The sequence below is a fragment of the Sinorhizobium psoraleae genome (assembly GCF_013283645.1).
In the GTDB taxonomy this organism is placed as follows: Bacteria; Pseudomonadota; Alphaproteobacteria; order Rhizobiales; family Rhizobiaceae; genus Sinorhizobium; species Sinorhizobium psoraleae.
The window spans coordinates 69,798-124,381 of the sequence record NZ_JABEKV010000002.1 but is presented as its reverse complement, the minus strand read 5'-3'; the positions used below and the strand labels follow the sequence as shown (position 1 = coordinate 124,381).

General features: G+C 60.9%; 52 protein-coding genes and 6 pseudogenes (1 of these 58 only partly in view). 28 read left to right on the top strand and 30 right to left on the bottom strand.

Annotation, left to right across the window (positions count from 1 at the left end):
* The 3 genes in view from ILFOPFJJ_RS09410 to ILFOPFJJ_RS09400 are tightly spaced (at most 59 nt apart) and all read right to left on the bottom strand, a layout consistent with a single transcriptional unit that may run on beyond the window.
* Positions 1 to 1,347: the 5' portion of an undecaprenyl-phosphate glucose phosphotransferase gene (locus ILFOPFJJ_RS09410; protein ID WP_173510304.1), read on the bottom strand. The gene continues 216 nt to the left of window position 1, outside the view; 1,347 of the gene's 1,563 nt are visible here — the first part of the coding sequence; its start codon is at positions 1,345 to 1,347; its stop codon lies off the left edge, out of view.
* Positions 1,348 to 1,406: 59 nt separating this feature from the next.
* The gene (locus tag ILFOPFJJ_RS09405) at positions 1,407 to 2,576 is read right to left on the bottom strand and encodes a glycosyltransferase family 4 protein (RefSeq protein ID WP_173510303.1); all 1,170 of its coding nucleotides are present in this window, start codon (positions 2,574 to 2,576) and stop codon (positions 1,407 to 1,409) included.
* Between the two features lie 5 nt (positions 2,577 to 2,581).
* Complete coding sequence (locus tag ILFOPFJJ_RS09400; protein ID WP_173510302.1) at positions 2,582 to 3,157, bottom strand: polysaccharide biosynthesis/export family protein; 576 nt, start codon at positions 3,155 to 3,157, stop codon at positions 2,582 to 2,584.
* A gap of 197 nt (positions 3,158 to 3,354) precedes the next feature.
* On the opposite strand from ILFOPFJJ_RS09400, the gene ILFOPFJJ_RS09395 reads away from it, so the two are divergent.
* Positions 3,355 to 5,496 carry a GumC family protein gene (locus ILFOPFJJ_RS09395; protein WP_173510301.1) on the top strand — a complete coding sequence of 714 codons (2,142 nt, stop codon included), beginning with the start codon at positions 3,355 to 3,357 and terminating at the stop codon, positions 5,494 to 5,496.
* Positions 5,497 to 5,541: 45 nt separating this feature from the next.
* Here ILFOPFJJ_RS09395 and ILFOPFJJ_RS09390 read toward each other — a convergent pair whose 3' ends face one another.
* Positions 5,542 to 6,798, bottom strand: a complete 1,257-nt coding sequence (locus ILFOPFJJ_RS09390; RefSeq protein WP_173510300.1) for a GNAT family N-acetyltransferase — start codon at positions 6,796 to 6,798, stop codon at positions 5,542 to 5,544.
* A gap of 312 nt (positions 6,799 to 7,110) precedes the next feature.
* Here ILFOPFJJ_RS09390 and ILFOPFJJ_RS09385 point away from each other — a divergent pair, with 312 nt between their 5' ends.
* The gene (locus ILFOPFJJ_RS09385; RefSeq protein ID WP_173510299.1) at positions 7,111 to 7,761 is read left to right on the top strand and encodes a CatB-related O-acetyltransferase; all 651 of its coding nucleotides are present in this window, start codon (positions 7,111 to 7,113) and stop codon (positions 7,759 to 7,761) included.
* Between the two features lie 3 nt (positions 7,762 to 7,764).
* On the opposite strand, the gene ILFOPFJJ_RS09380 is transcribed toward ILFOPFJJ_RS09385, so the two are convergent.
* Positions 7,765 to 8,505: a metallophosphoesterase family protein gene (locus ILFOPFJJ_RS09380; RefSeq protein WP_173510298.1), complete on the bottom strand. Its 741-nt coding sequence runs from the start codon at positions 8,503 to 8,505 to the stop codon at positions 7,765 to 7,767.
* Between the two features lie 15 nt (positions 8,506 to 8,520).
* Complete coding sequence (locus tag ILFOPFJJ_RS09375; protein ID WP_173510297.1) at positions 8,521 to 8,733, bottom strand: DUF2842 domain-containing protein; 213 nt, start codon at positions 8,731 to 8,733, stop codon at positions 8,521 to 8,523.
* Positions 8,734 to 9,003: 270 nt separating this feature from the next.
* Here ILFOPFJJ_RS09375 and ILFOPFJJ_RS09370 point away from each other — a divergent pair, with 270 nt between their 5' ends.
* Positions 9,004 to 10,107 carry a COX15/CtaA family protein gene (locus ILFOPFJJ_RS09370; RefSeq protein WP_173510296.1) on the top strand — a complete coding sequence of 368 codons (1,104 nt, stop codon included), beginning with the start codon at positions 9,004 to 9,006 and terminating at the stop codon, positions 10,105 to 10,107.
* Positions 10,108 to 10,174: 67 nt separating this feature from the next.
* On the opposite strand, the gene argC is transcribed toward ILFOPFJJ_RS09370, so the two are convergent.
* From argC to ILFOPFJJ_RS09355, 3 genes are all read right to left on the bottom strand, one after another.
* Complete coding sequence (gene argC, locus ILFOPFJJ_RS09365; protein ID WP_173510295.1) at positions 10,175 to 11,107, bottom strand: N-acetyl-gamma-glutamyl-phosphate reductase; 933 nt, start codon at positions 11,105 to 11,107, stop codon at positions 10,175 to 10,177.
* A 191-nt stretch (positions 11,108 to 11,298) separates the two neighbouring features.
* On the bottom strand, positions 11,299 to 12,255 hold the full coding sequence (gene speB, locus ILFOPFJJ_RS09360; protein ID WP_173510294.1) for an agmatinase: 957 nt from the start codon (positions 12,253 to 12,255) through the stop codon (positions 11,299 to 11,301).
* Positions 12,256 to 12,448: 193 nt separating this feature from the next.
* A complete protein-coding gene (locus tag ILFOPFJJ_RS09355; protein WP_173510293.1) occupies positions 12,449 to 13,240 on the bottom strand; it encodes a phenylalanine 4-monooxygenase in 792 nt (263 codons plus the stop codon).
* 113 nt (positions 13,241 to 13,353) lie between these two features.
* On the opposite strand from ILFOPFJJ_RS09355, the gene ILFOPFJJ_RS09350 reads away from it, so the two are divergent.
* Positions 13,354 to 13,827 (top strand): Lrp/AsnC family transcriptional regulator, encoded by a 474-nt coding sequence (locus ILFOPFJJ_RS09350; protein WP_173510292.1) that lies wholly within the window; start codon positions 13,354 to 13,356, stop codon positions 13,825 to 13,827.
* 81 nt (positions 13,828 to 13,908) lie between these two features.
* On the opposite strand, the gene rpsI is transcribed toward ILFOPFJJ_RS09350, so the two are convergent.
* The 3 genes from rpsI to ILFOPFJJ_RS09335 all read right to left on the bottom strand — a co-directional run bounded on the left by rpsI (position 13,909) and on the right by ILFOPFJJ_RS09335 (position 15,500).
* On the bottom strand, positions 13,909 to 14,376 hold the full coding sequence (gene rpsI, locus ILFOPFJJ_RS09345; protein WP_173510291.1) for a 30S ribosomal protein S9: 468 nt from the start codon (positions 14,374 to 14,376) through the stop codon (positions 13,909 to 13,911).
* Positions 14,377 to 14,378: 2 nt separating this feature from the next.
* Positions 14,379 to 14,843, bottom strand: coding sequence for a 50S ribosomal protein L13 (gene rplM / locus ILFOPFJJ_RS09340; protein WP_173510290.1), 465 nt, complete (start codon positions 14,841 to 14,843; stop codon positions 14,379 to 14,381).
* 225 nt (positions 14,844 to 15,068) lie between these two features.
* Positions 15,069 to 15,500 (bottom strand): PaaI family thioesterase, encoded by a 432-nt coding sequence (locus ILFOPFJJ_RS09335; protein ID WP_173510289.1) that lies wholly within the window; start codon positions 15,498 to 15,500, stop codon positions 15,069 to 15,071.
* Positions 15,501 to 15,635: 135 nt separating this feature from the next.
* Between ILFOPFJJ_RS09335 and ILFOPFJJ_RS09330 the strand changes: the two genes are divergently transcribed.
* Positions 15,636 to 16,457, top strand: a complete 822-nt coding sequence (locus ILFOPFJJ_RS09330) for an enoyl-CoA hydratase (protein ID WP_173510288.1) — start codon at positions 15,636 to 15,638, stop codon at positions 16,455 to 16,457.
* A gap of 3 nt (positions 16,458 to 16,460) precedes the next feature.
* Here the strand turns inward: ILFOPFJJ_RS09330 and ILFOPFJJ_RS09325 are convergent, their stop codons facing one another.
* Positions 16,461 to 17,297, bottom strand: coding sequence for an EamA family transporter (locus ILFOPFJJ_RS09325; protein WP_173510287.1), 837 nt, complete (start codon positions 17,295 to 17,297; stop codon positions 16,461 to 16,463).
* 198 nt (positions 17,298 to 17,495) lie between these two features.
* Here ILFOPFJJ_RS09325 and ILFOPFJJ_RS09320 point away from each other — a divergent pair, with 198 nt between their 5' ends.
* The 3 genes from ILFOPFJJ_RS09320 to ILFOPFJJ_RS09310 are packed head-to-tail and all read left to right on the top strand — an operon-like array spanning position 17,496 to position 19,621.
* Positions 17,496 to 17,924 (top strand): CoA-binding protein, encoded by a 429-nt coding sequence (locus ILFOPFJJ_RS09320; RefSeq protein WP_173510286.1) that lies wholly within the window; start codon positions 17,496 to 17,498, stop codon positions 17,922 to 17,924.
* Between the two features lie 21 nt (positions 17,925 to 17,945).
* Entirely contained in the window at positions 17,946 to 19,229 is a 1,284-nt protein-coding gene (locus ILFOPFJJ_RS09315; RefSeq protein ID WP_173510285.1) for an O-acetylhomoserine aminocarboxypropyltransferase, read from the top strand.
* Between the two features lie 47 nt (positions 19,230 to 19,276).
* Entirely contained in the window at positions 19,277 to 19,621 is a 345-nt protein-coding gene (locus tag ILFOPFJJ_RS09310) for a cupin domain-containing protein (RefSeq protein WP_173510284.1), read from the top strand.
* Between the two features lie 139 nt (positions 19,622 to 19,760).
* Here the strand turns inward: ILFOPFJJ_RS09310 and ILFOPFJJ_RS09305 are convergent, their stop codons facing one another.
* The gene (locus ILFOPFJJ_RS09305; RefSeq protein ID WP_173510283.1) at positions 19,761 to 21,008 is read right to left on the bottom strand and encodes a cytochrome P450; all 1,248 of its coding nucleotides are present in this window, start codon (positions 21,006 to 21,008) and stop codon (positions 19,761 to 19,763) included.
* Between the two features lie 217 nt (positions 21,009 to 21,225).
* Here ILFOPFJJ_RS09305 and ILFOPFJJ_RS09300 point away from each other — a divergent pair, with 217 nt between their 5' ends.
* The 3 genes and pseudogenes from ILFOPFJJ_RS09300 to ILFOPFJJ_RS09290 all read left to right on the top strand — a co-directional run.
* Positions 21,226 to 22,083 (top strand): endonuclease/exonuclease/phosphatase family protein, encoded by an 858-nt coding sequence (locus ILFOPFJJ_RS09300; protein WP_173510282.1) that lies wholly within the window; start codon positions 21,226 to 21,228, stop codon positions 22,081 to 22,083.
* A 19-nt stretch (positions 22,084 to 22,102) separates the two neighbouring features.
* Positions 22,103 to 22,735: pseudogene (locus ILFOPFJJ_RS09295) on the top strand (phospholipase D-like domain-containing protein); the annotation flags it as partial.
* Between the two features lie 76 nt (positions 22,736 to 22,811).
* A pseudogene (locus ILFOPFJJ_RS09290) lies at positions 22,812 to 23,711 on the top strand (IS5 family transposase); the annotation flags it as partial.
* On the opposite strand, the pseudogene ILFOPFJJ_RS09285 reads toward ILFOPFJJ_RS09290, so the two are convergent.
* The 3 genes and pseudogenes from ILFOPFJJ_RS09285 to ILFOPFJJ_RS09275 form a co-directional block, all read right to left on the bottom strand.
* Positions 23,690 to 24,034 (bottom strand): annotated as a pseudogene (locus ILFOPFJJ_RS09285) (transposase family protein); the annotation flags it as partial. The pseudogenes ILFOPFJJ_RS09290 and ILFOPFJJ_RS09285 overlap by 22 nt on opposite strands.
* A gap of 214 nt (positions 24,035 to 24,248) precedes the next feature.
* On the bottom strand, positions 24,249 to 24,632 hold the full coding sequence (locus ILFOPFJJ_RS09280; protein ID WP_173510281.1) for a type II toxin-antitoxin system VapC family toxin: 384 nt from the start codon (positions 24,630 to 24,632) through the stop codon (positions 24,249 to 24,251).
* Complete coding sequence (locus ILFOPFJJ_RS09275; protein ID WP_017958375.1) at positions 24,629 to 24,829, bottom strand: type II toxin-antitoxin system VapB family antitoxin; 201 nt, start codon at positions 24,827 to 24,829, stop codon at positions 24,629 to 24,631. The genes ILFOPFJJ_RS09280 and ILFOPFJJ_RS09275 overlap by 4 nt, the downstream gene beginning before the upstream one ends.
* Positions 24,830 to 25,210: 381 nt before the next feature.
* Between ILFOPFJJ_RS09275 and ILFOPFJJ_RS09270 the strand changes: the two genes are divergently transcribed.
* Positions 25,211 to 25,726, top strand: coding sequence for a hypothetical protein (locus tag ILFOPFJJ_RS09270; protein WP_173510280.1), 516 nt, complete (start codon positions 25,211 to 25,213; stop codon positions 25,724 to 25,726).
* 193 nt (positions 25,727 to 25,919) lie between these two features.
* On the opposite strand, the gene ILFOPFJJ_RS09265 is transcribed toward ILFOPFJJ_RS09270, so the two are convergent.
* Positions 25,920 to 26,735 (bottom strand): SH3 domain-containing protein, encoded by an 816-nt coding sequence (locus tag ILFOPFJJ_RS09265; RefSeq protein WP_173510279.1) that lies wholly within the window; start codon positions 26,733 to 26,735, stop codon positions 25,920 to 25,922.
* Between the two features lie 359 nt (positions 26,736 to 27,094).
* Here ILFOPFJJ_RS09265 and ILFOPFJJ_RS09260 point away from each other — a divergent pair.
* The 3 genes and pseudogenes from ILFOPFJJ_RS09260 to ILFOPFJJ_RS09250 all read left to right on the top strand — a co-directional run.
* Positions 27,095 to 27,325 (top strand): annotated as a pseudogene (locus tag ILFOPFJJ_RS09260) (DNA-3-methyladenine glycosylase I); the annotation flags it as partial.
* Between the two features lie 306 nt (positions 27,326 to 27,631).
* The gene (locus ILFOPFJJ_RS09255; protein WP_173510277.1) at positions 27,632 to 27,988 is read left to right on the top strand and encodes an ArsR/SmtB family transcription factor; all 357 of its coding nucleotides are present in this window, start codon (positions 27,632 to 27,634) and stop codon (positions 27,986 to 27,988) included.
* On the top strand, positions 27,972 to 28,475 hold the full coding sequence (locus ILFOPFJJ_RS09250; RefSeq protein WP_173510276.1) for an SRPBCC family protein: 504 nt from the start codon (positions 27,972 to 27,974) through the stop codon (positions 28,473 to 28,475). Before ILFOPFJJ_RS09255 ends, ILFOPFJJ_RS09250 begins: the two co-directional genes overlap by 17 nt.
* A 228-nt stretch (positions 28,476 to 28,703) precedes the next feature.
* Here the strand turns inward: ILFOPFJJ_RS09250 and ILFOPFJJ_RS09245 are convergent, their stop codons facing one another.
* Positions 28,704 to 29,597 (bottom strand): arginase family protein, encoded by an 894-nt coding sequence (locus ILFOPFJJ_RS09245; RefSeq protein WP_173510275.1) that lies wholly within the window; start codon positions 29,595 to 29,597, stop codon positions 28,704 to 28,706.
* Between the two features lie 18 nt (positions 29,598 to 29,615).
* Positions 29,616 to 29,927, bottom strand: a complete 312-nt coding sequence (locus ILFOPFJJ_RS09240; protein WP_246299574.1) for a VOC family protein — start codon at positions 29,925 to 29,927, stop codon at positions 29,616 to 29,618.
* Between the two features lie 354 nt (positions 29,928 to 30,281).
* On the opposite strand from ILFOPFJJ_RS09240, the gene ILFOPFJJ_RS09235 reads away from it, so the two are divergent.
* Positions 30,282 to 30,842, top strand: coding sequence for a GNAT family N-acetyltransferase (locus ILFOPFJJ_RS09235; protein WP_210267387.1), 561 nt, complete (start codon positions 30,282 to 30,284; stop codon positions 30,840 to 30,842).
* A gap of 387 nt (positions 30,843 to 31,229) precedes the next feature.
* Here the strand turns inward: ILFOPFJJ_RS09235 and pdxR are convergent, their stop codons facing one another.
* Positions 31,230 to 32,708: a MocR-like pyridoxine biosynthesis transcription factor PdxR gene (pdxR, locus tag ILFOPFJJ_RS09230; RefSeq protein ID WP_173510273.1), complete on the bottom strand. Its 1,479-nt coding sequence runs from the start codon at positions 32,706 to 32,708 to the stop codon at positions 31,230 to 31,232.
* 156 nt (positions 32,709 to 32,864) lie between these two features.
* Here pdxR and tauA point away from each other — a divergent pair, with 156 nt between their 5' ends.
* The 10 genes from tauA (at position 32,865) to ILFOPFJJ_RS35970 (ending at position 44,044) form a co-directional block, all read left to right on the top strand.
* Complete coding sequence (gene tauA, locus ILFOPFJJ_RS09225) at positions 32,865 to 33,884, top strand: taurine ABC transporter substrate-binding protein (RefSeq protein ID WP_173510272.1); 1,020 nt, start codon at positions 32,865 to 32,867, stop codon at positions 33,882 to 33,884.
* Between the two features lie 90 nt (positions 33,885 to 33,974).
* Positions 33,975 to 34,787, top strand: coding sequence for a taurine ABC transporter ATP-binding protein (locus tag ILFOPFJJ_RS09220; RefSeq protein ID WP_173510271.1), 813 nt, complete (start codon positions 33,975 to 33,977; stop codon positions 34,785 to 34,787).
* A complete protein-coding gene (locus tag ILFOPFJJ_RS09215; protein ID WP_173510270.1) occupies positions 34,780 to 35,607 on the top strand; it encodes an ABC transporter permease subunit in 828 nt (275 codons plus the stop codon). Before ILFOPFJJ_RS09220 ends, ILFOPFJJ_RS09215 begins: the two co-directional genes overlap by 8 nt.
* Before the next feature lie 117 nt (positions 35,608 to 35,724).
* The gene (locus ILFOPFJJ_RS09210) at positions 35,725 to 36,111 is read left to right on the top strand and encodes a nuclear transport factor 2 family protein (protein ID WP_173510269.1); all 387 of its coding nucleotides are present in this window, start codon (positions 35,725 to 35,727) and stop codon (positions 36,109 to 36,111) included.
* Between the two features lie 24 nt (positions 36,112 to 36,135).
* Complete coding sequence (locus tag ILFOPFJJ_RS09205; protein ID WP_173510268.1) at positions 36,136 to 37,536, top strand: NAD(P)/FAD-dependent oxidoreductase; 1,401 nt, start codon at positions 36,136 to 36,138, stop codon at positions 37,534 to 37,536.
* Between the two features lie 41 nt (positions 37,537 to 37,577).
* The gene (xsc, locus tag ILFOPFJJ_RS09200; protein ID WP_173510267.1) at positions 37,578 to 39,353 is read left to right on the top strand and encodes a sulfoacetaldehyde acetyltransferase; all 1,776 of its coding nucleotides are present in this window, start codon (positions 37,578 to 37,580) and stop codon (positions 39,351 to 39,353) included.
* A gap of 60 nt (positions 39,354 to 39,413) precedes the next feature.
* Positions 39,414 to 40,451 (top strand): YeiH family protein, encoded by a 1,038-nt coding sequence (locus ILFOPFJJ_RS09195; RefSeq protein ID WP_173510266.1) that lies wholly within the window; start codon positions 39,414 to 39,416, stop codon positions 40,449 to 40,451.
* Complete coding sequence (gene pta / locus ILFOPFJJ_RS09190) at positions 40,451 to 41,443, top strand: phosphate acetyltransferase (RefSeq protein WP_173510265.1); 993 nt, start codon at positions 40,451 to 40,453, stop codon at positions 41,441 to 41,443. Before ILFOPFJJ_RS09195 ends, pta begins: the two co-directional genes overlap by 1 nt.
* A gap of 1,369 nt (positions 41,444 to 42,812) precedes the next feature.
* Positions 42,813 to 43,601 carry a TIGR02587 family membrane protein gene (locus ILFOPFJJ_RS09185; protein ID WP_376741419.1) on the top strand — a complete coding sequence of 263 codons (789 nt, stop codon included), beginning with the start codon at positions 42,813 to 42,815 and terminating at the stop codon, positions 43,599 to 43,601.
* Entirely contained in the window at positions 43,598 to 44,044 is a 447-nt protein-coding gene (locus tag ILFOPFJJ_RS35970) for a TIGR02588 family protein (RefSeq protein WP_173510264.1), read from the top strand. Before ILFOPFJJ_RS09185 ends, ILFOPFJJ_RS35970 begins: the two co-directional genes overlap by 4 nt.
* Positions 44,045 to 44,392: 348 nt before the next feature.
* Here ILFOPFJJ_RS35970 and ILFOPFJJ_RS09175 read toward each other — a convergent pair whose 3' ends face one another.
* The 7 genes and pseudogenes from ILFOPFJJ_RS09175 to ILFOPFJJ_RS09145 all read right to left on the bottom strand — a co-directional run bounded on the left by ILFOPFJJ_RS09175 (position 44,393) and on the right by ILFOPFJJ_RS09145 (position 50,981).
* Positions 44,393 to 45,112: a hypothetical protein gene (locus tag ILFOPFJJ_RS09175; RefSeq protein ID WP_173510263.1), complete on the bottom strand. Its 720-nt coding sequence runs from the start codon at positions 45,110 to 45,112 to the stop codon at positions 44,393 to 44,395.
* Positions 45,109 to 45,678, bottom strand: coding sequence for a hypothetical protein (locus tag ILFOPFJJ_RS09170; RefSeq protein ID WP_173510262.1), 570 nt, complete (start codon positions 45,676 to 45,678; stop codon positions 45,109 to 45,111). The genes ILFOPFJJ_RS09175 and ILFOPFJJ_RS09170 overlap by 4 nt, the downstream gene beginning before the upstream one ends.
* Before the next feature lie 465 nt (positions 45,679 to 46,143).
* A complete protein-coding gene (locus tag ILFOPFJJ_RS36455) occupies positions 46,144 to 46,341 on the bottom strand; it encodes a DUF2254 family protein (protein ID WP_376741398.1) in 198 nt (65 codons plus the stop codon).
* Between the two features lie 8 nt (positions 46,342 to 46,349).
* The gene (locus ILFOPFJJ_RS09160) at positions 46,350 to 46,655 is read right to left on the bottom strand and encodes a DUF2254 family protein (protein ID WP_173510208.1); all 306 of its coding nucleotides are present in this window, start codon (positions 46,653 to 46,655) and stop codon (positions 46,350 to 46,352) included.
* A gap of 236 nt (positions 46,656 to 46,891) precedes the next feature.
* The gene (locus tag ILFOPFJJ_RS09155) at positions 46,892 to 48,652 is read right to left on the bottom strand and encodes an adenylate/guanylate cyclase domain-containing protein (protein ID WP_173510260.1); all 1,761 of its coding nucleotides are present in this window, start codon (positions 48,650 to 48,652) and stop codon (positions 46,892 to 46,894) included.
* Between the two features lie 35 nt (positions 48,653 to 48,687).
* Positions 48,688 to 49,623, bottom strand: a pseudogene (locus ILFOPFJJ_RS09150) (efflux RND transporter permease subunit); the annotation flags it as partial.
* Between the two features lie 191 nt (positions 49,624 to 49,814).
* Positions 49,815 to 50,981: a hypothetical protein gene (locus ILFOPFJJ_RS09145; RefSeq protein WP_246299573.1), complete on the bottom strand. Its 1,167-nt coding sequence runs from the start codon at positions 50,979 to 50,981 to the stop codon at positions 49,815 to 49,817.
* A gap of 360 nt (positions 50,982 to 51,341) precedes the next feature.
* On the opposite strand from ILFOPFJJ_RS09145, the gene ILFOPFJJ_RS09140 reads away from it, so the two are divergent.
* Both ILFOPFJJ_RS09140 and ILFOPFJJ_RS09135 read left to right on the top strand, forming a co-directional pair.
* Entirely contained in the window at positions 51,342 to 53,090 is a 1,749-nt protein-coding gene (locus ILFOPFJJ_RS09140) for a hypothetical protein (protein WP_173510257.1), read from the top strand.
* Between the two features lie 102 nt (positions 53,091 to 53,192).
* A complete protein-coding gene (locus ILFOPFJJ_RS09135) occupies positions 53,193 to 53,804 on the top strand; it encodes a helix-turn-helix transcriptional regulator (RefSeq protein ID WP_173510256.1) in 612 nt (203 codons plus the stop codon).
* Between the two features lie 231 nt (positions 53,805 to 54,035).
* On the opposite strand, the gene ILFOPFJJ_RS09130 is transcribed toward ILFOPFJJ_RS09135, so the two are convergent.
* Complete coding sequence (locus tag ILFOPFJJ_RS09130) at positions 54,036 to 54,365, bottom strand: hypothetical protein (protein ID WP_173510255.1); 330 nt, start codon at positions 54,363 to 54,365, stop codon at positions 54,036 to 54,038.
* A 112-nt stretch (positions 54,366 to 54,477) separates the two neighbouring features.
* Positions 54,478 to 54,584 (bottom strand): annotated as a pseudogene (locus ILFOPFJJ_RS09125) (IS30 family transposase); the annotation flags it as partial.

Sequence of the window (54,584 nt, the reverse complement as noted above, 5' to 3'; positions counted from 1 at the left end):
ATCGGAAAAGGTTCGGTCCCGGGTCTGCGCAAGAACAGCGTGTGGGCGCGGACCGACCAGCGAGAGCTCGCCCTTCAAGACGTTGAAGATCTGCGGCAGCTCATCGATCGAAGACTTGCGCAGAAAGCGGCCGACGGGCGTCACGCGCGGGTCTCCCTTGGAGACGGCGCTGCGAGCGGTCGGGTCGCTCATATGCGTGTACATCGAGCGGAACTTGTAGACCTCGATCGTCTCGTTGTTGAAGCCGTGCCGGGCCTGCTTGAAGATGATCGAACCCGGTGACGTGACCTTGACGGCGACTGCGGCTGCAAGCATCACCGGCCAGAGCAGAAGGAGTGCGACGACGCTGAAAAAGATATCGAAGCAGCGCTTCGCTACCGAATCCCAATCGGCGATCGGTTTGTCGAAGATGTCGAGCATCGGAACCTGTCCGACATGGGAATAGCTGCGCGGTCGGAAGCGCAGGTTGTTGGCGTGCGCGGCCAGCCGGATGTCGACCGGTAGGATCCAGAGCTTCCTCAACAGCTCGAGTATTCGTTTTTCCGCAGTCAGCGGCAGCGATATGATCAGCATGTCTATCCTCGCAAGCCGGGCGAACTCGACGAGTTCGTTGACGGTCCCCAGCTTGGGGTAGCCGGCGATCATGTTCGGTGATCGCCGCTCGTCGCGGTCATCGAAGATGCCGCAGATGCGGATATCGTTGTCCGGCTGATGTTCGATCGTGCGGATCAGATCCTTCGCCGCCGGACCACCACCGACAATGACGGCGCGACGTTCCATCGTCCCGTTTCGCGACCAGTGTCGGATCGAATAGGCGATGAACGCCCGTTGGGCGACGAGGAAGAGCGCGCCGCCCATGAACCATCCTGCGATCCAGACGCGGGAATACTGATGGCCGGATTTAAGGAAGAAAAGCGCAAGTGCGATGGCGCCAAAGGCGGCAACCCAGGCGCCAAGAATGCGCGGTGTCATTCGCAGCCAGGCGCGCAGCGCCGGAACCTGATAGCCATCGGCGATCTGGATAGCCGCGACGGCGAGTGCCGAGCCGCCGGCAAGAATTGCAAGATAGACCGGAAGTTGTTCGAGATCCGGCTGAACATAGTACGCGTTGATGCCATAGCCGATAGCAAAGAGCACTGAGAAATCGAGCAGCCGGATCAGACCGGTGATCATCGCAGGTGAATAGGTGTCGGCGCGAAACTGGAGCGCGATCTGTCGAGCCAGCGGATTGAGCTCCGTCGCGCCTTTTTCCTCGATCGTCTCTTTGGGGGCAACCGTCCTGATCTCGGAGATCTTCTTGCGAAGCGCTTCCGGATCGAATGTTTCAGGCCTCTCGTAGTGGTTCATGGTCTTTTCCCGGCGCTGGAGTCCCTCCGTCCGGATAGCAGAAAGCCACTAAGAAACGCTTACGTTGTAAGGAGCTGTTCCCCTGCAGGGGTCGCATTGCCCACCAGCTCGCGGTATAGCCGCATTACGCCTTTCGTCATGACCGATGACGCGAAGCGGGACTTGAACGCTTCGGGATCCGGCATCATCCTTTCGGCCCAGTCCTGCTCGACGATCGCGGCGGCCATGATCGTGGCGAGCGACTCCACGCTGGGTTCGGCAAGGGCACCGCTATCGGCGCCGAGGACCTCCGGGATCCCGCCAACCCGCGTTGCGATGAGCGGTTTGCCGGCGGCGAGTGCCTCGAGGACGATGTAAGGCATCGATTCCGCCCGCGACGGGATGACGACCGTGCGTGCGAGTGCGAAGGCTTCCCTCGCCTTCATCGCCGGGAGCATGTTGATGCGGCGCCCCAGTCCCTTGCGCAGTTTCATCTCCGCATATTGCTGCTGTTGCGGCCCGTCGCCGATCATCAATGCGGAGAGGGGGCGGCCGGCGATCCGCTCGGCCGCGGCAAAACTCTCCACAAAAAGATCGGGACCCTTGAGGTCCCGCATCATGCCAATATAGAGGAAATCCACCGCGCCGGGCGTGACCGCGACGGGCTCGAATTCGCGATCGTCGATGCCGTTATAAATCAGTTCGTTGCGGCCGGGCGGCTGGCCGACCTTCGCGAAATAGGTCTGGCGCTCATAATCGCAGACGAAGACGAGCGCGTCGGTGAGGCGCTCCTGCAGCCGTTCGAACCGGAAAATCGCTCGACCTTTCAACGATCTTGAATCGTAATGGAGGCTGCCGCCATGGGGCGAATAGAGGCGGGCTACGCGATACTTGTTGACCCGCAAGGCTGAACCGATGGTGCGCGCAAGGACGCCGCCCTTGGCGCCGTGCCCGTGCAGCACATCCGGTTGCAAACTTCTGATTTCCTTGTAGCTGCGCCAGAGCGCGACAATATCGGACGGTCCGATGGAGCGATGAATGGGCAGGCGAACGACCCCGAGCGTCAGATAGGGGCGGATCGCATCGAACAGGGCGTCCTCGTAGGCGCCGCCGGTCGTGCTGTCGCACAGAATCCCGACCTCGTGTCCGGCATTCGCGTGGGCTTCGGCAAGATCGCGCACGTGGCGGAAGATGCCGCCGACCGGCGACCTGAAGCAATGAAGAATGCGCAGTGGACGTTCGCTGTGCATGGATGTCAGAACAGCCGTTCGCGGACGTAGATCGTGTCGCCGGCCAGGACCGGATCGGAAATCGGCACGCGGCCGGTAACGATGCGGCCGTTGATCTTGCGGGTGATGTCGGCGTTCGACTGGTTCGCACGCGGCGAGAAGCCGCCGGCGACTGCGATCGCATTCTGGACCGTCATCCCGGGAACGTAGCTATATTGGCCTGCCTGGCCCACTTCACCCATGATGAACACCGAACGATATCGGTCCACCTCGATGGTGACGTCCGGATCCCGGAGATAGCCTTCGCGCAGCTTTGCGGCGATCATGCCTTCCAGTTCCGGCAGCGTATGGCCGCGCGACGGTACAGCACCGATCAGCGGGAAGGCGACATAGCCTGCCTGGTCGACGGTATAGGTGCCGCTGAGGCCGGCCTGTTCGAACACGTTGATGCGAAGGCGGTCGCCGCTGTCCAGCCTGTAGGGCTGGATGGTGGCCTCGCTGAAAGCTTTGGGAGCCGGCTGGTAGCTGGTGCAACCGCCGACCAGTGCCGACAATATCGCCAACGCGATAGCGCGTGCTGTCTTTTTGCCTGCGGTCGACATGCGGGTCTCGGGCTCCGGAAACGATCACCTCTGGCGACGTTATCGATCCGTTAGGGTTAATAGCCGGTAAACTCGCCCGAGAATTTTGATGGAAGGTTCGGGAAGGCGCACCACCTTATGGTTGCGCCGGAAATTAACCCTTGCGTTACCATGTTCCTTTACTTTCCGGCCGGATGAGGAACCTTCGGAGTTGAGACATGTCGGGCATCGGCGGCGGGCAGCAGGATGTGGATATCGATCTCGGTGGGCTCTTCCGCGCCGTTTGGGAACGGCGTACCCGGCTCTTGCTCGCGACGGTTTGTGTCGCGGGCGCAGCCTTCGTAACCGCGAAGATGATCGCTCCGCAATACCAGAGCGAGACGCGACTGCTGATCGAGTCGCGCGAACCGGAGTTCAGCGGCTCGAACCAGCTGGCGCAGCCGGGATCCGATCGGGTTTTCGATGAATCCGGCATTTCAAGCCAGGTGCAGGTGCTGCGCTCCGCCGATCTGATCAAACAGGTCGCGCGCAACATGAAGCTGCATGAACGCAGGGAGTTCGATCCTTCTGCCGAACCTTCGGCCCTTTCCGATCTTCTGGTAATGCTCGGCGTCAGGAAAAATCCACTCGACTTGCCGCCCGAAGAGCGCGTGCTGAAGGAGTTCGACTCCAAGCTGCAGGTTTATCAGGTTGAGAAGTCGCGCGTGATAGCCATTGCTTTCACTTCGGAGGACCCCAAGCTTGCGGCCGCCATCCCCGATGAGATGGCGAAGGTCTATTTTTCCCTGCAGAGCGGCGCCAAACTCGATTCCAATTCGGAGGCGAGCCGTTGGCTGGAACCGGAAATCGCGAACCTTCGCGAGAAGGTGCGCGAGGCCGAGGCGAAAGTTGCAGCCTACCGTTCCTCCTCCGGCCTGTTGCCGACCGGTCAGACGGAAAACTTCGCCACACGCGAGCTCACCGATATTTCGAGCGAGCTCGCCCGGGTGCGCGGAGAGCGGGCAAATGCCGAAGCGCGCGCGAAAGGCGTGCGCACGGCGCTAGCCGACGGCCGCGCGCCGGACACGCTGACCGAGGTCGCCGGCTCGCAGATGATCCAGCGGTTGAAGGAAAGCGAAGCCGCTGTCCGGGCGCAGATTGCGGACCTGTCGACGGCATTGCTCGACGGCCACCCGCGTCTCAAGGGCTTGAAATCCCAGCTTGAAGGCATCAGGCAGCAAATCCGCGCCGAGACCCGCAAGGTCCTGGTCAGCCTGGAGAATGAAGCCAGGGTCGGGCAATTGCGCGAAGAGCAGTTGCTGCAGCGGCTCAATACGCTCAAGGCGCAATCCGCGCAGGCGGGGGAGGAAGAGGTCGGCTTGCGCGCACTGGAGCGCGAAGCGACCGCGCAACGGCAGCTTCTCGAAACTTATCTCGCCCGCTACAGGGAAGCGACCTCGCGTACGGTTGCAAATGCAACGCCGGCGGATGCGCGCGTGATTTCGAATGCGGTCGTTCCGAGCAACCCGGACTTCCCGAAGGTAGTGCCGATCACGGTAGTCGCGGCACTTGCCACCTTCCTCGTCGGTTGCGTCGTCATCATGCTCGGCGAACTGTTCAGCGGACGGGCGCTGAAGCCGGTTTCCGGCGCGGAACCGGAAGGTTTCGGACAATTGACACCCGTCTTGGCGGAAACCGAGCCGGCGGAGCCGATGCTGGCGCTCGCCGATGTCGCCGACGCAGCGGAACAGGACCTTGAACCAGAGAAGGATACAGAACCAGCGGAAAGCGAGTTCTCGATCGAGTTCGTTGCCGCTCACCTCCTGGATCGGAACGTCCGGATCGCCGTTTCCGTTTCGCCCGGCGGCGACGAAGGATCGACGGCGACCGTCATGCTGGCGCGGCTCCTGGCTGAGGAAGGACAGAAGGTCGTTCTCGTTGACCTTACCGGCTCGGCTTGTCCGACGCGGCTCATGGCGCAGTCGTCCTCGCTGCCCGGTATAACCAACCTGCTTGCCGGCGAAGTCGCATTCACCGAATCGATACATGCGGACCGGTTCTCCGAAGCACACATCATTCCCCAGGGAAATGCTGACGCGCGGACGGCAATGCGCGGGATCGAACGGTTGCAGATGATTGTCGATGCGCTCACCAATGCCTATGATCTGGTTCTGGTCGAGTGCGGCCCGGCGGACGCCACCGCCGTGTCCAAGGTTGCCCGGCGGGAGGGAACCGAGATCATATTGTCAGCCTCGTCCGTCAGCGATGAACGGATTGTGGAACTCTTGACCGACCTTGGCGAGGCCGGCTTCCGCAACATCGTGCTGATGACCGGACAGCGCGAGAGCGACCCGGACTTTCCCCATCGCCGCGCGGCATGAACACAGACAATACGTCTTCGGGGTATCCCCGCGCGGTTCGGATGCTCAGTTCTCGTCCATTGCATCCGCAGGCTTCAGCGTTGATTGACGCCGCTGGCGCAACCGCTGCACGAACGCGTAGGATGCCTTGTTGGCTTTGATCAGGCGCTTGGCAAGAATCGCGCCGCGATGGACGTAGGCCGCGAGATATCCGCGGAGCGTCATGGGCAAGACGATGTCCCGCAAGGGTGTCTCGATGGTGCACCACGACCGTTTGTAGGGCTGATCGCCGATCCCGAAATCGAAAAGCGTGACGCCTTCCGAACACAGCCTTTCGATGATCCGGTAAAACAACAATTCTCCCGGACTGCTGTCGGCGGCGATCCCTTCATCAATCGAGCCGAACTGGCAGATGACATGGTCGCCCTTGCGCGAAAGGCCGGCGATCGCAATGACCCGACCCTCGTGCTCGCCCTTGAGGCGAATAGCGTTGAGCTCGAGCAGTTGCCCATTCGCCGTGTGACCAGGTTCAGCGAGCGCATGGAAGAATGCGCGGGTATCGGCATCACGAAACACATCCGGCAGGCCGTGCGCCTCGAAGCGCGCCGCCTTCTGCTGTAAGAAGGTTTCCAGCAGAAGGCGCGCTTCCGATGCCTCTAGGGCAACCACGTAGTCGTAGCCGCCAAGGGCGGCGAGACGCCGCTCCGATATGCGCATCTTCTTGCGCCGCCGCTTTGCATTGAGCTGTGCCAGCGTCCGTTCGATATTCCCCAGCAGCGGCAGTTGGAATGAGGCGTCGGCGTTCTGCAAGGCGGGCAGGCCGGCGAGCGGATGAGCCTTTCCGCGCCACCTCGCTGGTATCTTGTCGAGTGTGACGATGTCCGCGAACGCTCGCAGTTGGCGTTTGATCCCGACGGTCAGCGCGCGCACCAGTTCCAGAGGTGGCATTGCATCCTCTTCGGCAAACAGGCCGGTATTGAGATTGCTATGCTCGGAGCCGATCAGCCGCGCCGTGCGGAAGAAGCGTCCGCTGTCGATTTCGAGCGGCAGGATAAAGAGCGTTTGCTGGCCGCGCGAGGCGCGGACGAAGAGCATCTGGTCCCTGTGCGTTTTCCTCCACGCGGCGCACCAGTCGAAGCTCTGGTGCAGCGAGTTCTGGCTGTTCTCGTCCAGAACGCGCCATTCCGTCTCGAGCGCGGCCATGTCCGCGTGGAGGGAGACGGTGATCGTCCGGGTGTCTTGCGTTTCCGAACAATGAGTCGAGGCGCGATCGCTCGACTGCGGATCGTTCAACGGGGTTAACGTGAAACAGGCACTCGTCATCTCATCCACCGTTCGGAAGCCGGATCGTGCGTCCATTGAAGCGCAAACGTCGCTACATTCAGCTTAATTTCGAGCGAGGTCCCGGGCTCCTTCCCGGGCGACAGCAGAATGCAGTTAGCAAAGCATGAAGGGCACAGAGCAAAGTCGTATTCCGCAGGCGGTTGGAAATTCTCGGCTGCTGCGCTAACTTCACGCCGAACGATGGAGGGATAGATGCGCCACTAAAGAAGGTTCGGACATCAGCGGAGTGCCGTGCGGCCGGACTGCAGCGAATCCACACGCTTTGACGACCTTTCTTTCGAGGAGCATCTCATGCCAGTCACGCCGTTCGCGCCGAACCCCGGCGACAAATTTCCCGTCGCGGAGTTTCCACGCATTGGTTTTCTGAAGAATATCGTGCGTTCATCCCTCATTGATGTCGGCGATTACAGTTACTACGACGATCCCCACGGGCCTGAGCGCTTTGAAGAAAAGTGTGTTCTTTACCACTACGATTTCATCGGCGACCGCTTGGTGATCGGGCGATATTGCGCAATCGCCACCGGCGTGCAGTTCATCATGAACGGAGCCAATCACGCTCTCGGCGGTTTCTCGACCTTTCCCTTCAGCATCTTTCCCGGCGGTTGGCGGGACGGCTCTGATCCTGTCGCCTATACCAGCGGCTATCGCGGCAACACGGTCGTCGGCAATGACGTCTGGATCGGCATGGATGCGACGATCCTGCCAGGGATCACGGTTGGCAACGGCGCCATCGTCGGCATGAAGTCGGTGGTTTCGAAGGACGTACCGCCCTATGCGGTGGTGGCGGGCAATCCTGCACGCGTCGTCAGAATGCGATTTCCGGCGGACACGATCGACAGATTGCAGGCGATTGCCTGGTGGGATTGGCCGGTCGACAAGGTGACGCGAAACATTGCCGCAATCACCGGCGCAGACCTCCACGCGCTCGAACACGCGCAATAGAGGTCAATCGAGAAAACCAGTTTCGAGAGCCTTTGCCCATTCGGGACGATTGCGACGCGCGGCAAGGCGCGACATCGCCATGTGGTCATAGCGTACGCAACGGAACGTGACGTTCCAGTCGCCGGCAATGTGCTCCACGATGGCATAGGGCGCGTCCGGCGAACCGGTTTCGACCTTGTGGGGAACAGGCTCATCATCGTCGTAGGCGGGGCAGCCGACGCTGCCGGGATTGAGGACGAGGCGACCGTCTGCAAGCCGCACGGCTCGCGGAATGTGCGTATGGCCGCAGAGGATCACAGGATAGCGGATGCCCGCGGCGAAGCTCTCGACCATGTCGCGCCCCGCCATGTGAACCACGCCATCGGCCGTCAGCTTTTCCAGCCAGTAAGTCTCGTCGCTCCGCGGCGTGCCGTGACAAAGAAAGAGCGCATCGCGGTAGACCAGCGTTTCGGGCAGGGCGGCAAGCCACGCAAGGTGATGCGGTTCAAGCTCGTCGTGCGCGGTACGGTCGGAAGGTCCCATGCGCGCCGGATCGAGCGTCAGGAGATAGCGATCGTGGTTGCCGCGGATCGCGGGCATATTGTGTTTCATCAAGATGTCCGCGGTTCGCGCGGCGTTGAGCGGGCCGCTCAGATGATCGCCGAGATTGACGATCTCGCCGATACCCTGTGCTGCGACGTCGGCAAGCACCGCCTCAAGCGCGAGGTCGTTGCCGTGAACATCGGAAATCACCGCGATTCTCATCTTGTGCCTCGGCAATCAACGGTTCTTGGCGGGCTTTTCCATCCACTTGATGATCAGCATCGCGGGAAGGATCCACAGCAGGCCCGTCAGGAAGAAGTAGAGCAGATGCACCCACCAGGGCGATGCGCCGAGCAACAGTGAAGCGAAGGTGACCGCCGCCAGCGCATAAACGACGACGAGGATGATGATGAGGATCGTGCCGATCAGTTTTCTGAGGCGTACAGGCATTTCATTTCTTTCGGATGGCTGCGCTTCACTACAGCGCCGCGCGTCTTGTCAGACACGCAAAGAACGCTGTAGCACTTTGAATTGCTAAATGTTTTTGTCCTTAAATCGACTACGACTTAAGGAAACATGCAGTAGCCGCGACGGCATGCCGCAAAGGCTTCGGCCTTGTTTTGCACGGCGCTCTGGTGCAAATCAACGGCTTTCCGGGGCGGTCGAGCGGGAACCTTGCCGCAGGCATGGCCGCGTCACGGCAAGAAATGAGGAAAAGCCATGGCCCACGCCGAGTTGGCAACTGAACAGACGCTCCTGAAGGAGATCGGCAGGACAGAGCGTAATCGCCGGCAGATTCGCGGTTGGCTCGCGGTCGTTCTCTTCGCCCTATTTGCCTTGGTGCTCGTCGGCGGTGCGACGCGGCTGACCGAGTCCGGTCTTTCCATCACCGAGTGGAAACCCATTCACGGCGTCATACCGCCGCTTACCGCCGAGGAATGGGAAGAGGAGTTCCGGCTCTACCAGCGCATTCCGCAGTACGAACAGCTCAACAAGGGCATGACGGTCGAGGAGTTCAAGACGATCTTCTGGTGGGAATGGGCACACCGGCTGCTGGCACGCACCATCGGAGTGATCTTCGCTTTGCCGCTGTTCTTCTTCTGGGTAACGGGTCGGATCGAGCGACGCCTGAAGTGGCCCCTTCTAGGCATTCTGGCGCTCGGCGGGTTCCAGGGCTTCATCGGCTGGTGGATGGTTTCCTCCGGCCTCGTCGAACGCACCGAGGTCAGCCAGTACCGGCTTGCCGCGCACCTCGTCATCGCATGCCTGATCTTTGCCGGCTGCATGTGGATCCTGCGCGGTCTTTGTCCGCATTCCGGCGATGCGGCGCCGACGAAGAAATCGCGATCTATGGCGGCCATCCTCGCTGTCATGAGCCTGTTCCAGATCTATCTGGGCGCGCTGGTGGCGGGCCTGGATGCGGGATTCACTTACAACACCTGGCCGCTGATGGACGGCGCGATCGTCCCGGGAGGGCTGTTCGTGCAGCAGCCCGCCTGGATCAATCTTTTCGAGAACCCCAAGACCGTTCAATTCTTGCACCGTGCGGGCGCCTATCTGCTGCTCGCACTGGCACTGATGCACATGATTGCTTCCTTGCGGGCGGCGCCGGAAACAACGCATGCGCGCCGCTCGGTCGTTCTCTTCGCCTTGGTGACCATCCAGGCCGTGATCGGCATCACCACGCTCGTGCTGCAGGTGCCGATCGGCTGGGGCGTGCTGCATCAGGCGGGTGCACTGGTCGTGCTCGGTTTCGCAATCGCGCATTGGCGAGGTTTCGTCGGAGAATATCCGAAATCGACGGCGATCGAATTCCGCGACTGATCGGGTCCTGAATGGTCAAAGAAAAACCCCCGGCGCTGGAACGTGCCGGGGGTTCTTTTTTGTCCTGTCAGGCCGAAAGCATCAGGTCCATGTTCTGGACCGCTGCGCCCGAGGCGCCCTTACCGAGATTGTCGAGCACGGCGACGAGATTGACGTGCGTGCCGCCGCTCGTGCCGAAGACGAAGAGCTTCATCGTGTCCTTGCCGGCAAGCTCCGTCGCGTCGATACGGGCGAGCTGCGCGCTTTCGGCAAGCGGAGCGACCTCGACGATCGACTGGCCGGCATAGTGCTCGACGAGCGCCGCATGAATGCTTTCAAGCGTCGCTCCGGCGGCGAGATCATCGAGATACAGCGGCACTTGCACGATCATGCCTTGCGGGAATTTACCGACCGACGGCGAGAAGATCGGAGCGCGTTCGAGCAGGCCATGCATCTTCATTTCCGGCACGTGCTTGTGCTTCAGCGTGAGCCCGTAGAGGAAATGCGGCGCGCTGATGTGGTCCGGGTTCTTCTCGTCCTCCATCTGCGCAATCATCTGCTTGCCGCCCCCGGTATAGCCGGAGACCGCATTGACGGTGACCGGATAGCCATCGGGCAGGATGCCGGTTTGGCGTAGCGGCCGGATCAGGCCGATGGCGCCTGTCGGGTAGCAGCCGGGATTGGCGACATGGCGCGCTTCGCGGATCTTTTCCGGCTGCGCCTTGTCCATTTCGGCGAAACCATAGGCCCAGTCGGGCGCGACACGATGCGCTGTCGACGTGTCGATGATGCGTACGCGGTTGTTGCCGGCGACCATCGACACGGCTTCGCGCGAAGCGTCGTCAGGCAGGCACAGAATGGCGATGTCGGCATCGTTGAGCAGGTCTTCGCGCATCGCGGCATTGCGGCGCTCCGCTTCCGGGATCGACAGCAGTTCGACATCCGTACGGCCGGCCATGCGGGTGCGGATCTGCAGCCCGGTGGTGCCGTGTTCGCCATCGATGAAGATCTTCGGTTTCATGATTTACCTGTTCCTGCAGACGGTTACGGAAATTTCCGGAATCAGTCTGGCATAGAATTGAATCAATTTCTTACTGCATGTTTCCTTAAATCGTATCCGATTTTAAGGATAAAAACATGCAGCGATCAAAGTGCTACAGCGTCCTTTGCGCGTCTGGTCAGACGCGCGGCGCCGTAGCGGGCGCTGCGAAATCAGCCGCGCCTTTCCGCGAGCCATTCGGCACGCAGGCCCAGCATATACATGGCGATGGTCGAGCCAGCAATGGCGGTCATGTCGGCATGGTCATAGGCGGGCGCCACCTCGACGACGTCGCTGCCGGCGATGTGGAGGGCACCAAGCTTGCGCAGCACCGAGAGGATTTTCGCGCTGGAAGGACCGCCGGCGACCGGCGTGCCGGTGCCGGGCGCGTAGGCCGGGTCAAGACAATCGATATCGAAGGTCAGATAGGCGGGCTGGCTGCCGACATGCCGGACGATGGACTCGGCAATCTCCTCGGCGCGCATCTCCTCGACCTCGTAGCCATAGACGATCCTGATGCCGCAATCCTCGGGAGCATGGGTCCTGATACCGATCTGGATCGAACGTTCCACGTCGATCAAACCCTCGCGTGCGGCGCGGCCGACAAAGGAGCCATGGTCGATGCGGCCCTTCTCGTCCGGCCAGGTATCCTGATGGGCGTCGAACTGAACGAGGGCTAGGGGGCCATGCAGGGCGGCGTGGGCCTTGAGGATGGGATAGGTGACGAAATGGTCGCCACCGAGCGTCAGCAGATAGGCGCCGGATTTCAGGATCTTCACCGCCTCGCGCTCGATCGTTGCGGGCGTCTTGGCGTGGTTTCCGTAGTCGAGCAGGCAGTCGCCATAGTCGATCGTCGCCATGTCGGCGAAGAGATCGCGCTCGAACGGATATTGCGGATCGTTGTCGAAGATGGCGGAGGCGCGACGGATCGCCTGCGGTCCGAAACGGGCGCCGGGACGGTTGGAGGTTGCTGCGTCGAAGGGGATGCCCCAGACGACGGTATCCACGCCCTTCAGCTTCTTGGTGTATTTCCGCCGCATGAACGAAAGCATGCCGGCATGGGTCGGATCGGACGCCGCCGACGTAAGTGATCTTGCCGTAATCGCGTGGTCGATTGTCTTGTTTGCCATGCCCGTCTCCCGCCAGATTGACGGGACGTTGGACAATCGATGCCGGCAAGGCAATAGCTTGCCGGCAAAATCATGTGCATTCTACAGCGCCGCGCGTCGTACGCGCCAAAGACCCTGTAGCACTTTGAGTTGCTGCATGTTTCCGTCCATAAATCGGGTGCGATTTAAGGAAACATGCAGTAGGGGCAGCCCCTCAGGATGCCTTGGCCTCGAAGGTCGGCGCAAAATCACCAAGCCTCTTGGCTTCATTGATCCGAGCCGTGATGTCCTCCTCAATAATCGTCTCGAGCTGGGCGAAGCTGTCGATGACATAGTAGATCGGCTGGACGATATCGATGCGGTAGGGCGTCCGCAGAACGCTCATCAGATCGAAAGGTCGGAATTCGCAGTCCATCGTCTCCATGGCATGGCGCGTCTCGCTCGTTGACGAGACGATACCTGCGCCGTAGCAGCGCCGGCCCTTCGGTGTGTTGATCAGGCCGAACTCCACCGTGAACCAGAAGAAGCGGAACAGGTGCCACGAATAGTCCTTGCCGAGCTTGACCGCCTTCTGGCCGAAGCGCCGGACGAAATTGGCGTAGCTCTGGTTGGTCAGCAGCGGGCAATGGCCGAAAACCTCGTGGAAGAGGTCCGGTTCCTCGATATAGTCGATGTGCTCCCGCCGGCGCATGAATGTCGCGAGCGGGAACTTGCCCTGCGACAGGAGTTCGTAGAAACGTGAAGGCGGAATGAGCGCCGGCACGCCCTCGACGCCGAAGTCCGTGGTTTCGGCGAGCCTCGCGTTAACGTCCTTGAGTTGGGGGACATGGTCCGGCTTGAGGCCGAGGGTCCTCACGCCTTCGAGATATTCGTCGCATGCCTTATCGGCAAGCAGCTTCATTTGCCGCCGATAGAGTTCGCCCCAGACCGCATCCTCCTCCGGTGTATAGAGATAGGTGCCGTCCGGTTCCGGCAGCTTCGCGGTGTAGGTGCTTTGCTTGGTCATGACGTCTCCTCATTCGTCAGAACAGATTGCTGTTGCAATTGTATCCCCAACGGGCTGAGTATTTGTTTCACAGTTGCCGGTTGCCGGCTTCCTGACGGGAGGAAATTTCGAAAATGCCGTCAGATTTGAAGGAAACGTTCCAACCGTTGCGCCGATTGCTTCGCTTGATCCAGGCTGACGGCGGCCAGTCGCTCGCGGAACTGGCGGAAAAGGCCGGAATGTCGCAAAGCTCGGCCTGGCGTCGGCTGCAGGAACTCGAGGCAGACGGCGTGATTCGGAAGCGCGTGGCGCTGCTCGATCCGGCAAAGCTGGATCTGAAGCTCTGCATCATCGCCCATGTGACGCTCGAGGATCACCATGACGAGGCGATCGCCTCGTTCTCGGCCGTGGTCAGGGACAGGCCGGAAATCATGGAATGTTACGCGCTCTCCGGCACGTTCGACTACATGCTGAAGATCCGGGCGGCGGATGTAGAAAGCTATGACGCGTTCATGACGCGCTACCTGATGCGCAATCCACATGTGCGGACGGTGGTGTCGAGCTTTGTGCTGAGGGAGCTCAAGTCGACCACGGAACTGCCGATCTGAAAGGCCAAGCGAAAATCGAAAACGGCCAAACAAAAAGGCCGGGACATGCCCGGCCTTTGGAAGTGCAGTAACTGCCAGCGATTAACGCTTGGAGAACTGGAACGAACGGCGTGCCTTTGCACGGCCATATTTCTTGCGCTCGACCACGCGGCTGTCGCGGGTGAGGAAGCCACCGCGCTTCAGAACGGAGCGCAGGCCCGGTTCGAAGTAGGTGAGGGCCTTGGCAATGCCGTGACGAACGGCACCGGCCTGGCCGGAGAGGCCACCACCGGCAACGGTCGCGTCGATGTCGAACTGGCCGTCACGGGCAGCGGCGACGATCGGCTGCTGCAGGATCATCTGCAGAACCGGACGGGCGAAGTAAGCCACATAGGGCTTGCCGTTGATGGTGATCTTGCCGGAGCCGGGCTTGACCCAAACGCGGGCAACGGCGTCCTTGCGCTTGCCGGTCGCGTAGGAGCGGCCCTGCGCGTCGACCTTCTTGACGTGAACCGGAGCAGCCGGTTCCGCGGTCGTGGCGATATCCTTGAGAGCGGAAAGGTCAGCCATTATCAGGCGCTCCTTGTGTTCTTGCTGTTCAGCTTGGCGACGTCCAGGACGGTCGGCTGCTGTGCTTCATGCGGGTGGTTGGAGCCGGCGTAGACACGCAGGTTCTTCATCTGACGACGGCCGAGCGGGCCGCGCGGAACCATGCGCTCAACGGCCTTCTCGATGACGCGCTCCGGGAAGCGGCCTTCGATGATCTGGCGCGCGGTGCGCTCCTTGATGCCGCCGGGATAGCCGGTGTGCCAGTAGTACTTCTTGTCGGTGTACTTCTTGCCAGTGAGGACGGCCTTCTCGGCATTGATCACGATGACGTTGTCGCCATCGTCAACATGCGGCGTGAACGTGGCTTTGTGCTTGCCGCGCAGGCGGTTTGCGATGATGGAAGCGAGGCGACCGACAACGAGGCCTTCGGCGTCGATGATGATCCACTTCTTCTCCACCTCTGCAGGCTTCTGAACGAAGGTTGCCATATCTAAACTCTTTCGTTGGACCCGGAAGCATAGCGCCGGGCTTTTCTTGTTGCTTGGTTTGATCCGCAGGGCGGGCCAAAAAAGAAGGCGGCCCGAAGGGGACCGCGATCTGAGCGCAGCTTATACGGAAGTGTGAAAAAGCCGTCAAGGGTGTCTTCTTGCGAGGCTCAAAAGAATGTGTCGAAAAATCAAGTGGTTATATGTGTGGTGTGAAGATACCACATATCAACGCGGCGGAATCGAGTAAGTCGCGGTTGCGTGGGCAACCAGTTCCTCCCCACCGACGGACGTTATCGAAGCGTCGAGGACGGCAAGCCGTTTGCCGAGTTTCAGGATCCGGCAGGTGCATTCGAGCGGCTCCGGCTCCGGTTTTCTCAGGAAGTTGATGTTGAGGTTCGTGGTGACGGCAAGAGCAATCGGGCCGATATGTGCAATCAGTGCGATATAGGCGGATACGTCGGCAAGAGCGAACAACGTCGGCCCGGACACCGTACCGCCGGGGCGAATATGGCGTTCGTTCGGATCGAGCCGCATCGTTGCAAAACCCGGCCCGGTAGCCGTCACGGCGAAAACCTTTCCGTCCGTATGGACCTGCGGAAAGTCGGTATCGAGGAAGCTGTTTAACTCTTCGACTGTCATGATAGGCTGCAGCTTCATCGCTATCCTCCTCTTTCATGTCCTCGTTACAGGCTCTTCGTGCCGATCGTGCAAGCCGGAAAATGGTCTTAGGGTTGAAAGAGCGGCCACGGCGGCGTACCACGCGTCATCCACGGATACCATTCGGAGAAGGTCATGGCGGACGTCGTCTCATTCAGGAAGGAAGAACAGAACGGCTTGCTGCTGCGCGAGGCAAACGGCCCGGTCCTGCGGCTGACGCTCAACAATCAGCCGGCGAATGTCCTTTCGATCGCCCTGATGGAAGCGCTTCTGGCAGAGCTCGGGGCGGTCGCCTCCTCGAAGGACATCAAGGTGATCGTGATTGCGGCCGCGGGCAAGCTCTTCTCCGCCGGCCATGATCTCAAGGAGATGACCTTGCATCGCGCCGACGAAGATCGCGGCCGGGCCTTTTTCGAGCGCACGATCCGGCTTGCTGCAGACCTCATGCTGAAGATCACCCGGCTACCGCAGGCGGTGATCGCCGAGATCGACGGTTTGGCGACGGCTGCCGGCTGCCAGCTGATGGCAAGCTGCGATCTGGCGATCTGCACCGACAGTTCGACGTTCTGCACGCCCGGCGTGAACATCGGTCTGTTCTGTTCGACGCCGATGGTGGCGCTCTCGCGCGCGGCGCACCGCAAGCAGGCGATGGAGATGCTGTTGACGGGCGAGACGATCGATGCCGCCACGGCCAAGGATTTCGGGCTCGTCAATCGCATCGTGCCGCAGCAGTATCTGCGCCAGGTAGTCGACAAATACGCCGCCATTATCGCCTCGAAGTCGCCGCAGGCACTGAAAATCGGCAAGGAAGCTTTCTATCGGCAAGCCGAAATACCATTGGCCGACGCCTATGATTATGCTGTCGGCGTGATGGTCGAGAACATGCTTGCCGGCGATGCGGAAGAGGGCATCGGAGCCTTTCTCGGCAAGCGCATGCCGGAATGGAAAGAGGACTGATCGTCAAGCAAGTCTGAGGAGCAGGGCGCCGAGCGCTATGACGGAAGCGGCGGCGATGCGCCAGACGCTGACCCGCTCCTTGAGAAAGACGACAGAGATCACGACTGCGAAAAGTATCGATGTTTCCCGAAGCGCCGCGACCGTCGCGACCGGCGCCTTGGTCATCGCCCAGAGCGCCAGGCCATAGGCGCCGAGCGATCCAGCCCCGCCGATCAGCCCGCGCCACCAGTGCTGGCGGACATGCCGCACGACCGGTTTCACCCCGCGCCGGATGAACGCCCAGGTGAAGAGAAGCACGGGCGGCAGCAACGCCATCCACAGCGTGTAGGAAATGGCATTGCCGGAAATCCGCGCCCCGATGCCGTCGACATAGGTGTAGCACGCAATCACGCAGGCATTGGCGAGTGCCAGCAGCATCGCGTGCTTGCCGCCTTTGCGGGATTCGAAGGCGAGCGTCAGCACACCGGCGCAGATCGTCATGATGCCGGCGACGGCCCCGCTGCTCAGTTCCTCGCCGACAATGATGCTGCTCGTCGAGGCGACGATGAGCGGAGCGACGCCGCGCATCAGTGGATAGACGAGACCGATGTCGCCGGCACGATAGGATGCCGCAACCAACTGGAAATAGACGAACTGGAAGACTGCCGAAGCCAGGATGAAGGGCCACGCTTGGGACGTGGGGAGCGGCAGGAAAGGCAGGAAAGGCACGGCCACGGCCGCCGCGCCGAGCGCAATCATGGCGGCGTCAAGCGACTTTTCCGACCCGGCCTTGACGAGTGCGTTCCAGGTTGCGTGCAGAAGCGCCCCGAATAGGACAAGGACGATAACGTCAAGTGGCAAGGTAACCTCGGCGGGACGATGTGGAACGCTTGGGGGTTGTGGAGCTGTGCTGGACGAAATGCAACCGGATTCCATCAACCGATGGTCAAATGTCGGGACCATTGTTGAAATGGCGACCGATCCTGCCCGCTTCGGTTGACTTGTCGGCGTGCGAGGCCAAGTATCCACGCATGTGAATGATCCTTGGATGTGCCCAGCATGAATCACGACGCCTACCCGGACTACTATCTCGCCGACATCCTGCGCACGACGAAGACTATCGCGCTGGTCGGCGCCTCGCCGAAGGCCGAGCGGCCGAGTCACCGCGTGATGGCCTTCCTGCTGCGCAAGGGATATCGCGTGATCCCGGTCAATCCGGGCCAGGCCGGAAGGACGATCCTTGACCAGCCGGTCGTGGCGAGGCTCGCCGATATAAAGGAGCCGATCGACATGGTCGACGTCTTCCGCGCCGCCCACGCGCTGCCGGCGCTCGTCGACGAAATCCTCGAGCTCCCCTCCTTGCCGAAGGTGATCTGGGGACAGCTGTCCGTTCGCGACGACAAGGCCGCGGCCAAGGCGGAGGGCGCCGGGATCAAGGTCGTCATGGACCGCTGTCCCGCGATCGAATATCCGCGCCTTATCGGCTAAATGGTGGTTCAGGAGGAATGAATGGCGAAGGTGGGCCCGGGTTTCAGCACGCTTGCAATTCACGCCGGGGCGCAACCCGACCCGACAACGGGCGCGCGCGTCACGCCGATCTACCAGACGACGAGCTTCGTTTTCGACGATACCGATCACGCTGCCGCACTCTTCGGCCTGCAGCAGTTCGGCAACATCTACACCCGCATCATGAACCCGACGCAAGCGGTGCTGGAGGAGCGCATCGCCGCGCTCGAAGGGGGCACGGCGGCACTTGCGGTCGCCTCGGGACATGCGGCGCAGCTCCTGGTCTTCCATACGATCATGCGGCCGGGCGACAACTTCGTCGCCGCAAAGCAGCTCTATGGCGGCTCCGTCAACCAGTTCGGCCAAGCCTTCAAATCGTTCGACTGGCAGGTTCGCTGGGCGGACTGCGCGGATCCTGCAAGTTTCGATGCCAAGATCGATGAGCGGACCAAGGGAATATTCATCGAAAGCCTCGCCAATCCCGGGGGTACCTTCGTCGATATCGCGGCGATCGCCGAGGTGGCGCGCAGACACGACTTGCCGCTGATCGTCGACAACACGATGGCGACGCCCTACCTGCTTCGACCGCTGGAGCATGGCGCAGACATCGTCGTTCACTCGCTCACCAAGTTCATCGGCGGCCACGGCAATTCGATGGGCGGGATCATCGTCGATGGCGGCACCTTCGACTGGTCGAAATCGGACAAGTATCCGCTTCTTTCCGAGCCGCGTCCGGAATATGCCGGTGTCGTGCTGCATGAGGTCTTTGGTAACTTCGCCTTCGCGATCGCGGCGCGTGTGCTCGGCCTGCGTGACTTCGGGCCGGCGATCTCGCCGTTCAACGCCTTCATGATCCTGACCGGCATCGAGACATTGCCGCTCAGGATGCAGCGCCATTGTGACAATGCGCTGGCCGCAGCGAAATGGCTGAGGGAGCACGACAAGGTATCCTGGGTTCGCTATTCCGGTCTGGATGATGATCAGAACAACGCGCTACAGAAACGCTATTCACCGAAGGGAGCGGGCGCCGTCTTTACCTTCGGCCTCAAGGGCGGCTACGAGGCCGGAAAACGGTTTGTCGAGGGGCTCGAATTGTTCTCGCACCTCGCCAATATCGGCGATACGCGGTCGCTCGTCATTCACCCTGCGTCGACCACCCATCGCCAACTCACGCCCGAGCAGCAGGTGGCGGCCGGTGCCGGGCCCGACGTCATCCGCCTCTCGATCGGCATCGAGGACGTCGCCGACATCATCGCCGACCTTGAACAGTCCCTGGCAAAGATCTGAAAAAGGAGCGACGCGGCGTTCAGGCGCGTTTGCCAGATAGGTGCATCATGAGCAGTTTCTTGAAGTTCGATCTGTCTTCTGCCGAAGCGGAAATTGGAGCGCCGGCGCCTGACCGGCTGATTTCCGGAAACCCGCAGTTTCGCACCTGGAACTTGGAGGAGGCGGATGGTGGCCTCTACGCGGGCATCTGGGAGGCGACGCCCGGAAAGTGGCGGATCGTCTACGAGGAATGGGAATATTTCCACGTTCTGTCCGGCCATTCGATCGTAACCGAGGAGGGGCAGGAGTCCGTGCACCTCAGAGCCGGCGACAGCATGATTCTCAGGCCCGGTTTCAAGGGAACCTGGGAAGTCGTTGAAACGACTCGCAAGGACTATGTTATCCGCCTGTAGCAGGGAGATTTTGGGGCCGTTTGGCGCAATAACATCGTCATAACGCTGGCGCTCTTCCGGGCGCGCATGATACTCGTGCCCGATCTCTCCCGCGATCGACCGGCGGAACGCTACGGGGTGCAGCGCGCCGAGGAGCCGTCTACCAGACGAGATCCAGGCGCTCCAGACCGTGGAAATGGAAGCTATCCTTGACATGCGGCTCGTGCATGAGCCGCATCCCCGGCAGACGCTTGAAAAGGATCGGCAGGGAAAGCCTGAGTTCGAGCCGTGCCAGCGGCGCGCCGATACAGAAGTGCAGACCCGCACCGAACGAAACATTGGGGCCCTCGTCCCGGTAGGGTTTGAATGTATCGGGCGCCGAGAACTTCCGCGGGTCTACATTGGCTGCACCCAGCATTAGTCCGATTTTGTCGCCCTTTTTCAGGGTGATGCCATCCTCGAGCTCGATATCTGCAAGCGCATAGCGCTGGAAGATATGCAGCGGTGCCGCGAAGCGGAGGCATTCTTCGATGGTCCGTTCGGTCGTTTCCTCGCTCGCGAACAGTTCAGACGGCGAAAGACCCGATTGAAGGATCGTCCGCACCGCATTGCCGATCTGGTGGACCGTCGCCTCGTGGCCGGCATTCAAGAGCAGGACCGCCGTCGACATCAGTTCGGCGTCCGACAGTCGTTCCCCGTCCTTTTCGGACGTGATCATATGCGTCAACAGATCGTCGGCCGGATTGGCGCGCTTTTCAGCGATGATGTCTGTCAGGTAGGCGGCGAATTCCGCCGACGCTTGATTGGCGTCGAGCTCGGTTTCGAAGGTCGGATTGAACACGTACATCCGGACCATGCGATGAGACCAGTCGAGGAGGCGAGGGGCCGCTTCCACCGGAATACCAAGCATGCGCGCGATGATCGTCACCGGGATCGTCTCGGCGTAGGTCTTCAGCAATTCCACCTCGCCGTTCTTCTCGAAACCATCGATGACGGCATGCGAGAGCGCCTCGATCTCCGGTCTCAGCTGCTCGATCTGCCGCGACACGAAAGCGCGGTTGACGAGCGTCCTCAGCCGGGTGTGCGCCGGCGGCTCCAGTTCCAGCAGCGAATGTGCCTCCAGCGCATCGAAATCCTTCAGATGCGGTTTCGGCTCTGGCATCCCGAGTTCGTCGCGCGTCGCGACATGCAGGATCTGGCGGCCGAAACGGCGGTCGCGCAGAAGGCCGTTCACCTGGTCGTAGCCCGCAAAATACCATTGCTGCGGCTCTTCCCAGAAGAAGGCGGGACATTGTGCATGCAGCGCTGCATAGGCGGGGAGCGGATTGCAGAAGAAATCCGGATTGCGAACGTCAAGAGAAACGCGCCGGGTGGAACCGTCGATGGAGAGACCGGGAATTACAGGCATGACTCAACTCTTCACGTAAGGATAGGCTCGCTGCTTCATCTGCATCTCTATTGCGCCGGATGCAGGTACCGCAAGCGTAATCAGCCGGCGAACGTGCGTGCGGCTCACGACGGGAGCCCCGCGATCCCGAGGGAAGGAACAACATGCAGGAGCCGGACTTTTTCAGTGGCACGGGGCGACTTATTTGAGCATGATGCGGCAGCAAGCAGGGAGCGGCATGGCAAAAGTACAGAACAGTTTATCCGCGGGCATTCTTGCGGCGATCCGCAAACGACGGCCCACGGTTATTGGGCGCGATGCGGCGGTGGAGCGCGGAGACATCGTCATAGCCTCCTACAATATCCATAAATGTGTCGGCACCGACGGCCGGTTTGACCCGGCGCGCACGGCCCAGGTCATCAGCGAGATCGGTGCGGATATCGTCGCCCTGCAAGAAGCGGATCAGCGTTTCGGCGAACGCGCCGGGCTCCTCGACCTCGAGCACCTGCGGCGCGAGGCCCATCTGGTTTCCGTGCCGATCTCGCCCTTTTCAGCCAAGGGGCACGGCTGGCACGGCAACGTCCTCTTGCTGAGAGAAGGGGCTGTTTCCGATCTCCGCCAGTTGAAGCTGCCCGGTGTCGAGCCGCGCGGCGCCCTGGTCGTCGATCTCGACCTCAAGGCCGGGCCGCTGCGGGTGATCGCCGCTCACCTCGGCCTTTTGCGCCACTCCCGGGCGCGGCAGGCCGAGGCCATTCTGCGTGCCGCAGCCGATGGGGTCGGGCGGCCGACGCTGCTTATCGGCGATCTCAACGAATGGCGCATGGGCAAGCGTTCATCGCTCAGTTTTCTGAGCCCGATCTTCGATCCTTCGCACGCGGCCGTCGCCAGTTTTCCGTCGCGTTTTCCGCTTCTGCCGCTCGATCGTGTGCTTGGCAATCCGCATCATCTGGTGACATCCGTGGCGGTCCACGACACACCCCTGGCGCGCGTTGCCTCGGACCATCTGCCGGTCAAGGCCTCGATTGACCTGAAGGCGGCTCACAAAAGCGATAACGATCCGGTTCGCGCCGAGCTGATCGGGACGGGCTCGGCGTAGCAGGCTGAGGCGGGCTGCGATGATCCCCTGGTTTGCGGTCTCTCTTGCCGTTCTGATCGCCCTCGTCGGCGCGATGATCCTTTATATCTATGGACGGCTCGGACGCCGCCCCCAGGCACAGCCGTCCTTTGCACTGCCCGTCGCCGAGAACGAAACCGCGATCGACCTGGATATCGGCCAGATCCTGCTCGACCATCCCCATCAAAACGGCGTCGCGCTGATATCCGACAGCATCGAGGCCTTTGTCGCGAGAGCGCACTCCGCGCGGCGAGCCGGGCGCAGCCTCGACCTGCAATATTATTACTGGAAGGACGATCTGACCGGTTTTCTGCTGACGCGCGAACTCGTCATGGCCGCCGACCGCGGCGTGCGCATTCGATTGCTGCTCGATGATATCAATGCAGGGATCCATGATCGCCTGTGCATCTCGCTTGACGCGCACCCGAACATAGACGTCCGCCTGTTCAATCCGAGCCGCGCGCGAAGGGACCGCTTTCGGCGGGGTTTCGAAATGGCCATCCGCGCCTTCAGCGCAACGCGCCGCATGCACAACAAGCTTTGGATAGCGGACGGCCGGCTCGCGATCGCCGGCGGGCGCAATATTGGCGATGCTTATTTCGACGCTGCCGAGCTTTCGAACTTTCGCGACCTAGCAGGCTGTTGAAAAAAGAAGCTGGCCTGGAGGCTTTCGCCGTGATTCACTCGCGTCATCGAGTTTGGAGTGATGCATGCGCGGCGGCGATGTGAGAACGGGTGAACTCTTCAGCTATGTCGATCTGGAGGATCGGGTTCGTCGTGATCATCCGCTGCGGGCAATCCGGCAGATCGTGAACGACGCTCTGGTTTTGCTGGAACGGGAGTTTGCAGCGCTCTATTCGCCGATCGGGCGGCCATCGATTGCGCCTGAGAAGCTTCTGCGCGCCATGCTTTTGCAAGCCTTCTATTCGATCCGCTCTGAGCGGCTTTTGATGGAGCGGCTGGAATACGACCTTCTGTTCCGCTGGTTCGTAGGCATTGGCATTGACGATCCAGCTTGGGACCATTCGGTGTTTTCGAAAAACCGCGATCGGTTGCTCGAAGGCGACATTGCTGGGAAGTTCCTCGGTGCGATCCTTTCGCAGCCCAAGGTAAAGCGGTTGCTGTCAACGGACCACTTCTCTGTCGATGGCACGCTGATCGAAGCCTGGGCGTCGATCAAGAGCTTCAAGCCGAAGGAGAGCTCGGGCGAACCACCGTCGGATGGCGGCGGTCGAAATGCGGACGCAGACTTCCACGGCGAAAGGCGTTCCAACGAGACGCATGCTTCAACGACCGACCCCGATGCAAGACTTTATAGGAAGGGCAAAGGCAAGGAGGCCAAGCTGTGCTTCATGGGGCACGGGCTGATGGAAAACCGCCATGGCCTGCTGGTCGATGCCTGCCTGACTGAGGCCAGCGGATATGCCGAACGGGTCGCGGCGCTGCGCATGATCGAACCCCTGGCCGATCGGCCAAGAACGATCACGCTGGGTGCCGACAAGGCCTATGACACAAAGGACTTCGTCAAAGATTTGCGGTCGATGAAGGTGACGCCCCATGTGGCGCAGAACATCAATGGTCGCCGCGCACTATGGCCGAGCAGACTGACAATCTCGGAGACCCTCCTTGTCCGGCGCGCATAAGGGGGAGCAATCGTCGGCAGTTGGTCGGTGAATGTTTGTCGTTCACATTTTTGGTGTGCGCACCGCCAGCGGCTCAACCGAAGCTTAACCGTTACGGTCTTGCCCTGGACCGGCAGATCCTGAAGGCTTCGGTTGGACCAGCCATGCCGATTTCGGGTCCGCCGTCCGCAATCAGGGCAAATGCCGAAGGCTGGTCCGGAAGCGGAAACAACCCAACCATCATCGTTTGTGAGCGCGACACCCAGAACTTTTGCCCCTGGGCCGGGCGACCATTTCGTTTTCGTTTGCATGCCCGACCATAGCGGCATCATGTCTAACGGGGAGTGAACCACACAAATTGAGGATGACCCCGATTAACTGCCAAGCGACAACGAGCCCTGTACACGCCTGCTGCGAGGATGTTCATGTTCTGGGCCAAGAAGATCGCATAATGTATCGAACGGAACTCTGCGCTCATGCGGCTGACGACCAGCATGAGCAACGGCTATCGCTTTGATTCAGCATTTAGTTTCGCGCATTGGTAGGCGTGTGCAGTGAAGCCCCCGCCTTTTCGGCCGCTGTCCGCAGACGCTTGTCTCTGGTCCACAAAGCCGCTCGCTGATCGAGGAGAACTGAGGCCATCAAGTGGGCATCTGTGTAGCCAATGCCCATACTGAAAATGGCGTGGCGATCAATCATGGTCATGACTTCGTCGTGCGTTGCGACGAACGCTTCTCGCTGAGCCGCCAGGAAAGCTATCACGCTGCTACGATCCCGAAGACTGCCAAGTGCGAGTTCTCCAATCACGGCCGGATGGCAGAGGAGACGATCGTCCTCGATAATCCTACGCAGCTCTGAATCGGCATGCCGGAAATGATCAATCCAGATGGAAGTGTCAGCAAGTATCACTTGGCAGCTGCGCTCCGGCGGCGTGGGGCTGCCTCCGCATCCGGCATAGTTCCCCCGAGCGCGATGAGGCGTTTTCCCGACTCCACACGAACAAGCGTCTCCAACGCTTGGCGGACCAGGGCGGCGGTTTCTTTCGTGCCGGTTAGGGACCTAGCCCTTTCCATGAGGGTGTCGTCGAGGTTGATAGTCGATCGCATCGTTTGGTTTCCTGATTCTGGTGTTATGGATAGCACCATTTGGTGATGAAATCTACGCCTGGTCTCCACTCTGATGCGTCCGTCGTAGGATGTGCAAATCCAGCAACGTGGGCATTTTTGCCCGGTCGCGGGCGCCCCCAAGCCTAAAGCAAGTGCGGCCTAGCAAGCGATATGCGTCGACATCGTACCCATGAAACTTAAAAACTGCAGGGGCCGCGGGTTCGTATCCCATCAAGGCGAGGGATTTCACGTCCAGCCGCACACCGTGGCCGCCGTCCGCAGCCTGCCATCCCCGACCTTAAGTTGCGGGAGCGACGCATGTTTCACGCAGCTTCGATCGAGCGCAAGATCGTCCTTCCCGCTGGGGTTTGATGGCGGCAGGTGTGTCGGTTTCAGCTGACAGCCGATGCCCTCGCCAACTGGAAGCGTGTTGGAGATCTCTTTACGGCGGGTCCGTTCTATGCGGTGAAGGGTAGGCTTGCCGAGGTGCTGAAAGATTTCGACCTCGGCGGAGGGGGATTGGTCGAGTTTCCGATTTACGAAGCTGACAAGACGACACGGTTGCCGGGGCCCTTCTATTTCCTCAATTTTGGCGCGGTGAAAGACAGTTTCGTCCCGAGCGAAAGTCGAAAACTTCGTCCTCGCCGAACGATGGAGCGGGACGGCTACGACTTGTGGGCCACCTATGATCTCGAGGATGGCGATATTGCGCTGACAACGGCGGCCTTCGAGGGGGCAGACCTCTGGCACGAGCGCAAACTTGAAAATCGGCTTTTCATGAGCGGCCGACTTCATGACGCCATCGTGGCGGCAACGGTGAAGGACAATTTCCAGTTCGCGCAGGCGCACACGATCGATACGAGAGGAATGCAATCCGATCGCCATGCCGCTCTTTGAGATCGGACGGGGCTCGTCGGTTCCTTGGAGATCCAATGATATCGGAAATGGCGCGCTCTGTCCGGTGGATTTTCGACAGATGGACCGAACTCGGTCGGTACTACTCCCTAAATTTCGGCAACACGAAAACCGCTTTCGCTCCAACGGGTGCGGCGCCTTCGGGCGGCGGCATCTCTGCCGCCCCTGGACCGCATTAGTCCGGGCATCCCGGTTCGCCGGGTTGGCAGATAGGTCGCTGCGGCCTGCGGCGGTCATTGCCACCATCGCGGCGGCTACGGTTGTCGTCGCCCCGGCGGATGACTCGATCGCCGTCATCGCCCCCACGTTCGAAGCTCCGGCGGTTGCGATCGCCGCCGCGCCCCAGATCACGGTCAAAGTCCCGCTGCCTGTCGATGTTCGGCCTGCGGTTGGGCGCGCGATCGAAATCCGGGAGGCGATCCGGACGATCATCAAAGTCCCGGCGTCTTTCAGGGGGACGGCTAAAATCGGGCCTCCGCTCCCATCTCCGTTCGAATTCCGGCGGCGGAGCCGGCCTCGGCTCGAACTCAGGTCTGCGGCGGGGCGGCCGGTAAGGTTCCGCACGGCGGTCGGGGACGCGATAGAAGTCCGATCCGCGGCGCCAGCGATCGCGATCGCGGTAAAAGTCATAGTCGCGATAGTGACGATCCCAATAGCTGCTGAAGCTGAAGACAACGGCGGGAATACCGAGCGGGCGATAATATCGAGGGCCGACATAAACACGGCGCTGTTGATAAAGTACCTGTATATATCGGCCGTGCACCCAGCCACGGTCGCCGTAGAACTCCACGTCGCACCAGGGCACGTCGGCAAGACAGCCGTAGATTTCGATGGATTCGCCGGCCGGAATTACGGTGACCGCCGGATATGCCGTGCTTGGGCCGGCGCGCAAATTGACGTTCGCCGTCGCGAAGCCTTCTGTCGCCTGAGCGATCGCCGGAGCAAGCAAAAGCATACCGGTTGCGGCAATTTTCAAAAGGGTGCGTTTCACGTTTTCAACTCCCTCGGGAGGCAGCCGTCATGCGACATCCGGCATTTGACTTTGCTCGGTCTTTCTCCGGTTCCCGGGCATAGTTGGAGCGCCTGCAAGCCTTTGTTGGGCGGCAACATCGTCATGTCTTTCAATGATTTATAGCGCGTTTTGCATGAACGCAGCTTGAACGGAAGAATTTGGGTATAGGCCTTTAAAAGTGCCGGAGCGGTTTATCCGGGCGCGTTGGGGGCCGCTCGAGGCGGACGGTACCTACAGGCTCTCCGGGATACTTCAGCAGTAGCGAAGTGGACCTATTGAGGATGCCGGACAGCGCTTTCGAGCCGGACGATGATGGTGCGCGGCCGCAAAGCCGTTCGACCTCGCCCGCCTCCGAAGCACTCTCGAAAGGATGGCGCAGGCGCGGCTGGGAATTTGTCGGCCCCACCACCGTTCATGCCTTTATCCAGGCGATGGGGTTGGTCAACGACCATACAGAGGATTGCTTCATGGGGGGGGGAAGTCGAAAAGGCGCGATTGGCTTTGCGTCTATCTTCATGATGGGAGGCACGGCAGGCTTGGGGCCCCAGTTGAGCCTTTTATCGTATTAGGTGCCAAGGTCCGCAATGGGTGGAAGTAGGTCATTCGTCTCGCTCAACGGAATGAGCAGGGTGCGCCAATTGCGGTCATTAGCTCGGCTTGGATGAATGACCGATCTGGGCCGTTAGCCGGCGGACTGCTTTCGGGGAGCAGGCGCTGAAGCCGACATTCGTCATCAGCGCTCGAAGGTCCGCTTGACCCGCAGCAGACGATTTGCTGCCGCCGCCGCGGTGCATGACCTCGAATGACCGGTCTACGGCAGAGAAAGTTTCGAGACGCTTGCGCTTCCTGCGCCAGCAGGTTAGACACTGAACTATATGGTTCAGTATGGAAGTCCTTCGCTAGATCTCTCGTTCGCGGCGCTATCCGATGCGACCCGCCGCGGGATCATCGATCAGCTTGGGCGAGGGGACGCGTCGATCACCAGTCTCGCGGATAAGTTCCAGATGACGCTGACCGGCATGAAAAAGCACGTCCAAGTTCTCGAGCGGGCGGGGCTCGTCGTCACGCAGAAGGTCGGACGGGTGAGAACCTGCAAGCTTGGGAAACGCAGCCTCAAGGCGGAGGCCGAGTGGATCGAGGCGCATCGCAAGCTCTTTGAGGCCCGCTTCGAAGCATTGGACGAAATCATCAGCGAAATGAAACAGGAGGGAAGCGATGAAACAGCAAATTAACAGTGCAGGTGGTGCGCAGAACCGCACGTTAGTCGAGCGCAGAGGGGATCGCGAGCTCGTCGTAACGCGAACATTCAATGCGCCGCCGAGCACGGTGTACAGGGCGTGGAGCCAGCCCGAGCTGTTCCAGCGCTGGTGGGTGCCAAAATCGGCATCCGGCGTTTCGCTCGTATCGTGCGATATGGACGTCCGTACCGGCGGCAAATATCGGCTGGAATTCGGCGCCGGCGGTTCGGACACCATGGCCTTTTACGGCAAGTATCTCGAGGTGGTGCCGAACGAGCGCATTGTCTGGACCAACGACGAGGGCGAAGAGGGCGCGGTCACGACCGTGACCTTCGAGGACCAGGGCGGGAAGACGCTGCTGAATTTCCGCGAAGTCTATCCGTCCAAGGAGGCGCTTGAGGAAGCACTACAGGGCGGGGCGGCCGCATTGCCGGAGCAACTGGAACAGCTCGACGAATTGCTTTCCAGCATAGGCGAGTAGCGCGGGTCGGGAAACTCGCCTCGCGGGAACGTCTGCTCTTGGGAAGCGACTCCACCGGCCTTTCCGGCCGGAGCGAGGGCGCGTTGCCGTCCGACACCACCCAGGCCGGTAGCGGAAAGTCTGCTATACGGCAAATTTATCGGATAGCCGCCGTTAGGCAACCGACCCAAAGTCTGTCGTTCAGAGTGCGCCCAGTTACGCGTGGAAAGCAGACGTTGCCCACCGTGCTCAGGGCGCTGCTGTTCCGAGCGCTACGGCCAGTATGTCGGTCAGGCCGCGCCCGGCGCGGCCGTCCTCATCAAGGCGCGGATTGTAGATGGTGATCTCGATGCCGACTGCCTTGCCGCTCGCCAAGGCAACCCGAAGCGTGGCCCCTAGCTCGTCCCACGACAACCCGCCCGGCACGCGGAAATCGACAGCCGGCATGATGACGTCGTCGAGGCAATCGGCGTCGAGATGAATGAAGAAGCCGTCCAGTTCCTCTCGCGTCAGGTGATCGACCGCATCGCGCACGGCGGCTTCGATGCCCATCGCACGCACGGCGGGAAGGTCAATCGCCTTGAGCTCTTTAGGGAGCGGCTGGCTTCCGTACTCTTCCTGGTCCTTATGATCGCGATAAGCGAACGCGACAGCGTCTTCGGGACGGACCAGAGGGCCACGACCTTCAATGTCGGTCAGGTGCGACGGGCCGTAGCCAGTGACCAAGGCGAGGTCCATCGAGGCGCCCTCACTATTGGGTTCCGCCTCGGGCTGGAAGAAATCGGCGTTGCCATCGATGAAGAACAGGCCGTAGCGGCCGCGCCGTCGAAATGCGAGCATCGAGCCCAGCACGATCGTGCAATCGCCGCCGAGTACTACCGGAAATTCGCCGGCGTCAAGCACCGCTTCCACCGCGTCGGCGAGCTTGGGCGACCACGCCGCAATTGCCCTGGCATTCAGGGTGCCAGTCTCGGGATCGGGCGTCGGTTCCTTCGGGGGCACCAATAGGCGCTCGGCCCGGCGCGCCTCAATGCGCTCGGCAAGACCGAGATCCAGGAGTTGGTCGGGCAAGCGCTCCACTCCGTCGGTCGCGAGGCCCAGCGTAGAGGGAGCTTCGAGAATTGCATAGGGTAGGCTCGGCATGCGCGCCCCCGTGAGCGGCTATTTTGCGGAGTAGGTCACTGCCTCGATTTTGTGACCGTCTGGATCGCGGACGAACGCCCCGTAATAGTTGGCATCGTAGTTCGGCCGCAGCCCCGGAGCGCCATTGTCGCTACCACCATATTGTAATGCTGCTGCGTAAAATCGATTGACCATCGAACGGTCCTCGACGGCAAAGGCGATATGAGTGCCATTGCCCACGGTCGCTGGTTTTCCATCAATCGGAACCTGAACGCTGAAGTGAAACGTGCCGCTTCCGTAGCCTAGTCCACCCTCGTCCTCGGCCATCGGCACAAGGCCGATGATAGGCAAAACGGCGTCGTAGAAGCGCTTCGAACGCCCACATCATTCGTCCCTACCGATGCATGGTGGATCACAACGACCTCCGCTCCAGCTTTGCCCCCTAACGGCAGCTTCTGGTCATTGTTCCCTCGAAGCCGACTGTCGTTTGTCAGCGGGTCGACGCCAGTTGCATCTAAGGTATTATGTTTGAATGTTCATGTCCGAGGGCCAGAATGGACCGAAGCAAACGGAACCGCTGAGCCAGCAGCAACCGGGTCGCTCCGACGCCGTCCGGCTTACGATGCGTAGCTGGGAACGGGCGCCGGCGCCTCGTCGGACCACCTACGTCAGGAGGGCAGTGTGAAATCGCCAACGGTGAGAGTTATGGCCGCGGCCGAGGAAGATCTGGCGGTCGAAACGATCATGCTGGCGTTTGCAGCGGATCCCATGGCGCGATGGACTTGGCCGCATGCACACCAGTACCTTGCGGCCATGCCGCGAATGATCCGGGCGTTCGGGAGCAGCGCATTCTCTAACGGAAGCGCCTTTTGCACCGACGGCTACGCCGGGACGGCGCTGTGGCTACCGCCCGGGGTGCATGCCAACGAGGAGGGCCTTGGTGCGGTGCTCGAGAGCACGGTTGCGCGCTCTCTTGCGCCCGAAACCACAGCCATATTCGAGCAGATGGCCACATACCACCCGACCGAACCACATTGGTACCTGCCCCTGATCGGCGTCGACCCGGCGCATCAAGGCGAAGGTCACGGCGACGCCTTGATGGCGTACGCCCTCGAACGGTGCGATCGCGATCACGCGCCAGCCTATTTGGAATCGTCGAACCCGCGCAACATTCCGTTCTACCGACGCCACGGCTTCGAACCGCTCGGCGCGATCCAGGTCGGTTCGTCCCCGACGCTCGTCCCGATGCTGCGGCGGCCGCGTTGAGCTTCAGTTCGATCAGATAGTTTGTGGCATACGGGTGCCCGGCGCGCGGCACAGCCGCGGAACGAAGATGAAATAGACCGGCGAGACCGTGTGCCGGCGGGCGCCTAGTCCGGTTAGAGGCGATGTCCGATTTTAGAAGTCGGACGATGTAGCTTTGACGACCGACATGGGGCGCATAGCGGCCACCATGACTCCGCCCTTGACACTCTGCGTGGGTCGAAGAGAGCCGTTCTTCACGAGCCCTGTGCACGGGAGCGCTTGTTCGTGAAAGAGTGTCGGCAGTGTCCTTCAGACGTACTCCCGGACCACCGCCGCTGGAGTAATCCTCTCAAAAATCGACTCCGTCGCCATCAAGTTTCCCGAATGCCTATCCGCGGCGGGCTCCGCTTACGACGAGCGATCCGCGACCCTTCTGGCAGTCAAGGCTACGCCTTCGGCTATGCGGTCGCGTGCGATCGATGAATAGCCCATGCGAAAAAAGCGGCATGGGCCATCGTCACTCGGAAAGAAAGGCGATCCCGACTCGATCAGTACCCCGTCCTTTCGCAAGTCGCTCATCAGCAGATCGGCATCGAGACCATCCGGCCCCTCGATCCAGAAGGACGTGCCGCCGAAAGCCGCAGATCCGGCGATCTTCAAGCCAGCATCCCGGAGGGCGGCGTCCATGATGATGTGGCGGCGATGATACTCCTCGCGCATGCGGTGCAGCACGGCATCATAGTGCCCGAGCGCCAGGAAATAGGCGGCCGTTCTCTGGAGGTGTCCCGGCGGATGCCGCAGCATCAAGGCCCGTAGTGCCCGCGCCTCCCGGATCACGGCAGCCGGCGCCACCAGATAGCCGAGACGCAGGCCGGGAAACAGCGACTTGGAGAAACTGCCGATGTAGAAGACCCGGCCGCTGCTGTCGAAGGCTTTGAGGGCCGGGGAGGGGGGCGCCAGAAAGCTCATCTCGAACTCGTAATCGTCCTCGACGATTATGAAGTCCTTGGAGCCGGCCGCCTCGAGCAAGGCCGCCCGCCGCTCGATTGGCATCGTCGCGCCGGTCGGCGAATGATGGCTGGGCGTGACGAACACGGCATCGACCTTTTCCGGAAGCGCGGCGGGCGGCAGGCCGTCCCTGTCCACATCGACGAAGGTGATCCCGGCGCCGCTCAAGCAAAGCGATGCACTCATGTCGGGATGACAGGGGTTCTCGCAGACCGCATGGGCGCCCTGACGCAATAGGAGCTGGATGACGATCCAGAGGGCGTTCTGCGCGCCCACCGTCACCAGAATCTCGTCGGGGTTCGCACGGATGCCGCGGCCAGGCAATGTGCGCGAGCAGATATAATTGACAAGCTGGATGTCGTCCGCCGCCGCGAAGTCACCCGCCATCAGCTCGAAATCCTCGCGCGCCAGCGCTCGTCGCGCGCAGTCGCGCCAAGCCGTGAGATCGAACAGCGACGGATCCATTTGACCGTATAGGAACGGGTAGGGATAGGCTCGCCAGTCGAGGGGCTTACGCATCTGCTTGGCCACGATGAAGGTCGAGCGCAACTTGGCCGACCAGTCGATCGCATCGGCCGCAGCATGGGCGGTCTGCATCGCGATGGCTGTCGTCGGGGGTTTGCCGGCGACACGGTAGCCGCTCCGGTTCGCCGCCTCGACATAGCCCTGAGAAGCGAGTTCCTGATAGGCGAGCGTTACGGTGATCCGCGAAATATTCAGATAGGCCGCAAGCTTGCGGCTAGAGGGCAATTGGGCGCCAGGCGCCAGGCGGCCCGACAATACGGCCGAAACGATCGTTTCGCGGATCTGCGCCTGCAGGCCCGTTTGGCTGGCCCGGTCGAGGAAGAAGATCGTTTCGGAGACGGTTGAGCCCGCCATTGTTCACCTCGTCCAACTGGACTCATCTAACTTCCTATCTGGATATAAGGCAATCCGAAGCGTGGGCCTATTTCTATTCGGCAAGCAAAGACCGTCATTCAATGTACGGCGCGACCCCGCAAAAAGCGGGGCGACATAACCAAAGAGGGTAACGACATGATCCACCTTAGAAGTTTCAAGCACTTATCCGGAGCCGTGGCCATCGCCGCCGGCGTCCTCACCTCCTTCGCCGCCCAAGCGGAAACCAGCGTCGTCGTGGGCTACCAGCAGATCGTCGGCCCGTTCATCTCGGCGATTGCCGACGGTCGTTTCGATGCCGCAGCGAAGGAAGCCGGCTATACGATCGATTGGCGCCAGTTCAGCTCCGGCGGTGACATTTCGACGGCGCTCGCCTCCGGAAACGTCCCGATCGGCGTCATCGGCTCGACCGGAACGACAGCCGCAGCGTCCCGCGGCGTCGAGCTCGAACTCTTCTGGATCCTCGACAATATCGGCAAGTCGGAAGCGCTCGTCGCACGAGAAGGATCCGGCATCGAAAAGCCGGAAGACCTCAAGGGAAAGAATGTCGGTGTCCCCTTCGTCTCGACTTCGCACTTCCATCTTCTGGTCGGCCTCGAACAGGTCTGGAAAACCGATCCGAGGGAAGTGAACATCCTCAACATGAAGCCGCCGCAGATCGTCGCTGCCTGGCAGCGCGGTGATATAGATGCCGCCTATGTCTGGCCGCCGGCGCTGTCGGAACTCCTGAAGAGCGGCAAGGTCATCTCCGATTCCGAGGCGATCGGCGCGGCGAGCGTGCCGACCTTCGACGGGCTCGTGGCCGACAAGGAATGGGCCGAGGAAAACCCCAAATTCATGGCCGCCTTCACCAAGGTGCTCGCGGACGCCTATGCCGATTACAAGGCGAATGGCAGCGGCTGGAAGGCCGACTCGCCGCAGGTCCAGGGCATGGTCAAGCTGATCGGCGGCGACGCCGAGGGTATCGTCCAGGCTCTGAACCTCCTGTCCTTCCCGACCGCCGACGAACAGGTCTCCGATAAGTGGCTTGGCGGCGGCGCTGTCCGGGCGCTGGAGGCGAGCGCCGAGTTTCTGGTCGATCAGAAGCAGATCGACACCGCGCTCGACGACTACGCGCCCTTCGTCAACAGCGCGTATGCGAAAGAAGCCTCCAAGTAGCAGACGACGCGCGCTCCCGCCCGCGCGCCGTGCGCGGCCAGGAGCGCCGCTGATACCCTCGACACAGCACTTTCCAGGAAGGCCTGCGACATGGAAACGCTCAACGTCAGCAATGTCAGTCTGACCTATCCCGGTCTCTATTCGGACCAGGCGGTCATCGCGCTCAAGGGCGTGAATCTCGAAATCAAAAGCGGTGATTTCGTCGTCGCCCTCGGTGCATCGGGCTGCGGCAAGACCACGCTCCTCAACCTGATGGCGGGCTTCATGGCGCCGAGCGACGGGGAAATCATGCTGGGAGACCGCCGCATCACCGGCCCCGGCGCCGATCGTGGCGTCGTCTTCCAGAAGCATGCGCTGCTCCCGTGGCTCAACGTCATCGACAATACCGAGTTCGGATTGAAGCTCAGGGGTGTCGACAAGGCGACCCGGAGGGACCTGGCGACGAGAAATCTCGCCCTTGTCGGGCTGCAGGATTTCCACCGGCACATGATTTATCACCTCTCCGGCGGCATGCAGCAGCGTGTCGGCATCGCCCGCGCGCTCACCTGCGATCCGGCGATGCTGCTCATGGACGAGCCGATGGCTGCCCTCGACGCGCTGACGCGCGAGACCATCCAGGAATTGTTGCTGCAAGTGTGGCAACTCACCAACAAGATGTTCTTTTTCATCACCCACAGCGTCGAGGAGGCGCTGTTCCTCGGCTCCAGGCTGATCGTGATGTCGCCCCGTCCGGGCCGCATCACCCATACCTACGAGCTCGATTTTAACAAACGCTTCCTGGAGAACGGCAATGCACGCGCAATCAAATCCAGCCGCGACTTCATCGACATGCGTGAAGAAATACTCGGCATCATCTATGGCGACGAGCTCCAATCCGGCAACCCGGAGCTCCTCCATGCTTGAGGGCGTAGCGAAGAGCAAACCGGTTCGTCCGGGCAGGATCTACGGTGCGCCGGGCGACGGCATGAGCGGCCACATCAGCCTGCTCACGGCCTTTGCGTTCATCGCGCTCTGGCTGCTCGTGACCGAAATGGGCTGGATCAAGCCGCTGTTCCTGCCGTCCCCGCTCGCCGTCTGGGACAAGTTCGTGATTGCGCTTACGGAAGGTGTCTCGAACTCCACTTTGGCGCAGCATACGCTGGCAAGTCTCGGCCGCGTGCTCGGAGCTTTCCTGCTGGCTCTCGTCACGGCCGTTCCCGTCGGCATCCTCATGGGCGTCAACCGGGTGGTGCGCGGTCTCTTCGACCCGATCATCGAATTCTACCGGCCGCTGCCGCCGCTCGCCTATCTGCCGCTGATCATCATCTGGCTCGGCATCGGTGAATTTCCGAAAGTGTTCCTGATCTATCTGGCGATCTTCGCGCCGATGGCGATCGCGGCCAGAGCCGGTGTCCGCTCGGTCTCGACGGAACAGATCCATGCGGCTTACGCGATGGGCGCGACGCGAGCCCAGGTGATCGGACATGTGATCCTGAAGGCTGCACTGCCGGAGATATTCACCGGCATGCGTATCGGGATTGGCGTCGGCTGGACCACGCTCGTCGCCGCCGAAATGGTGGCCGCCCATCGTGGCCTTGGCTTCATGGTGCTGAATGCTGCCGAATATCTCGCCAGCGATACGGTCATCATGGGCATCGTCGTCATCGGCGTCTTCGCCTTCGCCTTCGATCTCATGATCCGCTACCTCGAAAAGGCGCTCATTCCCTGGAAGGGCAAAGCGTGACGGCAGCCGCTCGGACCTAGTCGGCCGCCCCGGACAACCTCTTCTCAAGCATTTCAACGGGCCTACGGCCGCCCGCCCGGCGAAGCTATGCCCTGGCATGAACAAAGGAATTTCGACATGACCGCCGAAGATCTTGCAAAGCTTTTCGACGCCTTCAACAGGCACGACATCGACAACGTCATGGCCTTTTTCGCCGCCGATTGCGTCTTCAACGCCGTTGCCGGCCCGGAGGCCTGCGGCAAGCGCATCGTCGGCGCCGAGGCAATCGCCGAGGCCTTCTCAGGCGTATGGACGGCAATGCGGGATGCCCATTGGGATCATCACAGCCACTTCGTCCACGGTGATCGCGCCGTCTCCGAGTGGACGTTCTCGGGGACCAATGAGGACGGTACGCGCATCGTCGCGGAAGGCTGCGATCTCTTCACGCTTCGTGACGGAAAGATCGTCCGCAAGCAGGCATTCCGAAAGAACCGACCGCTCATCGAACCGCAGCCGAGATACTGAGAGCCTCCAGGGCAGGATCACGACATGGAACACCAACTGGCCACACCGATCGCATCGCGGAAGCCCTTCGATCCGACCTATGATCCGATCCGCGCGCCCAATCCGGGCGACGGCAAGGACTATGCGCCGACCTATTGGATCGGCACTGCCGGCACTCCGCCTGCCGACGACGGACCCGTTACACGCCATATGGACGTCGACGTCGCCATCGTCGGCTCCGGATATACGGGGCTCTCCTGCGCGATCCATCTGGCCCAGGAGCACGGCATCAAGGCCACGGTGCTCGAAGCCAACGGCGTCGCCTGGGGCTGCAGCACCCGCAATGGCGGTCAGGCGCAGATCTCCGCCGGCCGGCTCAAGCGTTCGCAATGGATCGAGCGCTGGGGGGTCGATGTCGCCAAAAGGCTGCATGGCGAAATCAGCGAAGCCTTCGATCTCTTCCGGGACCTGACAAGCTCGCCCGAGATCGACTGCGACCCTCAGGACGGCGGCCACCTCTATATCGCCCATCGCGACAAGGTGATGCCGACGCTCGAAGCCGAGTCGCGGCTTCTCAACGAGGTTTTCGGCTACCGCTCGCGCATCGTCGGCCGCGATGAGGTCCACCGCGACTTCGTACGCGACGAGGAGGCGAGGGGGGCGATGTACGAACCGGACGGCATGGGCATCCACGCCGCCAAGCTCGCCTTCGGCTACCTCAACCTGGCACGCCAGCTCGGTGCGCGGGTCCACACGGCAAGCCCCGTTCTCGCCTGCGACTGGAAGAACGGCGCCTATCATCTGTCTACGCCGGGCGGCACCGTTCGTGCGCGCGCCGTCTGCATTGCGACGGCGGGCTATACCTCGCCGGACCTGCATAGGCTGACGCGGCACCGGCTGATGCCGATCCTCTCGAACTCGATCGTCACGCGCCCGCTGACCGAGGAAGAACGCGCCGAACTGAACTTCAAGACGCGGATCCCGCTCACCGATACGCGCACGCTGCGCCACTACTACCGGATGATGCCGGACGGCCGCGTGCAGATCGGCAGCCGCAGCGCCATCACCGGCCGCGACGCGGTCAACCCCAAACATCTCGATCGGCTGCTCGAAGGGCTCTACCGAAAGTTCCCGATCCTGAAGGGGATCACGATCGACTACTCCTGGTGGGGCTGGGTCGATGTCAGCCACGACATGATGCCGCGAATCTTCCGGCCCGATCCGAAGCAGCCGCTGTTCTACGCCATGGGCTATGGCGGCAACGGCGTCATGTATTCCGCCCAGGCCGGCCGCCGAATGGCCCAGATGGTGGCGGGCAAGGGCGGCGCCCTCGATCTGCCGATCTTCACGTCGCCGCTGCCGAGCCATGGCCTGCTCACGCCGTTCAGACGCCTCGGCCAGTGGGGCATGTATCGCTGGTACTACCTCAAGGATGAAATTCTTTAGCCGCCCGGTCGGCCTTACCCTCAACGTGAAAGGAACGTGACATGAAAATGACGACCGAAGAGGCGTTTGTAAAAGTCCTGCAGATGCACGGCATCGAGCATGCGTTCGGGATCATCGGCTCGGCGATGATGCCCGTATCGGACCTGTTTCCGAAGGCAGGCATCCGGTTCTGGGACTGTGCCCACGAGACCAATGCCGGCATGATGGCCGACGGCTTCAGCCGTGCGACCGGCACGATGTCGATGGCGATCGGCCAGAACGGCCCCGGTGTGACCGGTTTCATCACGGCCATGAAGACGGCCTACTGGAACCATACGCCGCTGCTCATGGTCACGCCGCAGGCCGCCAACAAGACCATCGGCCAGGGCGGCTTCCAGGAAGTCGACCAGATGGCGATGTTCGAAGAGATGGTCTGCTATCAGGAGGAAGTGCGCGATCCGAGCCGCATTCCCGAAGTCCTTAACCGGGTCATCGAGAAGGCGTGGCGCGGTTGCGCACCGGCGCAGATCAACATCCCGCGGGACTTCTGGACTCACGTGATCGACCTGGACCTGCCGCGCATCGTCCGCTTCGAGCGGCCGGCCGGCGGACCTGCGGCCATCGCCCAAGCCGCGCGGCTGCTTTCGGAAGCGAAGTTCCCGGTCATTCTCAACGGCGCCGGTGTCGTCATCGGCAACGCCATCCAGGAATCCATGGCACTTGCGGAAAAGCTGGATGCGCCGGTGTGCTGCGGTTATCAACACAACGACGCCTTTCCCGGCAGTCACCGGCTGTCGGTCGGGCCCTTGGGCTACAACGGCTCGAAGGCGGCGATGGAATTGATCAGCCAGGCAGATGTCGTGCTGGCATTGGGTACGCGGCTCAATCCATTCTCGACGCTGCCCGGCTACGGCATCGATTACTGGCCGCGGGACGCCAAGATCATCCAGGTCGACATCAATGCCGACCGGATTGGCCTCACCAAGAAGGTGACAGTCGGCATCTGCGGTGACGCGAAACAGGTGGCACAGCAGATTCGTCAGCAGCTTGCGCCCGCCGCCGGCGACGCAAGCCGCGAGGAGCGCAAGGCGTTGGTCCACCAGACGCGCTCGGCCTGGCTTCAGCAGCTCTCGTCGATGGACCATGAGGATGACGATCCGGGCACGGAGTGGAACGTCGGCGCACGCCAGCGCGAGCCCGATCGCATGTCGCCTCGCCAGGTCTGGCGGGCGATCCAGGCCGTGCTTCCGAAGGAGGCGATCATCTCCACCGACATCGGCAACAACTGCGCGATCGGCAACGCCTATCCGAGCTTCGAACAGGGCAGGAAATATCTGGCACCGGGCATGTTCGGCCCGTGCGGCTACGGTTTCCCGTCGATCGTCGGCGCCAAGATCGGCTGCCCGGACGTGCCGGTGGTCGGCTTTGCCGGCGACGGCGCCTTCGGCATCTCGATGAACGAGATGACGTCGATCGGCCGCGAAGGCTGGCCGGCGATCACCATGGTGATCTTCCGCAACTATCAGTGGGGAGCGGAGAAGCGGAATACGACGCTCTGGTACGACAATAACTTCGTCGGCACCGAGCTCAATCCGAACCTGAGCTACGCCAAGGTTGCAGATGGCTGCGGCCTCAAGGGCGTGACGGTCGACACGCCGGCCGCACTCATCGAGGCGCTTGCAAAGGCGATCGAGGACCAGGCCAAGGGGATCACCACCTTTGTCGAGGTCGTCCTCAACCAGGAACTGGGCGAGCCTTTCCGCCGCGACGCGATGAAGAAGCCGGTGGCGGTAGCCGGCATCGATCGCGCCGACATGCGGCCCCAGCGACGCATGTAGCAAGCTCTCTCGACTCGCCCGGCGGCGGTTGCCGCCGGGTCCATTCAACAGGAAGAAATGATGGACGCGATCTCCAAGACCGAGCGGCGGAGCCAATCCCTGACTGTCCTCTTGTCAACCTATGGACCGGGCCTTTTGGTGACGGCCGCCGTCGCCATGGCTGCCCAGTTCCTGTCGGAGCATTACGGGGCGCCGGCGATGCTGATGGCGCTGCTGCTGGGGATCGCCTTCCACTTCCTGGCGGAAGAAGGACGTTGCGTCGCGGGCATCGAGCTTTCGGCAAAGCTGGTCTTGAGGATCGGTGTTGCGCTGCTCGGCATGCGCATCAGCGTCGATCTTCTGATCGGCCTCGGCGGCGGCACCATTCTGCTGCTCGTCTCGGCGATCGTGGCAACCATCCTGTTCGGCCTCGTGGCTGCCCGCCTGCTTGGCCGGGGGTGGCGTCTCGCTCTTCTCACCAGCGGCGCGGTCGCCATTTGCGGCGCCTCGGCCGCAATGGCCATCGCCGCCGTGCTGCCCCGCAACGAATTTTCCGAGCGCAATCTGATCTTCACGGTGCTGTCGGTGACCGTGCTCAGCACGCTTGCGATGATCGGCTATCCGATCGTCGCCGAGTATCTCGGGCTTGACAACCAGGCCACCGGCATCTTTTTCGGTGGCACGATCCATGATGTCGCCCAGGTGGTGGGGGCCGGCTTTTCGGTCTCTCCGGAAGCGGGCGAGACCGCGACGCTCGTCAAGCTCATCCGCGTGACGATGCTGGCGCCGATTGTGCTGATCTTTTCCCTCGTCCTGCGCAGCGTTCCGCAGGAGGGCGCGTCGATCGGAAAGCGCGCGCCGCTCGTGCCGGGCTTCGTCCTGGCGTTCCTCGTTCTCGCGGGCTTCAATTCCGCCGGGCTGGTGCCGGTGCTCGCAAGCGAGGTCGGGATGGCGATATCGAGATGGGCGCTGCTGGCGGGCATCGTCGCCGTCGGCATGAAGACGTCGCTGCGCCGCGTCCTCGAAGTCGGCGGAGATGCCGTTGCGCTCGTCGTGGCCGAAACCCTGTTCATCGCCGTCTTCATTCTCACTGGCATGTATTATCTGGGGCACAGCTGATGAAACCTCTGGATCGGATCATCGACGCAGCCAAGAGCGCGCCACGTCACATAGTTCTCGCCGAGGGAGAGGATCCGCGCATCGTTGCTGGCGCCGTCCGGGCGAGACGGGAAGGTCTGGCGGAGATTACGCTGGTCGGAAACCGTGAGGTGGTCACGCAGAGGCTCGCAGCCGTGGACGCGATCCCGCAAGAATTCCGGATCGAGGACCCGGCGTGCTCTCCGCTTACCGATGATTTCGCGACCGCCTATCTCGAGCACAGAAGGAGCAAAGGCGTCGATGAGGCCGCGGCTCGGGAGGCCGTCCTTTCACCGCTGACCTTCGCCGCGATGATGGTGCGCGAAGGAATGGCCGATGGGACTGTCGGGGGCGCGGTCGCAACGACCGCAGACACCGTTCGTGCCGCATTGCAGGTGATTGGCAGGGCGCCCGGCGTCGGGCTCGTCTCCAGTTTCTTCCTCATGATGCTCTGCGAGCCCCATCACGCGAGGAAGGGCGCCTTCGTCTTTGCCGATTGCGGACTGGTCGTGGACCCGGACGCGGCCGGTCTCGCCGACATCGCGCGCATGTCGGCCAAGTCCTATGAAATGCTTGCCGGAGAGCGGGCAAAAGTCGCGATGCTCTCTTTCTCGACAGGCGGCAGTGCCGCTCACGAGCGCGTTTCGAAGGTCGTCGAGGCGACCGGCATGGCGCGGCGCGCCGAGCCCGATCTTATCATCGACGGCGAATTGCAGTTCGACAGCGCCTTCGTCGAGGCCGTCTGTCTGACCAAGGCGCCGCATTCGGCGCTACGCGGGGAAGCCAATGTCTTCGTGTTTCCGAACCTGGACGCCGCCAATATCGGCTACAAGATCGCCCAGCGGATCGGTGGCGCAACCGCGATCGGGCCGATTCTACAAGGCCTCGCCCAGCCGGCCAATGACCTCTCGCGGGGCTGCAATGCGGACGACGTTTTTCACATGATTGCCGTTACAGTCGTCCAGTCCTCCTAAATTATCGAAATCGCCCGGACAAAATGCCTTGCCGTAATGGTTTCGATTGCGTCAGCGGCGGAGCAACTCTGCTGCTCCAAAGTGCTCGTCATGGACGCGTTACATGAAGCCCGCCTAAACATGACCGTCGGGCGGCATTGACCAAACTAAACTCTGTTTCGCGTTGGGAAGAGAGCCTGTTTTTTCGTATGTTGCGTAAAGCTGATCGAACTCTTCCAAGAACATGTCGACCCATCCGACAAGTCGCATTGCCCACGCTTCATAATCGTCCAGCGAGTCTAAAACAGTGGGTCTCTGACTCACTTCTGACAGGATTATCTCGCTCAGCGTGATCATCTTGCCGCTGAATAGGTGCATTGCCTCCTGGGAAAGTAACGCGGTTTATTTCCTCTTCGAATCCATTCGCAAGGCTGATGACAATTGCATGCGTTGATTGAAACGCGTCAGGAAGTTCATTTGTGCGCCATCCTTTGCTGATTCTGAGGAGATCGTTGCGCCATTCTCTCATCGTGTCGACCCTGGAATCTCGTGCTCGCTGCATGTGAAGTACGTCGGGCCGCAGAGCTAACTTGATCTGCTCTTCGTGCCTCTTGTCGCTTCGCATGTCGGATACGCGCATTTGTCGAACCGTGACGAAGGGGTTAGTTCGCAATGGAAGGGCTCGGCTGGCGCTTGTGATGCCACGCCACCGACAGAAGTTCCTGTCGGTGAAGAGCCAGGAGCTTGACAATCTTTTTGAGGCATATGCCGTCGCGGCAATAAAGCTTGAGGATGTCAGAAAAAACCACCCGCCTGAGACGACCGTTGTGATCGAGTTGGCGAGCGTCTGCCTAGATATGCAGGCCCAGGCGCTAGCTCTGCTGGAACGCTGGAACGATGATGATGCGCCAATTTTAGGGAAAGCGGGTTCACGGTGCAGCCGCCTCCAATTCCGCCCCCATTCCCAGACCCGCAGCACGGCGATACTCCCGTTCGCCTGCTCGCAACAGCCGTACACACGAGTGGGCATACGCTTCCTTTTTTCTGGAGCACAGCAGCAGGCGGAACCGGGAGACTGGCTAGCGCACGCAATCCGAGCCGCGTCAGAAATAGTCGAAGGACTTTCAGTCAGATGCTAGGACAAGATTTAGAATGTCCCCGTGCATGCAGTCAGCCCGGAGATCACGCCGTAAGCGGAACGCTGAGAAAAGCGCGACCATGTCGTCGCGACCAAGCATGGATACCAAATGGTACAAGGAAGGGTTAACGTGCTTTGTTCTGGATAGGCGTCTACGCCGCCCGTGATGTATGGTGGAGCGCTGGCAAAGGTGAGGATGTGAACCCAGGCGACATCGAAGTTAGATATGGTCCAACTCCCGGAGAGGCTTGGATTGGTTTCGGGCGGGCCTTTGCGGGGGCGCTTATTTTCGGCGTGCCGGTACTGATGACGATGGAGGCTTGGGATCTCGGTTCTGACGTTCACCCGCTGCGCTTGGCGCTACTGCTGGCACTTACGGTGCCCGCACTCGTGCTGTTGAACAAATATGGGGGCTTTCGCAAGTCGATAGCATTTCGCGACCGCGTCGCGGACGCATTCGTGGCTCTCTTGATCGCCGCGCTCGCCGCCAGCGCGATCCTCTTGATTTTCGGTGTGATCGAAGCGCGAATGCCGATTTCGGTGGTGATCGGTACGATTACTCTGCAGATGATTCCCAGTAGCCTGGGTGCGTCACTGGCACGCGCACAACTCGGCCACAATCCGTTGGAGGAAGGTGATGTCCCGGAGCCCGGCTATGTGGGCGAACTGTTTCTCATGGTCATCGGCGCTCTTTTTCTCTCGCTGAACATAGCGCCAACCGAAGAGGTGGTGCTTATCGCTTATAAGATTTCCCCTTGGCAGGAGATCGGCTTGATTGTCGTTTCACTCGCGCTCATGCACGCGTTTGTCTACGAGTTCGAATTTCGTGGTTCCCATAGCCCGGAGCCTGGTGCGAGTTTCCTTGGCATCTTCTTCCGATATTCCATCGCAGGGTATGTGCTCGTAATGCTTGTCAACCTCTATATCCTTTGGACATTCGGACGAACGGATGGCGCAGGATTGTCAGAAACGTTGAGTGCAGTGATTGTCCTGTCGTTCCCAGGGGCACTAGGCGCCGCGGTCGCGAGGTTGATTCTGTGACAGAAGATCAAGTCGATCGGCGCGCCGAGGCCGAAGCCGAAAATGAAGGGGACAGGGAGGGGCGGAAGCCGGGGACCTCGATCGTAGAGTGGGTGATTGCCGTCACGAGCTGCATATTGCTGTTCTTGGTGCTTATTACTCTGGTTGTGGAAGGTCTCAGCGAGCCCGCACGGGTCGCTGAGCTCATCGTACGGCCAGTTGGAACCGCTACAACGGACAGTGGTTTTGTCGTTGAATTTGCAGCCACGAACCGATCCGCAAAGTCGGTCTCTGCAGTCGAGATTACCGGAGAGCTTCGCAATGGTGGCCAGGTTGTCGAGGCGAGGCATGCGAGACTTGATTACATGCCGAAGGAGTCGGAACAGAGAGGAGCTGTGATTTTCCAGAATGATCCTCGCTCCCACGAGCTTCACTTCTTCGCAGTTGCGTATTCGGAGCCTTAGGCCGAGAGCATCCCCCAGGATGCAATCACGGGAATGAAGGACCGTGATGGCGTTGCGCCCTGTCACATGGATGAGGAGGACGCTAGCGGACCCTCTTGGAAACGGTCCGACAAACTCCCACGCAATTGCCTAAGAACGTTCACTATCAGACCAGCGGTTATCGTCTCCGCGGTTTCGACAAACCAGTCCACCAACATCTGTACGAGCACCCGAGCGAACTCACCATTGGTTGCGCCGTTCGTGGATCCGTCGATCACGACACCCAAGAACTCATTCTGGCGCATGCCGAGTCCAGCATGATCGCGATTGTCGAAAGTCCGCGTGCCTTGTTGAGTTAGCCGGAGAGCTTCAATTTCCATGTACGAGACCATCCGCACAATGGCTTATTGCGACGAAGCGATCCCGCACGATATCGACGCGACCGGCGGGACCACGGATGTTGCCTTCAAGGAAGTCATCGAAGTCACGGTGCTCCAACAGCGCGCGAAATTGGCCCGATATGAACTTCCGAACGTCGTCCTCTGTTGAGGTGATTTCGTCGAAGAGGCTTTCTCTTCCGTCGACGATAAGAAGGATGTCTTCCGCATCGCGGCTCATGAAAAGATCATTGTTTCCGCGCCCGGCAAAAGCTTCGAGCTTCGTCGCAAGAAACAGCGCCGGCGTCAGCACCTGAATGGACAGGTCTTCTGAAAGCTGATGTTGTGTCGCCGTTTCGATGCCCTTCGCATACCAGCGATTGCCGAAGCCGAGGATGTTTTCGTCGTCGGCCATGAAATCGACCTTGAGAGCACCAAGACGCATTCGGCATATCACCTCCTCGTCAGCCGCCTCCATAAAACCGCGCTGTCGAAGCTCTTCCTGGAGATGCACCCATTCCGCTTGGCCTGTCAGATCTACGATGAGATCAATGTCGTCGGTGGCGCGAACATCCTCGAGCGTTACGGGATCGGTGATGAACAGCGCAGTAGTACAGCCGCCGACAAAGACCAGACGTCCCCGCAGGTCTTCGCCAAGTGCGGCTGCAACGGCTTTGAGCATCTCTAGCAATTGAGCGCGGATCGCTGTCATTTACTCATGATCTTCGACTTCAAGTGATCGGTTGCGAGACCGACTTCCCGCTGATTCCCGAGCCTAATCGCATCTACCAGTGCCAAGTATTCATAAAGTCGCTCGTCTTTCAAAGCGGCCTCCGGGACGCTTTTGAAAAGGGGATCGACCGCTTGACCCATCTCTCGTCCAGCGGAGTGGGGCCAGACGTAGTTATAGGTCCCGCCGCTGACGAGAAGCTCTTGAAGCATCGGCGCAGCAAACGCCGTGGGGACGCCGCGTTGTATCGGCCCCACCTGTGCGGGAAACACGAACCTAAGGCCATGGGTGATGAACTCGAAAAGGTTTCGCCGATGTGGCCGTGGTTCATTGGTGCGACTATCTTTCCGCGCGATCCCGGAAGCGATGCTTCTCTTGATCGACTGCGCGATTTCGGATTTGCTAATCCCGAGCAGGGCTTCAAGATTTCGCACTGAATAAGGGTCGCCCCCGAGGGATTCAGATCGCAGTTGATCTGTACCCTTTGTGAGTTCCTGATCCTGCAGGCTGAGTAGCTTCAGCAGGACGATTATGTCTTGGCTCTTCATGGCGAGTGTCCTCTGTCCTAGGACTGAGGACACTAAGCACGAACTTTCCTGCTTTGTCAAAGCCAGAGTGGCCGAGAGATTTTAAGCATTGACAAGCAGGTGGCGTCACCGAGTTGTCTAATCTCCGATGGAGCGCATCGCTGCGTTCACGTCGAGGCGCGCCCTGTTCCCGGTGATCTCAAAAAGTGGGGCGCCGGGCGGCACGAACTCGCCCAGTGCTGGCCGCAGCGCGAGAAACAGCCGCCGGCCTTGGCAACTCGGACTAGCTTATCGTGGTCTATTCGGATGATCACCCCCGATGTGGGAGCGGAGATCGTCGACCCGTCGGAGTTTGTAGCGCCAACGTCCGCATAGATCTGGTCCAGCAGCTTGCGCGTATCGTTGCCCACAGGCTCAATCAGTGCCGACACTCTGAGTGCGCGCCCGATATTTTAACATACCAGACCAGACCCCTTATGCTTACCACTACAAGTACGAAAGCGACCAGAACCGCGACGCCGGAACCACGCCTTCAGCATCCGTTTGCACCTCACGGAGTGCCAGCATGGCGTGGGCGAATGTACCCACAAAAATGCCAATCGCGAGCTGACTCGGCTTGTCGTGAAGGATTTGCTGGACGATCCGAGGAGAGAATTGGCCCATGGCGAGCTGCACGACAACCATTGTGATTGTCAGCACAAGCGCCGCGAGGCTACCATTGACGCCGCTATTGGTCCGAAGATTTCGATAGCCGCATCCGGCCCACCACTGAGCCATTGCGGCACGAGGTTATAGTCGGATGCCTGGTCGATCGCGATCGTGCCAAACGACAGGGCAACGCTAGCCAGCAGACAAGTGAGCGGGATGAACCATAGGCCCCTGTATTCCATACCGTGCCGCAGGGTATTGTAGAACAAGACGGCGATTTTGCGGGCCGTGGCAGTGACCGCCTTGGCCTTGCCGACGCGTGCCGACAGACGCCGATAGAATGCCCCCAAGTGCAGACGTTTTCGCCCGTCAGGACTCTGATTTTACCACGCCGGTTTCCGTCACGAACTTGCGTGTACGTCGTTTCGGCGTCCTCCAAGCGTGAATTGGCATACTCTCGACGAGTTGCAGGGCTAGAGATTCGTTGTTGGCCATCACTCAAGAGTATGAAGCGTGAAGATCACGCCATGCCATGGTTCCCGCACCTATCGTCTCCTTTCCGCTGACGAAGCAGTCCCGTTGGTACTCAGATAGAGACGCCGGCCTCGCGGAGTCCGTCCACCAGCCGATCGAGCAGATCGGGATCCCGGTAGGGTAAGGCGCGCTTGAGGTGGTCGACGGAAAAGTTCGGGTTGACCTCCAGTGTCTCCCGCCAATAGCGTCGCGCGTCTTCGTAGCGCCCGGTTCGACCATAGAGACAGGCGAGATAAAAGCGCGTCATATCAGATCGCGGCGCAAGGGTTAGCCGACGCTTGAAGGCGATCTCGGCCTCGTCAAAGCGCCCGAGGCTCAATCGCGCCCGCCCTAGGAAATGCAGCGACAGGTCGAATTGCGGGTCGAGCCGACAGGCCCGTGTATGGAGCGCGACGGCGTCTTCGTACCGACCCTGGAATTCCCTTATGTTGCCAAGCCCGGTATAGGCGTCGGCGAGATTGGGGTCGAGCGCGACGGCCCGCTCGGCCGCGGCTTCCGCCTCGTCCAGGCGCCGCATCCAGGCAAGCACGAGCGCCAGGGAGATGTGGGCCTGCGGCTCGGTTTCGTCCGCGTCGATCGCCTGCTGCGCCAGTTGCAGCGCCCGCTCCAGATTTTCCGCCGTCGCGCCGTTCCACCGATTGGCGTATTCGGCAAAGGCGATGATCGACAGCCGGGCATAGGCGGCAGCCAGCCCCGGATCGATCTCGATGACGCGCTCCAGCATGGTGCGTGCTTCCCTTGACGATACGGCGGTAAGTTGCAGCATCGTCTGGCGCGAGCGGACGAGCAGGTCGTAGGCCTCCGGATCGATTTTGCTGCGGTTCTCGCGTCGCTCCTCTTCGCCGGCCGTCAGCTTCACCTTAAGCGCGCTGACGATGGTGCGGGTGACCTCGTCCTGAACCGCGAATATATCCTCGATACCGCGATCGTAGCGCTCGGCCCAGAGATGGCCGCCGGTCGTGCCGTCGATCATCTGGGCGTTGATGCGGATGCGGTCGGCGGCCCGGCGCACGCTGCCTTCCAGTATGTAGCGGACGCCGAGTTCCCGGCTCACTTTGCGGATGTCCGGCGCCTTGCCCTTGTAGGCGAAGGAGGAATTGCGGGCGATGACGAAGAGGCCGGAGACCTTGGAAAGATCGGTGATGATGTCTTCGGTGATACCGTCGGCGAAATAGCCCTGCTCCGGGTCGCCGGACATGTTGTCGAACGGCAGGACGGCTATCGAAGGCTTCGCCGGAAGTAGCGGCTCGGCTTCCACTCCTGTGCCGACGGCATCGCCGGCGCCGTTCGGCGACCAGCTCCAGACATGCACCGGGCGCTTAATGTTCTTGACCTCGTGATAGCCGCTGTCGACGAAATCGATTCCGACACGGCTATGCACGTGTTCATGGACACCGTCCGAAATCGCCACGCCACCGGGATTGGCGAGCGTTTCGAGACGGGCAGCCACGTTGACTCCATCGCCGTAGAGGTCGCTGCCCTCGACCATGATGTCGCCCAGGTTAACACCGACGCGGAGAACGATAGCCCGGTCTTTCGGCATGGCTGTGTTCGCGGCCGCCATGGCCTGCTGAAGGGCTGCGGCGCACTCGACGGCGTTGACGGCGCTGCCGAATTCGACAAACACGCCGTCGCCGGTCCGCTTGAAGACGCGACCCTGATGGATTGCGACGAGCGGCTCCAGCACCTCTTTCCACCGCGCCATCAGCAGAGTGTGGGTGTTTTTTTCGTCTCGCTCCATGAGCCGGCTGTAACCGACCACGTCAGCGGCCAAAATGGCGGCAAGCCGGCGTCTGATGGATTCGTTGGCCATAGGCAATGGCGCCTTCCTAGCACCCATTGGTGAAATTACTGGTCTCTTGCTTCCAACATCACAGTGATCTCTCTCGCGGCCTTCATTCGTCGCAAAATGATGAAAAACACGGGCGTCAGGAACAAGCCAAACAGCGTAACCCCGAGCATACCCGCAAACACGGTCACGCCGGTAGCAAAACGCACCTCCGCGCCAGCACCATGACCTATCAATAACGGAATGGAGCCTGCGATGAACGCGACCGACGTCATGATGATGGGGCGCAGGCGCAGTCGGCAGGCCTCCAGAGCCGCCTCAACCGCCGACTTGCCCTGGTGTTCAAGCTCCCGAGCAAATTCGACGATGAGGATCGCGTTTTTGCAGGCAAGACCCATGAGCACCACCAGGCCGACCTGAACGAAGACGTTATTGTCACCACCCGTCAGCCATACTCCAAACAGGGCAGAAAACATGCATACAGGGACGATCAGAATGACGGAAAGAGGCAACGTCCAGCTCTCGTACAGAGAGGCAAGGACCATGAAAACAAGCAAAGCCGCGATGGGGAAAACGACCGCTGCCGAGTTGCTCTGGTTGACCTGCTGATAGCTGAGGTCCGTCCATTCCATTTCAATCCCGGTAGGCAGGTTTTCCTTCGCGAGCTCGGTTATCTTTGTGATGACCTCAGAAGACGACAATATCCGCGGATCCGAGTCGCCGATCAGGTCGGCAGCCGGATAGCCGTTGTATCTGACCACCGGATCGGGACCGAAGGTGGGAACAACGCTGATCATCGAGGCGATTGGCACCATATCCCCTTTGCCGTTGCGGATTTTCAGATTGCCGATGCTTTCGGCGTGTTGTCTGAACGGCGTATCGGCCTGCGCCACAACGCGATAGACGCGACCGAAGCGGGTGAAGTCGTTAATGTAGGACGACCCCAGATAGGTCTGCAGCGTTTCGAAGAGATCCGTGAGGACAGCGGCTGAGGCACAGTGCTGCGCGGTCAGAAGTCTACTCGTCATCTTAAACCGGACAGTTCAATCTGGGGCCCGCGGACGGCGGCCCGGTGGCTGACTTCGAGCCCACAATATACGAGTATCGCCGTGCAGGTGCTCAAGCTAGGATACCCGCAGTGTACAGCCTGTCGGATTCTCCAAACGGACGCACATATGCTCGCGTCTCACGGCGATCCGAGTTCCACGTCTCCGTCCAAATTGAACATCGCCCGGACGCTGAAGATGTGGGCGGTTTCGTCGGCGTCACGCGCAAGCGTGTAGGCAGCGGCGAATTCCCAACCTTCGAGTGATGTTTCTCCCTGTGGCTCATAGATGGCTTCGAAGTCGGCGAGATGCTCGCGTGTGTCCGGTTCCCCGGCGACAAGGTTGAGTTGCTGCGTATAGCTCGCAACATAAGTCATCGGCGCAAGGTCAAGCGCAGCGGAGCCGGCGAAAAGCAGTGCATCGTCGGAGCCGCCGTCGAAATGCCGAAGGTAGGCGGTTTCGCCGAGCAATCTGATGGTCATCTCGTCCAGTTCCAGGCTGGTTGTCGCGGCAGCCAGATAGGCCAGTTCGTCGCCAGTACTGTCCTCCGGCTCTTCGCCGTTCTGCACGCCGGCGGCTTGATATCGGATGCCGAGCCTGTAGCCGACATCACCCTCCAGATAGCAATCGCTCGGCGCCGCGCCCCGGCAGCCGTCAAGCGTGATCGAGAAAGAGGACAGGCCATCCGTATTGCCGGCGCCGCCGTCGGATAGTCTCGTGCGGCCGCGTTGGGTAAACAGGGAATTGCTCAGAACCGAACGGTCGGTCCCAAACGCAGTCGCCGCCAGGGCCTGCTCCATGCCAAGGCCGCCGAAGTCAAACACGACCTCGGCGCCAAGGCGCTCATCCGCGTCGATATCCGAGACCAGTTCCGTCGCGTTTATCCCGGGCGCGATCTCGCTGGCAAGGCTGAAGATCGTATCGAACTTTCCTGCCCTGATGGTGGCAGGGCCCGTTTCGATTGTGGCGTAAAGTTCCGCCAAGTAAGTCCCGATGCCTTGAAAGACCGCATTCTCGCCAGCATCCGGCTCGACGACGTGCTCGGTGATGATGGAGGCGACGAAGCGGAGATTGTCGGTCGGTGCGAGGAACAGGTCGACCGTGATTGTCGGTTCCAGTTCATCGGACGTCAGGAAGGAGGGGTCAGCGGCAAACACCCAGTCGTTCTGGAGTTCAGCCGAGACCTCATAGCCCGCACAGGGCGCCGTACAGCCTTCGACATGGAACGGCAGCCGGTCTTCGGCCACCGCTCCAATCGGAAAGCTCAGCAACGCGGCACCGGTGCAGGCAACGGCGAGACGACGCATGCAGATCCCGTCAGCCCTTCGCACGGATCGCATGCCACGACGCTGGCCGAAATCGGTGGGCGAGGGCGAGGCTGCGGCCAGCGGACTTGCTATTGCCTCCTACCGAAGAAATGGAAATCCGCATGGCCATCATCCTGTTTGCCTGGCAGAGACCATAGCCGATGATTTGATTGGCACCAATGCCGTGCGGGTCAGCATATCTCACATCCGTAAGACGGCTCGTCCAGCGCGTTGAACGGCCACGTCTTTTCCGCGTCACGCCTGCCGGATTCCCCTGAGGCGATAGCCACCGCATGCTGCTCGGGCGGTCGAGCGGCAGACTGGGGCCAGGCCGCGAGCGACCACCTCGGAGGACTTGCCATGGCTATCTTGCCTAATTTTGCAGCGGCGACCTTCACCCCCGGAGCGCCGATCAACAACCCTTACTTCCCGCTCATTACCGGTCACGTGCTCAGCTACATGGGCGAGGAGACTGATGTGGACACCGGCGAGACCACGACGGAGCGCAACGACCTCTTCACCACGTCTGCGACATTCGAGGTGCGCGGAGTCGCCACCACCGTGATCCGCGACACGGTCTACGAGGACGATGTGATCATCGAGGACACCTTCGACTGGTACGCACAGGACACCGAAGGCAATGTCTGGTATTTCGGCGAAATCGTCATCAACTACGAATATGACGATGCGGGCAACTTCATCGGCGTCAATCACGACGGCGAATGGTCGGCCGACGATTCGGGCAACCAGCCGGGTTGGGCGATGAAGGCGAGCCCGGAGTTCGGCCCTGCCTACTATCTGGAATATGCGCCCGGGATTGCCGAGGACGAAAGCATTATCGCGGAAACCGGGCTCCATCTCGAAACGTCCTTCGGGGAGTTCGACGATGTGATCAAGATCATCGACAGTTCGGCACTCTCCACCGGTATCGAGTACAAATACTATGCACCCGGCGTGGGCCTGATCACCGAAGCCGCCGTGGCGCCGAACGGCATGACGACGTCGACCGTCGATCTCTACCGCCATGGAATTGTCGGCCAGATGGATTCCGATGACAGCGACGACGTCACGCCGGCCCTGGCGAAGCTCAAGGAATCCAAAACGATCGAGGATCTCGCCGAGATACGTGACCTCGACAGGGCGGACTTCGCCGGGACCGGTACGACGAAGCACGTCACGGTGCTCGGTGGCTCTACAGACAGCGCGGATGCGCTGGGCGCCTATTTCATCGATGAGGCGACAGGAGCCATTAGCGAGGGGCGCATACTCGTCGCGGACCTCGCAGATGCGGCAAGCGGGACATCCGTCGCCGTTGACGTTCCGGACGGCCAGACCCTGTGTCTCTTCTTGGTGCGCGGCGCCGACGAGATCGGTGTTGACTTGGACCAGTTCACCGACGGTGGCCTGCAACTCAAGAACCTTCTTACCGGCGCGCCGGCCAACGTGAACGATCTCTTCGCCCCGACAGTCATGGACGATGCCGGCAACATCGTGCCGATACAGCCCCTGAGCGCGCTCGGTGCCGATGACGGTACCAATCTGTTGAACCCGGCCGGCAGCATGCAGGCGATCGGGCCTTCTTCGAGCGCAGCAGGGGCGGGCGGGATAGAGATCATCGGCTTCGAAGACCGGTTGAACACCAGCCCCGAGTATGACGGCGACTTCAATGATGCGATTGTGGCTGTCAGCGACGCACCGATCGCAGCCGAAACGCTCAACCAGCTCGTCCGCGAGGCCGGAGGCGCGAAGTCCGGCGGCACAAACGGTGACCAGCCGGTCAGCGACACCGAAGACCGCCTGCCGGCCGGGGACCAGATCCCAGATGCGGGCGACGAAGAGGCCGAGGGACCAGCCGACGAAAGTCTCGACGGCCACGTGGTCAGCGACACCTTCCAGTTTGCGGATGCGGCGCTTCGTGTCGAGCGCTTCGCCGATTTCGACATCCGCAGGGACGATTTCCGCGTGGACCGGGATTGGGTCGATTTCTGCGATCTCGACCGCGTCTACGACGACCATCTTGATGGTGCCGATGGATACTTCGACGGAGTACCTGATGGGGTACTGAAGGCGGGAGCCTCGCTCAGCGCCGATGGCTTCTTCTTCGTCTAGGCCACAAATTGGCGCCCATCTGTTGCGATGCCGGACGGGCGGGCGCAAAATGGCGGCGGAACGGCGAGTTGCGGGGCGCCGCCGCCAGCGGCGAGACAGGGGATGGATTGGACCAAGGGACGCGGCCGGCAGATCTTGATCACGGGTGCGGTAGGGACTTTCGCACTGTTGCTGGGCCTCGAAGTGGTGAAAGAGGAGGAGGAATTAACCGTCGCAGAACTGCTGACGGAAGCGGTAAGCATCGCGCTTCTCGTCGGCTGCTCGGCTTGCGTGGCGCTGCTTTCCTCGCGCCTTCGCGAGCAGGAGGCGGGCAACCTCGATCTGCGCGACAAGGTCGCGCGCATACGCGAGAGCAATGCCCAGTGGCGCGCCGACCTTGCCGATCATTTTCAGGAGCTCGGCGCCGCCATTCAGCGGCAATTTGCGGCCTGGGGCTGCACCCAGGCGGAACAGGAGATCGGATTGCTCCTGCTCAAGGGCTTCAGCCACAAGGAGATTGCGCGGATTCGGGGAGCGAGCGAAGCGACAATTCGCCAGCAGGCGACTTCGGTTTACCACAAGGCCGAGCTCTCCGGCCGTGCGGCACTCTCTGCCTATTTCCTGGAGGAATTACTCATGCCACCGGCGCCGCATTCCTCGCCACGAGGTGACGATCTCGCTCATCCCGAAAACGCTGAGGCGTCCGGCCGTATGCCGGCTGACCGCAATCGATAGGCCGCACAAAATCTCACCGCCACTGGCACACGAACGGAACCAGCCGATAGTGCACCTGCTCCGCCTAGGCAGTTGTCGCTTGGCTCTTAATTGTAAGACTGCGGCTGTTTCGGCGAAGTAAGCACTTAAACAGGGTCTTCCTCATATGTGGAATGGCCCGTTTAGCAAGGTATTGATCACGCAAATCCCAGTCGGACGGTGCAGTCACATCTCCGGCCTATTTGGCGCGGTCTATGAACGCTGGCCACGATGATCCGCGATGCCGCTCGCCTTATCTGTTTGCCGCGCTCGAGGGCGCATTGAGGAAGACGGCATGATCGGCATCGAGATTTCGCCTGTTGGGATCATCACGCATCTGGCACATTGCCACTTGATCCGACGACGGAGCGCCGGAACCTTTTCGACTGAGGCCGAGCAGCTCTGCTGCGGGATAACGGTTAGGCGTCGATCATTGATATTCTGAATGCCTTCGATGCAATCTAATTCCTTCCGCGACATGGTGATAAACAGGAGATCACGACTCCGAACGCTCATGGTCTCCACCAGGCTGAAGGTCGTCATCCTTGCTTCCGTTGACCTTGACCAGCGCGTCGAGAGGCAGGACTGTCGCATCTCTAACTGGCTCTAAATAGCCCTGTGAGTTCATGCCGAACTGCGACTTACGCGTGTAATGCTAGCCGACACGCCGGATTTGCGCGAGCAGTTTCTTGCGGAAGACTTCCGCCGGCGTTCGGTAGCCCAGGCACTTCCGCGGCGTCGAGTTGAGCCGGTCGCAGATGT

What these genes read in the sequence shown, in the direction of transcription:
- ILFOPFJJ_RS09405 (WP_173510303.1), bottom strand. Translation starts at nt 2,576, where the DNA reads ATGCACAGCGAACGTCCACTGCGCATTCTTCATTGCTTCAGGTCGCCG.
- ILFOPFJJ_RS09400 (WP_173510302.1), bottom strand. Translation starts at nt 3,157, where the DNA reads ATGTCGACCGCAGGCAAAAAGACAGCACGCGCTATCGCGTTGGCGATA.
- ILFOPFJJ_RS09395 (WP_173510301.1), top strand. Translation starts at nt 3,355, where the DNA reads ATGTCGGGCATCGGCGGCGGGCAGCAGGATGTGGATATCGATCTCGGT.
- ILFOPFJJ_RS09390 (WP_173510300.1), bottom strand. Translation starts at nt 6,798, where the DNA reads ATGACGAGTGCCTGTTTCACGTTAACCCCGTTGAACGATCCGCAGTCG.
- ILFOPFJJ_RS09385 (WP_173510299.1), top strand. Translation starts at nt 7,111, where the DNA reads ATGCCAGTCACGCCGTTCGCGCCGAACCCCGGCGACAAATTTCCCGTC.
- ILFOPFJJ_RS09380 (WP_173510298.1), bottom strand. Translation starts at nt 8,505, where the DNA reads ATGAGAATCGCGGTGATTTCCGATGTTCACGGCAACGACCTCGCGCTT.
- ILFOPFJJ_RS09375 (WP_173510297.1), bottom strand. Translation starts at nt 8,733, where the DNA reads ATGCCTGTACGCCTCAGAAAACTGATCGGCACGATCCTCATCATCATC.
- ILFOPFJJ_RS09370 (WP_173510296.1), top strand. Translation starts at nt 9,004, where the DNA reads ATGGCCCACGCCGAGTTGGCAACTGAACAGACGCTCCTGAAGGAGATC.
- argC (WP_173510295.1), bottom strand. Translation starts at nt 11,107, where the DNA reads ATGAAACCGAAGATCTTCATCGATGGCGAACACGGCACCACCGGGCTG.
- speB (WP_173510294.1), bottom strand. Translation starts at nt 12,255, where the DNA reads ATGGCAAACAAGACAATCGACCACGCGATTACGGCAAGATCACTTACG.
- ILFOPFJJ_RS09355 (WP_173510293.1), bottom strand. Translation starts at nt 13,240, where the DNA reads ATGACCAAGCAAAGCACCTACACCGCGAAGCTGCCGGAACCGGACGGC.
- ILFOPFJJ_RS09350 (WP_173510292.1), top strand. Translation starts at nt 13,354, where the DNA reads ATGCCGTCAGATTTGAAGGAAACGTTCCAACCGTTGCGCCGATTGCTT.
- rpsI (WP_173510291.1), bottom strand. Translation starts at nt 14,376, where the DNA reads ATGGCTGACCTTTCCGCTCTCAAGGATATCGCCACGACCGCGGAACCG.
- rplM (WP_173510290.1), bottom strand. Translation starts at nt 14,843, where the DNA reads ATGGCAACCTTCGTTCAGAAGCCTGCAGAGGTGGAGAAGAAGTGGATC.
- ILFOPFJJ_RS09335 (WP_173510289.1), bottom strand. Translation starts at nt 15,500, where the DNA reads ATGAAGCTGCAGCCTATCATGACAGTCGAAGAGTTAAACAGCTTCCTC.
- ILFOPFJJ_RS09330 (WP_173510288.1), top strand. Translation starts at nt 15,636, where the DNA reads ATGGCGGACGTCGTCTCATTCAGGAAGGAAGAACAGAACGGCTTGCTG.
- ILFOPFJJ_RS09320 (WP_173510286.1), top strand. Translation starts at nt 17,496, where the DNA reads ATGAATCACGACGCCTACCCGGACTACTATCTCGCCGACATCCTGCGC.
- ILFOPFJJ_RS09315 (WP_173510285.1), top strand. Translation starts at nt 17,946, where the DNA reads ATGGCGAAGGTGGGCCCGGGTTTCAGCACGCTTGCAATTCACGCCGGG.
- ILFOPFJJ_RS09310 (WP_173510284.1), top strand. Translation starts at nt 19,277, where the DNA reads ATGAGCAGTTTCTTGAAGTTCGATCTGTCTTCTGCCGAAGCGGAAATT.
- ILFOPFJJ_RS09305 (WP_173510283.1), bottom strand. Translation starts at nt 21,008, where the DNA reads ATGCCTGTAATTCCCGGTCTCTCCATCGACGGTTCCACCCGGCGCGTT.
- ILFOPFJJ_RS09300 (WP_173510282.1), top strand. Translation starts at nt 21,226, where the DNA reads ATGGCAAAAGTACAGAACAGTTTATCCGCGGGCATTCTTGCGGCGATC.
- ILFOPFJJ_RS09275 (WP_017958375.1), bottom strand. Translation starts at nt 24,829, where the DNA reads ATGCGATCGACTATCAACCTCGACGACACCCTCATGGAAAGGGCTAGG.
- ILFOPFJJ_RS09255 (WP_173510277.1), top strand. Translation starts at nt 27,632, where the DNA reads ATGGTTCAGTATGGAAGTCCTTCGCTAGATCTCTCGTTCGCGGCGCTA.
- ILFOPFJJ_RS09250 (WP_173510276.1), top strand. Translation starts at nt 27,972, where the DNA reads ATGAAACAGCAAATTAACAGTGCAGGTGGTGCGCAGAACCGCACGTTA.
- ILFOPFJJ_RS09245 (WP_173510275.1), bottom strand. Translation starts at nt 29,597, where the DNA reads ATGCCGAGCCTACCCTATGCAATTCTCGAAGCTCCCTCTACGCTGGGC.
- ILFOPFJJ_RS09235 (WP_210267387.1), top strand. Translation starts at nt 30,282, where the DNA reads ATGGCCGCGGCCGAGGAAGATCTGGCGGTCGAAACGATCATGCTGGCG.
- pdxR (WP_173510273.1), bottom strand. Translation starts at nt 32,708, where the DNA reads ATGGCGGGCTCAACCGTCTCCGAAACGATCTTCTTCCTCGACCGGGCC.
- tauA (WP_173510272.1), top strand. Translation starts at nt 32,865, where the DNA reads ATGATCCACCTTAGAAGTTTCAAGCACTTATCCGGAGCCGTGGCCATC.
- ILFOPFJJ_RS09220 (WP_173510271.1), top strand. Translation starts at nt 33,975, where the DNA reads ATGGAAACGCTCAACGTCAGCAATGTCAGTCTGACCTATCCCGGTCTC.
- ILFOPFJJ_RS09215 (WP_173510270.1), top strand. Translation starts at nt 34,780, where the DNA reads ATGCTTGAGGGCGTAGCGAAGAGCAAACCGGTTCGTCCGGGCAGGATC.
- ILFOPFJJ_RS09210 (WP_173510269.1), top strand. Translation starts at nt 35,725, where the DNA reads ATGACCGCCGAAGATCTTGCAAAGCTTTTCGACGCCTTCAACAGGCAC.
- ILFOPFJJ_RS09205 (WP_173510268.1), top strand. Translation starts at nt 36,136, where the DNA reads ATGGAACACCAACTGGCCACACCGATCGCATCGCGGAAGCCCTTCGAT.
- xsc (WP_173510267.1), top strand. Translation starts at nt 37,578, where the DNA reads ATGAAAATGACGACCGAAGAGGCGTTTGTAAAAGTCCTGCAGATGCAC.
- ILFOPFJJ_RS09195 (WP_173510266.1), top strand. Translation starts at nt 39,414, where the DNA reads ATGGACGCGATCTCCAAGACCGAGCGGCGGAGCCAATCCCTGACTGTC.
- pta (WP_173510265.1), top strand. Translation starts at nt 40,451, where the DNA reads ATGAAACCTCTGGATCGGATCATCGACGCAGCCAAGAGCGCGCCACGT.
- ILFOPFJJ_RS09175 (WP_173510263.1), bottom strand. Translation starts at nt 45,112, where the DNA reads ATGACAGCGATCCGCGCTCAATTGCTAGAGATGCTCAAAGCCGTTGCA.
- ILFOPFJJ_RS09170 (WP_173510262.1), bottom strand. Translation starts at nt 45,678, where the DNA reads ATGAAGAGCCAAGACATAATCGTCCTGCTGAAGCTACTCAGCCTGCAG.
- ILFOPFJJ_RS36455 (WP_376741398.1), bottom strand. Translation starts at nt 46,341, where the DNA reads ATGGTTGTCGTGCAGCTCGCCATGGGCCAATTCTCTCCTCGGATCGTC.
- ILFOPFJJ_RS09155 (WP_173510260.1), bottom strand. Translation starts at nt 48,652, where the DNA reads ATGGCCAACGAATCCATCAGACGCCGGCTTGCCGCCATTTTGGCCGCT.
- ILFOPFJJ_RS09145 (WP_246299573.1), bottom strand. Translation starts at nt 50,981, where the DNA reads ATGCGTCGTCTCGCCGTTGCCTGCACCGGTGCCGCGTTGCTGAGCTTT.
- ILFOPFJJ_RS09140 (WP_173510257.1), top strand. Translation starts at nt 51,342, where the DNA reads ATGGCTATCTTGCCTAATTTTGCAGCGGCGACCTTCACCCCCGGAGCG.
- ILFOPFJJ_RS09135 (WP_173510256.1), top strand. Translation starts at nt 53,193, where the DNA reads ATGGATTGGACCAAGGGACGCGGCCGGCAGATCTTGATCACGGGTGCG.
- ILFOPFJJ_RS09130 (WP_173510255.1), bottom strand. Translation starts at nt 54,365, where the DNA reads ATGACGACCTTCAGCCTGGTGGAGACCATGAGCGTTCGGAGTCGTGAT.